The 55,511-nt window shown below is 71.8% G+C and carries 50 protein-coding genes and 1 tRNA gene (1 of these 51 running past the window's edge); 14 read left to right on the top strand and 37 right to left on the bottom strand.

Annotation, left to right across the window (positions count from 1 at the left end):
- Positions 1-309 carry the start of a cysteine synthase A gene (gene cysK, locus ACTMMA_RS13250; RefSeq protein ID WP_441190610.1) on the bottom strand. 627 nt of this gene lie to the left of the window's left edge, so only the first 309 of its 936 coding nucleotides appear in the window; it begins with the start codon at positions 307-309; the stop codon falls past the left edge of the window.
- Positions 310-424: 115 nt separating this feature from the next.
- Between cysK and ACTMMA_RS13245 the strand changes: the two genes are divergently transcribed.
- Positions 425-2,893 (top strand): (Fe-S)-binding protein, encoded by a 2,469-nt coding sequence (locus tag ACTMMA_RS13245; RefSeq protein ID WP_441190609.1) that lies wholly within the window; start codon positions 425-427, stop codon positions 2,891-2,893.
- A 22-nt stretch (positions 2,894-2,915) separates the two neighbouring features.
- Here the strand turns inward: ACTMMA_RS13245 and ACTMMA_RS13240 are convergent, their stop codons facing one another.
- The gene (locus tag ACTMMA_RS13240) at positions 2,916-3,959 is read right to left on the bottom strand and encodes a M15 family metallopeptidase (protein ID WP_441190608.1); all 1,044 of its coding nucleotides are present in this window, start codon (positions 3,957-3,959) and stop codon (positions 2,916-2,918) included.
- Between the two features lie 9 nt (positions 3,960-3,968).
- Positions 3,969-4,550, bottom strand: coding sequence for a dCTP deaminase (dcd, locus tag ACTMMA_RS13235; RefSeq protein WP_441190607.1), 582 nt, complete (start codon positions 4,548-4,550; stop codon positions 3,969-3,971).
- Between the two features lie 82 nt (positions 4,551-4,632).
- Between dcd and ACTMMA_RS13230 the strand changes: the two genes are divergently transcribed.
- A tRNA-Gly gene (locus ACTMMA_RS13230) sits at positions 4,633-4,706 on the top strand.
- Between the two features lie 55 nt (positions 4,707-4,761).
- Here ACTMMA_RS13230 and cutA read toward each other — a convergent pair.
- Together cutA and ACTMMA_RS13220 are read right to left on the bottom strand one after the other, a co-directional pair.
- The gene (gene cutA / locus ACTMMA_RS13225; RefSeq protein ID WP_441190606.1) at positions 4,762-5,154 is read right to left on the bottom strand and encodes a divalent-cation tolerance protein CutA; all 393 of its coding nucleotides are present in this window, start codon (positions 5,152-5,154) and stop codon (positions 4,762-4,764) included.
- The gene (locus tag ACTMMA_RS13220; protein WP_441190605.1) at positions 5,151-6,479 is read right to left on the bottom strand and encodes an aspartate aminotransferase family protein; all 1,329 of its coding nucleotides are present in this window, start codon (positions 6,477-6,479) and stop codon (positions 5,151-5,153) included. The genes cutA and ACTMMA_RS13220 overlap by 4 nt, the downstream gene beginning before the upstream one ends.
- Before the next feature lie 58 nt (positions 6,480-6,537).
- On the opposite strand from ACTMMA_RS13220, the gene ACTMMA_RS13215 reads away from it, so the two are divergent.
- Entirely contained in the window at positions 6,538-8,178 is a 1,641-nt protein-coding gene (locus tag ACTMMA_RS13215; protein ID WP_441190604.1) for an AMP-binding protein, read from the top strand.
- A gap of 90 nt (positions 8,179-8,268) precedes the next feature.
- Here ACTMMA_RS13215 and ACTMMA_RS13210 read toward each other — a convergent pair whose 3' ends face one another.
- Both ACTMMA_RS13210 and ACTMMA_RS13205 read right to left on the bottom strand, forming a co-directional pair.
- The gene (locus ACTMMA_RS13210) at positions 8,269-8,433 is read right to left on the bottom strand and encodes a hypothetical protein (protein ID WP_441190603.1); all 165 of its coding nucleotides are present in this window, start codon (positions 8,431-8,433) and stop codon (positions 8,269-8,271) included.
- A 71-nt stretch (positions 8,434-8,504) separates the two neighbouring features.
- Complete coding sequence (locus ACTMMA_RS13205) at positions 8,505-9,296, bottom strand: SDR family NAD(P)-dependent oxidoreductase (RefSeq protein ID WP_441190602.1); 792 nt, start codon at positions 9,294-9,296, stop codon at positions 8,505-8,507.
- An 82-nt stretch (positions 9,297-9,378) separates the two neighbouring features.
- On the opposite strand from ACTMMA_RS13205, the gene mutA reads away from it, so the two are divergent.
- The 3 genes from mutA to meaB are packed head-to-tail and all read left to right on the top strand — an operon-like array spanning position 9,379 to position 14,493.
- A complete protein-coding gene (gene mutA / locus ACTMMA_RS13200; protein WP_441190601.1) occupies positions 9,379-11,322 on the top strand; it encodes a methylmalonyl-CoA mutase small subunit in 1,944 nt (647 codons plus the stop codon).
- On the top strand, positions 11,319-13,493 hold the full coding sequence (gene scpA, locus ACTMMA_RS13195; protein ID WP_441190600.1) for a methylmalonyl-CoA mutase: 2,175 nt from the start codon (positions 11,319-11,321) through the stop codon (positions 13,491-13,493). Before mutA ends, scpA begins: the two co-directional genes overlap by 4 nt.
- Positions 13,486-14,493: a methylmalonyl Co-A mutase-associated GTPase MeaB gene (meaB, locus tag ACTMMA_RS13190; RefSeq protein WP_441190599.1), complete on the top strand. Its 1,008-nt coding sequence runs from the start codon at positions 13,486-13,488 to the stop codon at positions 14,491-14,493. Before scpA ends, meaB begins: the two co-directional genes overlap by 8 nt.
- 85 nt (positions 14,494-14,578) lie before the next feature.
- On the opposite strand, the gene ACTMMA_RS13185 is transcribed toward meaB, so the two are convergent.
- The 7 genes from ACTMMA_RS13185 to ACTMMA_RS13155 all read right to left on the bottom strand — a co-directional run bounded on the left by ACTMMA_RS13185 (position 14,579) and on the right by ACTMMA_RS13155 (position 22,497).
- On the bottom strand, positions 14,579-15,685 hold the full coding sequence (locus tag ACTMMA_RS13185; RefSeq protein WP_441190598.1) for a P1 family peptidase: 1,107 nt from the start codon (positions 15,683-15,685) through the stop codon (positions 14,579-14,581).
- Between the two features lie 146 nt (positions 15,686-15,831).
- Positions 15,832-16,695, bottom strand: coding sequence for an ATP-binding cassette domain-containing protein (locus ACTMMA_RS13180; RefSeq protein ID WP_441190597.1), 864 nt, complete (start codon positions 16,693-16,695; stop codon positions 15,832-15,834).
- The gene (locus ACTMMA_RS13175) at positions 16,688-17,758 is read right to left on the bottom strand and encodes an ABC transporter ATP-binding protein (RefSeq protein WP_441190596.1); all 1,071 of its coding nucleotides are present in this window, start codon (positions 17,756-17,758) and stop codon (positions 16,688-16,690) included. The genes ACTMMA_RS13180 and ACTMMA_RS13175 overlap by 8 nt, the downstream gene beginning before the upstream one ends.
- A gap of 42 nt (positions 17,759-17,800) precedes the next feature.
- The gene (locus ACTMMA_RS13170) at positions 17,801-18,682 is read right to left on the bottom strand and encodes an ABC transporter permease (RefSeq protein ID WP_441190595.1); all 882 of its coding nucleotides are present in this window, start codon (positions 18,680-18,682) and stop codon (positions 17,801-17,803) included.
- A complete protein-coding gene (locus ACTMMA_RS13165; protein WP_441190594.1) occupies positions 18,679-19,629 on the bottom strand; it encodes an ABC transporter permease in 951 nt (316 codons plus the stop codon). The genes ACTMMA_RS13170 and ACTMMA_RS13165 overlap by 4 nt, the downstream gene beginning before the upstream one ends.
- A 48-nt stretch (positions 19,630-19,677) precedes the next feature.
- A complete protein-coding gene (locus ACTMMA_RS13160) occupies positions 19,678-21,306 on the bottom strand; it encodes an ABC transporter substrate-binding protein (protein WP_441190593.1) in 1,629 nt (542 codons plus the stop codon).
- Positions 21,307-21,450: 144 nt separating this feature from the next.
- Positions 21,451-22,497 carry a glycerate kinase family protein gene (locus tag ACTMMA_RS13155; protein WP_441190592.1) on the bottom strand — a complete coding sequence of 349 codons (1,047 nt, stop codon included), beginning with the start codon at positions 22,495-22,497 and terminating at the stop codon, positions 21,451-21,453.
- Positions 22,498-22,636: 139 nt separating this feature from the next.
- Between ACTMMA_RS13155 and ACTMMA_RS13150 the strand changes: the two genes are divergently transcribed.
- Positions 22,637-24,514 (top strand): acyl-CoA dehydrogenase, encoded by a 1,878-nt coding sequence (locus ACTMMA_RS13150; protein WP_441190591.1) that lies wholly within the window; start codon positions 22,637-22,639, stop codon positions 24,512-24,514.
- Between the two features lie 97 nt (positions 24,515-24,611).
- Here ACTMMA_RS13150 and ACTMMA_RS13145 read toward each other — a convergent pair whose 3' ends face one another.
- From ACTMMA_RS13145 to ACTMMA_RS13130, 4 genes are all read right to left on the bottom strand, one after another.
- Positions 24,612-25,160 carry a GtrA family protein gene (locus ACTMMA_RS13145; RefSeq protein WP_441190590.1) on the bottom strand — a complete coding sequence of 183 codons (549 nt, stop codon included), beginning with the start codon at positions 25,158-25,160 and terminating at the stop codon, positions 24,612-24,614.
- A gap of 159 nt (positions 25,161-25,319) precedes the next feature.
- Positions 25,320-25,559 (bottom strand): DUF6458 family protein, encoded by a 240-nt coding sequence (locus ACTMMA_RS13140; RefSeq protein WP_441190589.1) that lies wholly within the window; start codon positions 25,557-25,559, stop codon positions 25,320-25,322.
- A 72-nt stretch (positions 25,560-25,631) separates the two neighbouring features.
- A complete protein-coding gene (locus ACTMMA_RS13135) occupies positions 25,632-26,453 on the bottom strand; it encodes a carbon-nitrogen family hydrolase (RefSeq protein ID WP_441190588.1) in 822 nt (273 codons plus the stop codon).
- Positions 26,450-28,465: a bifunctional copper resistance protein CopD/cytochrome c oxidase assembly protein gene (locus ACTMMA_RS13130; RefSeq protein ID WP_441190587.1), complete on the bottom strand. Its 2,016-nt coding sequence runs from the start codon at positions 28,463-28,465 to the stop codon at positions 26,450-26,452. The genes ACTMMA_RS13135 and ACTMMA_RS13130 overlap by 4 nt, the downstream gene beginning before the upstream one ends.
- 250 nt (positions 28,466-28,715) lie before the next feature.
- Here ACTMMA_RS13130 and ACTMMA_RS13125 point away from each other — a divergent pair, with 250 nt between their 5' ends.
- From ACTMMA_RS13125 to ACTMMA_RS13115, 3 genes are all read left to right on the top strand, one after another.
- A complete protein-coding gene (locus tag ACTMMA_RS13125; protein ID WP_441190586.1) occupies positions 28,716-29,315 on the top strand; it encodes a hypothetical protein in 600 nt (199 codons plus the stop codon).
- 178 nt (positions 29,316-29,493) lie between these two features.
- On the top strand, positions 29,494-30,405 hold the full coding sequence (locus ACTMMA_RS13120) for a maleylpyruvate isomerase family mycothiol-dependent enzyme (RefSeq protein ID WP_441190585.1): 912 nt from the start codon (positions 29,494-29,496) through the stop codon (positions 30,403-30,405).
- A gap of 3 nt (positions 30,406-30,408) precedes the next feature.
- Positions 30,409-31,245: a patatin-like phospholipase family protein gene (locus ACTMMA_RS13115; RefSeq protein WP_441190584.1), complete on the top strand. Its 837-nt coding sequence runs from the start codon at positions 30,409-30,411 to the stop codon at positions 31,243-31,245.
- 33 nt (positions 31,246-31,278) lie between these two features.
- Here the strand turns inward: ACTMMA_RS13115 and ACTMMA_RS13110 are convergent, their stop codons facing one another.
- The 6 genes from ACTMMA_RS13110 to ACTMMA_RS13085 form a co-directional block, all read right to left on the bottom strand.
- On the bottom strand, positions 31,279-31,680 hold the full coding sequence (locus ACTMMA_RS13110) for a hypothetical protein (protein ID WP_441190583.1): 402 nt from the start codon (positions 31,678-31,680) through the stop codon (positions 31,279-31,281).
- Between the two features lie 258 nt (positions 31,681-31,938).
- Positions 31,939-33,429 (bottom strand): dihydrolipoamide acetyltransferase family protein, encoded by a 1,491-nt coding sequence (locus ACTMMA_RS13105; protein ID WP_441190582.1) that lies wholly within the window; start codon positions 33,427-33,429, stop codon positions 31,939-31,941.
- Between the two features lie 24 nt (positions 33,430-33,453).
- Positions 33,454-34,470 carry an alpha-ketoacid dehydrogenase subunit beta gene (locus tag ACTMMA_RS13100; RefSeq protein WP_441190581.1) on the bottom strand — a complete coding sequence of 339 codons (1,017 nt, stop codon included), beginning with the start codon at positions 34,468-34,470 and terminating at the stop codon, positions 33,454-33,456.
- Positions 34,471-34,483: 13 nt separating this feature from the next.
- The gene (gene pdhA / locus ACTMMA_RS13095) at positions 34,484-35,671 is read right to left on the bottom strand and encodes a pyruvate dehydrogenase (acetyl-transferring) E1 component subunit alpha (protein WP_441190580.1); all 1,188 of its coding nucleotides are present in this window, start codon (positions 35,669-35,671) and stop codon (positions 34,484-34,486) included.
- A 68-nt stretch (positions 35,672-35,739) separates the two neighbouring features.
- Positions 35,740-36,630, bottom strand: coding sequence for a dienelactone hydrolase family protein (locus ACTMMA_RS13090; protein ID WP_441190579.1), 891 nt, complete (start codon positions 36,628-36,630; stop codon positions 35,740-35,742).
- Positions 36,627-37,010, bottom strand: coding sequence for a phage holin family protein (locus ACTMMA_RS13085; RefSeq protein WP_441190578.1), 384 nt, complete (start codon positions 37,008-37,010; stop codon positions 36,627-36,629). The genes ACTMMA_RS13090 and ACTMMA_RS13085 overlap by 4 nt, the downstream gene beginning before the upstream one ends.
- 54 nt (positions 37,011-37,064) lie before the next feature.
- On the opposite strand from ACTMMA_RS13085, the gene hisC reads away from it, so the two are divergent.
- Both hisC and ACTMMA_RS13075 read left to right on the top strand, forming a co-directional pair.
- Positions 37,065-38,159, top strand: a complete 1,095-nt coding sequence (hisC, locus tag ACTMMA_RS13080) for a histidinol-phosphate transaminase (protein WP_441190577.1) — start codon at positions 37,065-37,067, stop codon at positions 38,157-38,159.
- Positions 38,160-38,163: 4 nt separating this feature from the next.
- Positions 38,164-38,574, top strand: a complete 411-nt coding sequence (locus ACTMMA_RS13075) for a hypothetical protein (protein WP_441190576.1) — start codon at positions 38,164-38,166, stop codon at positions 38,572-38,574.
- A 37-nt stretch (positions 38,575-38,611) separates the two neighbouring features.
- Here the strand turns inward: ACTMMA_RS13075 and ACTMMA_RS13070 are convergent, their stop codons facing one another.
- The 12 genes from ACTMMA_RS13070 to ACTMMA_RS13015 all read right to left on the bottom strand — a co-directional run bounded on the left by ACTMMA_RS13070 (position 38,612) and on the right by ACTMMA_RS13015 (position 52,198).
- A complete protein-coding gene (locus tag ACTMMA_RS13070) occupies positions 38,612-38,845 on the bottom strand; it encodes an RNA-binding S4 domain-containing protein (protein ID WP_441190575.1) in 234 nt (77 codons plus the stop codon).
- Positions 38,842-39,153, bottom strand: a complete 312-nt coding sequence (locus ACTMMA_RS13065) for a GNAT family N-acetyltransferase (RefSeq protein ID WP_441190574.1) — start codon at positions 39,151-39,153, stop codon at positions 38,842-38,844. The genes ACTMMA_RS13070 and ACTMMA_RS13065 overlap by 4 nt, the downstream gene beginning before the upstream one ends.
- Before the next feature lie 18 nt (positions 39,154-39,171).
- The gene (locus ACTMMA_RS13060; RefSeq protein WP_441190573.1) at positions 39,172-39,981 is read right to left on the bottom strand and encodes a CPBP family intramembrane glutamic endopeptidase; all 810 of its coding nucleotides are present in this window, start codon (positions 39,979-39,981) and stop codon (positions 39,172-39,174) included.
- A gap of 31 nt (positions 39,982-40,012) precedes the next feature.
- The gene (locus ACTMMA_RS13055; RefSeq protein ID WP_441190572.1) at positions 40,013-40,642 is read right to left on the bottom strand and encodes a hypothetical protein; all 630 of its coding nucleotides are present in this window, start codon (positions 40,640-40,642) and stop codon (positions 40,013-40,015) included.
- 1 nt (position 40,643) lies between these two features.
- Positions 40,644-43,145: a hypothetical protein gene (locus tag ACTMMA_RS13050; RefSeq protein WP_441190571.1), complete on the bottom strand. Its 2,502-nt coding sequence runs from the start codon at positions 43,143-43,145 to the stop codon at positions 40,644-40,646.
- Positions 43,142-44,944, bottom strand: a complete 1,803-nt coding sequence (locus ACTMMA_RS13045) for an ABC transporter ATP-binding protein (RefSeq protein WP_441190570.1) — start codon at positions 44,942-44,944, stop codon at positions 43,142-43,144. The genes ACTMMA_RS13050 and ACTMMA_RS13045 overlap by 4 nt, the downstream gene beginning before the upstream one ends.
- A gap of 3 nt (positions 44,945-44,947) precedes the next feature.
- Positions 44,948-46,132, bottom strand: coding sequence for a glycosyltransferase family 4 protein (locus ACTMMA_RS13040; protein ID WP_441190569.1), 1,185 nt, complete (start codon positions 46,130-46,132; stop codon positions 44,948-44,950).
- A gap of 1 nt (position 46,133) precedes the next feature.
- Positions 46,134-47,507 (bottom strand): glycosyltransferase, encoded by a 1,374-nt coding sequence (locus ACTMMA_RS13035; protein WP_441190568.1) that lies wholly within the window; start codon positions 47,505-47,507, stop codon positions 46,134-46,136.
- Positions 47,494-48,780: a glycosyltransferase family protein gene (locus tag ACTMMA_RS13030; protein WP_441190567.1), complete on the bottom strand. Its 1,287-nt coding sequence runs from the start codon at positions 48,778-48,780 to the stop codon at positions 47,494-47,496. The genes ACTMMA_RS13035 and ACTMMA_RS13030 overlap by 14 nt, the downstream gene beginning before the upstream one ends.
- A 198-nt stretch (positions 48,781-48,978) precedes the next feature.
- Positions 48,979-49,659, bottom strand: coding sequence for a response regulator transcription factor (locus tag ACTMMA_RS13025; RefSeq protein ID WP_441190566.1), 681 nt, complete (start codon positions 49,657-49,659; stop codon positions 48,979-48,981).
- Positions 49,660-49,664: 5 nt separating this feature from the next.
- On the bottom strand, positions 49,665-51,146 hold the full coding sequence (locus ACTMMA_RS13020; protein ID WP_441190565.1) for a sensor histidine kinase: 1,482 nt from the start codon (positions 51,144-51,146) through the stop codon (positions 49,665-49,667).
- On the bottom strand, positions 51,143-52,198 hold the full coding sequence (locus ACTMMA_RS13015) for a DUF2891 family protein (RefSeq protein WP_441190564.1): 1,056 nt from the start codon (positions 52,196-52,198) through the stop codon (positions 51,143-51,145). Before ACTMMA_RS13015 ends, ACTMMA_RS13020 begins: the two co-directional genes overlap by 4 nt.
- Before the next feature lie 24 nt (positions 52,199-52,222).
- Here ACTMMA_RS13015 and ACTMMA_RS13010 point away from each other — a divergent pair, with 24 nt between their 5' ends.
- A complete protein-coding gene (locus ACTMMA_RS13010; RefSeq protein ID WP_441190563.1) occupies positions 52,223-53,011 on the top strand; it encodes a thioesterase family protein in 789 nt (262 codons plus the stop codon).
- A 35-nt stretch (positions 53,012-53,046) separates the two neighbouring features.
- Here ACTMMA_RS13010 and ACTMMA_RS13005 read toward each other — a convergent pair whose 3' ends face one another.
- Positions 53,047-53,826 (bottom strand): Fic family protein, encoded by a 780-nt coding sequence (locus ACTMMA_RS13005; RefSeq protein ID WP_441190562.1) that lies wholly within the window; start codon positions 53,824-53,826, stop codon positions 53,047-53,049.
- A 126-nt stretch (positions 53,827-53,952) separates the two neighbouring features.
- On the opposite strand from ACTMMA_RS13005, the gene ACTMMA_RS13000 reads away from it, so the two are divergent.
- Positions 53,953-55,359: an IS1380 family transposase gene (locus ACTMMA_RS13000; protein ID WP_441190229.1), complete on the top strand. Its 1,407-nt coding sequence runs from the start codon at positions 53,953-53,955 to the stop codon at positions 55,357-55,359.
- Positions 55,360-55,511 lie beyond the last annotated feature (152 nt).

The raw sequence follows: 55,511 nt of genomic DNA, 5'->3' as shown, positions 1-55,511 counted from the left end.
CTCGGTGCTCATGGTCTCCGGCATCGCCAGGATGACCTTGTAGCCGCGGGCGGCCCCGACCATCGCCAGCGCGATGCCGGTGTTGCCAGAGGTGCCCTCGACGATGGTGCCGCCCGGCTGGAGCTCCCCGGAGGCCACGGCGGCGTCGATGATCGCGGCACCGATGCGGTCCTTGACCGAGTTGGCCGGGTTGGCCCCCTCGATCTTGGCGAGCACCTGGGCGCCCTCGGCGATGCCGTCGGCGATGCGGTTCAGGCGGACCAGCGGGGTGCGGCCGATGGTCTGGGTGATGTCGTCGTAGACGGGCACGGCGGGGCCTTTCGTGGGGGTACGGATCTTGCTACAGGAGTTATACAACACTGAACACAGCGTTATTCCGTCGCCCGGTGGGCGAAGCCGGACGCGCGAGCACTAACCTCGGTCTATGAGCGTCAGTCCACTGCAGGTCTTCGCCATCGCCGTCGCGGCCCTGATCACCCTGGCCGCCGTGGCCTTCTTCGTCCGCGCGATCGCCGGGTTCGTGGCCAAGTTCAAGGTCGGCCAGCCCGCCGTGCGCACCGATCAGCCGGGCGCGCGCACGGTCACCCTGCTGCGCGAGTTCCTCGGCCACACCAGGATGGCGCGCAAGCCGGTCGTGGCCGTCGCCCACTGGTTCGTGATGATCAGCTTCGGCCTGCTCTTCCTGACGCTGCTCACGGCCTACGGCCAGCTCTTCAACCCCCATTTCGCCCTCCCCCTCATCGGGCACTTCGCGCCCTACGAGTGGCTGACCGAGCTCTTCGGCTGGGCCGCGGTCATCGGCATCATCGTCCTGATCGCCATCCGTCAGCGCAACCACCCCCGCAGTCGCGAGCGCCGCTCGCGCTTCTGGGGCTCCACCTTCTGGGAGGCCTACTTCGTCGAGGCCGTCATCCTCGGCGTCGGCCTGTGCATCGTGGCGCTGCGCGCGATGGAGTATGCGGCAGGCCGCGCCCTGGGTGAGTCCTGGGCGACCGCCACCCACTTCCCCCTGACCTCCTGGCTGGGCGGCATGCTCGAGGGCGTCTCGGTCGGGACGCTGGAGAACGCCATCGTCGTGGTGGCGCTGCTCAAGATCCTCATCTCGATGACCTGGATGCTGACCATCGCCAACATCCCGACGATGGGTGTGGCCTGGCACCGCTTCCTGGCCTTCTTCAACATCTGGTTCAAGCGTCACCCCGAGGGCCGCACCTCACTGGCGGAGCTGCAGCCGATCGCGGTCAAGGGCGAGCCTGTCGACTTCGAGAACATCGAGGAGCTCGACGAGGACGCGGCGCTGGGCGTCGGCAAGATCGAGGACTTCACCTGGAAGGGTCTGCTCGACTTCTCCACCTGCACCGAGTGCGGCCGCTGCCAGGAGCAGTGCCCGGCGTGGCACACCGACAAGCCGCTCTCCCCCAAGATGCTCGTGGTCAACCTCCGCAACCACCACCACGCCAAGGCGCCCTGGCTGCTGGCCAGCGAGGAGGAGCGGGCCAAGATGGACGCCGAGGTCGTCGCCGAGGCCGAGCGCATCCTCGTCGGCGAGACCGAGGGCGACCCGACCGTGCCCTCCGGCGGCGCCGTCATCGACCCCGACGTGCTCTGGTCCTGCACCACCTGCGGCGCCTGCGTCGAACAGTGCCCCGTCGACATCGAGCACGTTGACGCCATCGTCGACATGCGCCGCTACCAGAACCTCATCGAGTCGGCCTTCCCGACCGAGCTCGGCGGCCTGTTCAAGAACCTGGAGAACAAGGGCAACCCGTGGGGCATGAACGCCCGCCTCCGGATGGACTGGGCCAAGGACCTCCCCTTCGAGATCCCGATGGCCGGGGCCGACGTGGAGGACCTCTCCGAGGTCGACTACCTCTTCTGGGTCGGCTGCGCCGGCGCCTTCGAGGACCGCGCCAAGAAGACCACGCGCGCGGTCGCCGAGCTGCTGCATACCGCAGGAGTGTCCTTCGCCGTCCTCGGCGACGGCGAGACCTGCACCGGCGACCCGGCCCGCCGCTCGGGCAACGAGTTCCTCTTCCAGATGCTCGCGATGCAGAACGTCGAGGTCCTCAAGGAGATCAACGCGACCAAGATCGTGGTGACCTGCGCCCACTGCTTCAACACGATCAAGAACGAGTACCCCCAGGTCGGCGGGCAGTTCGAGGTCGTCCACCACACCCAGCTGCTCAACCGCCTGGTCCGTGAGAAGCGCCTCACCCCGGTCGCCCGCCCCGACGAGGCCGACACCTCCGGCGTCGCATCGACCGCGGAGACCGTGACCTACCACGACCCGTGCTACCTGGGCCGGCACAACCAGGTCTACGCCCCGCCGCGCGAGCTGCTGGGCGCCCTGCCGGGCGTGCAGCTCACCGAGATGCCGCGGCACGGCGAGAAGTCCTTCTGCTGCGGCGCCGGCGGCGCCCGGATGTGGATGGAGGAGAAGCTCGGCACCCGCATCAACCTCAACCGCACCGAGGAGGCCATCGCCACCGGCGCCGACCGGATCGCGATCGGCTGCCCGTTCTGCCGCGTGATGCTCTCCGATGGCCTGACCCAGAAGCAGTCCGAGGGCGCCCGTGAGGAGATCGAGGTCGTCGACGTGGCCCAGATGCTGCTCGCCGCCGTGCGTCGTGGTGAGGAGCCCGAGGCCATCGGGGACGAGGTCGCCGCGGACGAGGTCGCCGAGGAGGCTCCGGCGGCGATCGAGGACTCGAGCCCGGCCGAGCAGGCTCAGGACGAGGACGACGCGGTCCAGGAGGGCATCGAGCCCACGCTCGACGAGTCGGTCGGGGCGACGGAGGGCCCGGAGTCGGAGGTCGACCAGCCCGCCGACGCCCAGCCGACGGCGGACGCGGACCCTGCCGAGGGCACCGGCCAGGCCCCACGCCAGGCCTGACCTGGGCAGCGGTCCGCGAGGGTCACTGGGTGGGTGAGCCGACGAGCGCGGGCTGCACGTCCTCCCAGTAGACCTCTCCGGTCAGGTGCATCTGCCAGGCCGCGCGAGGGCCGACGTAGCGCAGGTGCCACGGCTCCCAGGCGTAGCCGGTGACCTCCTCGCCACCCTCGGGATAGCGGACGATGAAGCCGAAGCGGTGACCGTTCTCGGCCAGCCAGCGGCCGTCCTCGGAGTCCTTCATGCAGTCGTAGAGCCCGCACTCGCCACCGACGTCCACCGCCAGGCCGAGCTGGTGCTCGCTGTGCCCGGCGACCGCCGAGACGACGCTCGCCCGGTCCCGGCCCACTCGCCCCACCCAGTCGGCGTGGGTGCCGGCCTGGACGTCATAGGCGCGGTAGCCGGAGCTGACGACCAGGGCGGGATGTCCTTCGTCCTCACCGACTGAGAGCATCTGCTCCAACGCCTCCGCCGCCTCCGCCCGCAGCTGGTAGGGACCGCCCTGCACGTCGACCAGGTCCTCGGGGGCGTAGCGCAACGGCTCGATCGCCTGCTCGCGGGTGATCAACGAGTAGAGCAGCTCAGGCTCCTCACGCTCCAGCTCGGTGCGCGGCAAGGAGGAGACCAGCTCCACCGCGCACTCACGCGCCGTGGCCCCCAGGCCTGCGGCGCCGGTCCCGGTATGCGGCAGGAGGTCACCTGAGCTCGTGCCGAGCACGCCGCAGGCCGAGTGCTCCCGCGGTTCCCTCGCGTCCCCGTCGGTGCTCTGCCTGGTGCCCGTCGAGGCGTCTCCGACCGGCTCGGTGCGCCCGGCCGCGGCCGCGGCCCCCGCACCACCGCCAGGTGCCACGAGAGCGGCCGCCACGGTCGGGGCCTCCGCGCCCCGCCCGGCACCCGCCTCCAGGATCTGCCCGTCCAGGGCGAGGACGGCCACGAGCGAGAGCACGCCGACCGCCCCGACGCGCAGGCCGGAGGTGGAGGGCGCCCGGTGGGCCCGGCGGCTCGGGGCACGGTGGGCCGCCGAACGCGGTCTGTGCCGCGCCCGGTGCCGGTGCCTCGCCTCCGTCACGCCGTGGCCTCAGCGCTCGATCTGGGAGCGGTGGAAGTTGGACCAGGAACGGCTCGCGGTCGGGCCGCGCTGTCCCTGGTAGTGGCTCCCACGCACGTCGGTGCCGTACGGGTGCTCCGAGGGAGAGCTGAGCTGGAAGAAGCACAGCTGGCCGATCTTCATCCCGGGGTGCAGGACGATCGGCAGGGTGGCCACGTTGGACAGCTCGAGCGTGACGTGGCCGGTGAAGCCCGGGTCCACGAAGCCGGCGGTGGCGTGGGTGAGCAGGCCCAGCCGCCCCAGAGAACTCTTGCCCTCGACCCGCGCCGCGATGTCGTGCGGCAGGGAGACCTCTTCGTAGGTCGAGCCCAGCACGAACTCCCCGGGGTGGAGCACGAAGGACTCGTCCGCCTCGACCTCCAGCAGCCTGGTCAGCTCGGGCTGGTCGACGGCCGGGTCGATGACGGGATACTTGTGGTTGTCGAAGAGCCGGAAGAAGCGGTCGAGCCGCACGTCCACGCTCGAGGGCTGGACCATCTCGGGGTCCCAGGGGTCGAGCTGGACCCGCCCGGCGTCGACCTGGGCTCGGATGTCGCGGTCGGAGAGAAGCACGGAGGACACCCTAGCGGGGGGTTGGCTTGGTCGGCGTCCGCGGTCCGGTTACTATGGCTTGCCGGGCCGCTCTTCGGCCCTCGCGGGCGTAGTTCAATGGTAGAACATCAGCTTCCCAAGCTGAATACGCGAGTTCGATTCTCGTCGCCCGCTCCACCGCACCCACGCCTCCTTGCGTGAGGTCGCCTCCTGGCGGGCCGACGCCACCGCCTCAGGCTTTACCCGCGCCCTCCCCCTCCGCACGCTCTCCTCCGGAGTGGGCGACCACCCAGTCGACATACTCCGCGAGCCCGTAGTTCACCGGAACGGCGATCACCTCGGGGATGTCATAGCGATGGTGCTCCCGGACGACGTCGACGACGCGGGGAAAGGCGCCTTCGATGGTCTTGACCAGGAGGAGGTACTCGTTGGACCGGTGCAGCTCACCCTTCCACTGGTAGACCGAGGCCATCGGGCCGAGGATCTGGACGCAGGCGGCGTCCGAGCCGCCCACCAGGGTCTCGGCGATCCGCCGGGCCGTCTCCCCGTCCGGCGTACTGATGCGCGCCTCGATGAGCTGCTGACCGGTCGAGGTCTGGTCGGTCACGTCGTTGAGCTCGCTCACCGGGCCACCTCGGCCAGCGCCTCGTCGATGATGGCCACGCCGGCGGCCGCGTCCTCGTCACTGATGACGAGGGGCGGTGCGACATGCACCCGGTTTCCGGCGATCATCGGCCACAGGCCACGCTCGAGGCAGGCGCCCTTGACCCGCTCGATCTGGTCGCCCGGCAGCGGCGCCCGGGACTCCCGGTCGCCGACCAGCTCGATCGCCCAGAAGGCTCCGAGGCCACGCACCTCCCCGACCACCTCGTGCCGATCCGCCAGTGCCCGCAGCGCCGGCCCGAAGGTGCGCTCCCCCAGCTCGGTGACGTGCTCGGGGATCCGCTCCTCGCGCATGATCCGGATCGCCGCGACGGCCGAGGCGGTCGCGAGGGCGTGGCCGGAGTAGGTCAGCCCGCCGGGATAGGGACGGTCGTCGAAGGTGGCCGCGATCTCCTCGCTCATCACGACGCCACCGAGGGGGACGTAGCCGGAGTTGACCCCCTTGGCGAAGGTGATCAGGTCGGGCCGCACGCCCCAGTGGTCCAGGGCGAACCACGTGCCGGTGCGGCAGAAGCCCACCATGACCTCGTCGAGGATGAGCATGATCCCGTGCTCGTCGCACAGCGCCCGGACACCCTCGAGGTAGCCCTCGGGCGGCGCCAGGACACCGTTGGTGCCCACCACGGTCTCCAGGATGATCGCGGCGACCAGGTGCGGACCCTCTGCCTCGACGGTGCGGCGCAGGTGGGTCAGCGCTCGCTCGCACTCCTCCTGCTCGGTGCTGGCGCTGAACTCGCTGCGGTAGAGGAAGGGCCCCCAGAAGTGGACGACCCCCGGCACGGCGGGCTCGCTGCCCCACCTGCGAGGTTCTCCGGTGAGCGAGACCGCGCCGGCGGTCGCACCGTGATAGCTCCGGTATGCGGCAAGCACCTTCTGGCGCCCGGTGTGCAGGCGGGCGAGACGCACCGCATTCTCGTTCGCCTCGGCGCCGGCGTTGGTGAAGAAGACCTTGCTCAGCCCCTCCGGCGCCAGGGCGACGATCTCGGCCGCGGCCTCGGCGCGGGACTCCACGGAGAAGGAGGGTGCGACCGTGGTGATGCGGCCGGCGGCCTCCTGGATCGCCGCGGTCAGCCCGGGGTGCTGGTAGCCGAGGTTGACGTTGACCAGCTGGCTGGTGAAGTCGAGATAGGTCCGCCCCGCATGGTCCCAGAAGCGCGCGCCCTCGCCACCGGCGAGGGGCAGCGGGTCGACGGCCTTCTGCGCCGACCAGGAGGTGAAGACGTGGGCGCGGGAGAGCGACCGGATCCGATCCTCACGGGCCGGGTCCGGGGATGTGGTGGGACTCATGGTGCGAGTATGCCCTGACCTCTGGCCCCTCCGCCGGGAGGGCAGGCAGGATGGGGCCATGACCGACACCGCCGCGCCGCAGCAGCTCTCCCACACCTCGGGGGCCACCGACACCGACCTGCTCGAGCAGACGATCGGGGACAACCTGGACGACACGGTGCACATGCACCACGACCGCGAGGCCCTCGTGGAGGTCGCCACCGGCCGGCGCTGGTCCTACGGGGAGTTCCTGCACGACGTCGAGGTGGTGGCGCGCGGACTGATCGCGGCCGGGGTCCGCACCGGCGACCGGGTCGGTATCTGGGCCCCCAACTGCGCCGAGTGGACCCTGGTGCAGTACGCCACCGCCAAGATGGGCGCCATCCTGGTCAACATCAACCCCAGCTACCGCACCCACGAGCTGGCCTTCGTGCTCAACCAGTCGGGCGTGCGCCTGCTGGTCGTGGCCGAGGAGTTCAAGGGGAGCAGCTACCCGGAGATGGTGGAGGAGGTGCTGCCCGAGTGCCCCACGGTCGCCCAGGTCGTGGTCATCGGCCAGGACAGCTGGGACCAGCTGGTCGCCCACGCCCACGAGGTCACCGCGGACCGGCTCGCCGAGATCCAGGGGTCGTTGTCCCCGGACGACCCCATCAACATCCAGTACACCTCCGGCACGACCGGCTTCCCCAAGGGTGCGACGCTCTCGCACCGCAACATCCTCAACAACGGCTTCTTCGTCGGTGAGGGCTGCTCCTACACCGAGGCGGACCGGATCTGCATACCCGTGCCCTTCTACCACTGCTTCGGCATGGTGATGGGCAACCTGGCGGCGACCACGCACGGCGCCTGCATGGTGATCCCCAACCCGGGCTTCGACCCGGCCAAGACCCTCGCTGCGGTCCGGGACGAGGCCTGCACCTCGCTCTACGGCGTGCCGACGATGTTCATCGCCGAGTGGGAGCTGATCGAGCGGGGCGACTTCTCGGTCGAGGACCTCGCCACCGTGCGGACCGGGATCATGGCCGGGTCGCTGTGCCCGGCGTCGGTCATGCGCAACCTCGTCGCCGCCGGCATCGAGGAGATGACGATCTGCTACGGCATGACCGAGACCTCGCCGGTGTCGACCCAGACCACGCCGGAGGACCCCTTCAAGAAGAAGGTCGGCACGGTGGGGCGGGTCGGTCCGCACCTGGAGATCAGGATCGTGGACCCGGTGACGCGCGAGACCGTGCCCCGCGGCGAGCCCGGCGAGTTCTGCACCAAGGGCTACTCGGTGATGCTGGGCTACTGGGAGCAGCCGGACAAGACCGCCGAGGTGATCGAGGACGGCTGGATGGCCACCGGCGACATCGGCGTCATGGACGAGGACGGGTTCGTGGAGATCACCGGCCGGATCAAGGACATGGTGATCCGGGGCGGGGAGAACATCTACCCCCGCGAGATCGAGGAGTTCCTCCTGACCCACCCGGACGTCCTCGACGCCCAGGTGGTCGGCGTCCCCGACGCCAAGTACGGCGAGGAGCTCATGGCCTGGGTGCGCATGAAGAGCGGCGCCGCTCCCCTGACCCAGGCCGGCCTGAAGGACTTCGCCACGGGCAAGCTCGCGCACTACAAGATCCCCCGCTACGTGCAGGTCATCGAGGAGTTCCCGATGACCGTCACCGGGAAGATCCGCAAGGTCGAGCTGCGCGAGGAGGGCGAGAAGCTCCTCGACTCCTGACCGCGCCGTCCGGCTCCCCCTGACCGACCGCTCAGCCCCGCCGGGCAGCCAGCACGTCCCTGGTGATCTCGAGGTGGCCGAGGTGCTGGCTCAGCTCATCCCGAGGCAGTGCTCCAGGACCTGGTAGGGCGAGTTCGACCCGTCCACGTCGAGCGCGGCGTTGGCGGTCTCGTCATCCATCTCCCCCACGATGCCGACGATCTGGTCGAGCTTGAGGAGGATGAACTCCCCCAGTGCTCCGTGCCCGTGCTCCATCTGCGTCCTTCCTGTTGTTCTGTCCCTGTCGTTCAATCCCTGTCGTCCTTGCGTCGCGGACCGTCCATGCCTCACCCGAAGGGCGGCGTGAACCTGCCGTCGATCGCCGTCCAGCCACCGTCCACCATCACCTGCGACCCGGTGACGAAGGACGCGGCGTCCGAGGCGAGCCAGCAGACCGCGCCCACCATCTCCTCCGGCCGCGCCCACCGCCCCAGCGCCGACTTCTCCGCATAGGCCCTCCCCCAGCCCTCGTCGTCGCGGATCTGCTGGGTCAACGGTGTCTCGACGACCCCGGGCGCGACCGCGTTGATCCGCACCCCGGCCGGGCCCAGCTCGGCGGCCCAGGTCCGCACCAGCTGCATCGCCCCGGCCTTGGTCGCCGCGTAGACCCCCTGACCAGGCTCGACCGTCACCGCGCGGATCGAGGTCAGCACCACGATCGAGCCGCTGCCCCGCTCGACCATCCGCGGCGCGAACGCCCTGACCGCGTCGAAGACGCCGCGCAGGTTCAGCGCGACGACCCGTTCGAACTCCTCGGCGCTGTAGTCCAGCAGTCGTTTGCGCACGTTCATCGCCGCGGTGAGGACGAGCACGTCGAGATCCCCGAGCTCCTCGGCCAGCGCCTCCACCGCGCCCTGCTCCAGCACGTCGACGGGGTATGCGGTGTGGCCGGCGGCCGCCGTCCCCTCCAGCCGGTCGCGGGTCGCCCCGGCGGTCTCGACCGACTTGTCGAGGCAGTGGACCCGTGCCCCCTGGGCCGCCAGACCGGCGGCGATCTCCCCGCCGATCCCACCCACACCCAGGACGACGGCCGACCGTCCGTCCAGCCGGAACATCCGCGCGTAGTCGAGCTGCTGCATACCCCGCAGTCTGTCGTAGACCGCCCGACGGCGGGGGCGGGCCTGCCCCTAGACTGCGAGATGCCGGCTTGAAGGAGTGAAGATGACCTCCACCCAGGAGACCGATCTGCCTCTGGCCGAGGGATTCGAGGCCCTCGACCACGCGCAGTGGCAAGACCTCGTCGCGAAGGTCCTCAACCGGGGGCGACCTGCGGACAAGCAGCTCGACGGCCCGGCCGCCGAGGCACGGCTGCGGACCACCACCGTGGACGGGCTGACGATCGACGCGCTCTACGAGGCGGACGACGTGGAGGGGGCGCTGGGCTTTCCCGGGGTCATGCCCTTCACCCGCGGCAGCGGGCAGCGCTCGACCGACCTCGAGGGCCCGTGGGACGTGCGGGTGCTGCACGAGCACCCCGACGCGGCCGCGGGCGCGGCCGCCGTCCTGGACGACCTGGAGCACGGCGCCACCTCGGTCTGGGTCGAGGTGGGTGACCACGCGGTCCGTCCCGACGACCTCGGCACGGTCCTGGGCGAGGTCATGCTCGACCTGGCCCCGGTCGTGGTCTCCAGCGCCTCCGACCAGGCCGCCGCGGCGGACGCGCTGCGCTCGGTGTGGCGCGACCGTGGTGTCGCCGCCGACGTGGCGATGGGCGGGCTGGGCTTCGACCCGATCGGGCACGCGGCCCGCACCGGCTCGGCACCCCGCTACGACGAGATGCTGGCCGCGACGACCGAGTGCCTGGCCTCCTTCCCGCAGGTCCGGGCGATCACCGTGGACGTGCGGCTGCACCACGACGCCGGGGCGGGCGACGTGGACGAGGTCGCCTTCGCCCTGGCCACCGCGCTGGACTACCTGCGCCAGCTCGAGGCGGCCGGGATCTCCCCCGCCGACGCCTTCGGCCAGATCGACTTCCGGCTGGCGGCGACCGCCGACCAGTTCCTCACCATCGCCAAGCTGCGCGCGCTGCGCCGCGGCTGGGCTCGCATCGGGGAGGAGTGCGGCGTGCCGGAGGCCGACCGCGGCGCCCGGATCCACGCCGTCACCTCGGCGCGGATGGTCAGCCGCGACGATCCCTACGTCAACATGCTGCGCACCACCGTGGCCACCTTCGGCGCCGCCGTCGGAGGTGCCGACGCCATCACCGTGCTGCCCTTCGACGCCGCGGCGGGCCTGCCCGACCGGTTCAGCCGGCGGATGGCCCGCAACACCCAGATCATCCTGGCCGAGGAGTCCCACGTCGGGAAGGTCCTCGACCCCGCCGGCGGCAGCTGGTACGTCGAGTCCCTCACCGACGAGCTGGCCCGCGCCGCCTGGGGCGTCCTCCAGGAGCTCGAGCGTGACGGCGGCATGGCCTCCGCCCTGGCCGCGGGGAAGGTCGAGGAGCGGGTGGCGGCGACCTCGCTCCAGCGGGCCGCCCGGTTGGCCGACCGCAGCCTCCCGCTGACCGGCGTGAGCATGTTCCCCCAGACCGACGAGAAGCCGCTGCAGCGTGCCGAGCGGCCCGCCGCCCCGTCCTGGCCCGAGGGCCTCACGGTGCAGCGCGACGCCGCGGTCTTCGAGCAGCTGCGCGACCGGGCCACCGCCCACGCGCAGGAGCAGGGCCACGCTCCGCAGGTCTTCCTGGCCTGCCTGGGCACCCGCCGCGACTTCGGCGCCCGGGAGACCTTCACCAGCGCCCTGCTGGCCGTGGCCGGCATCGCCTCCCCGCGCAGCGAGGGCGGCACCGCCGACGAGATCGCCGCGCAGGCCAAGGACGCCGGGGCCACCGTCGCGGTGCTGTGCTCCTCCAGCGAGCAGTACGCCCAGCACGGCGCCGAGGTGGCCGCGGCCCTGCGCGAGGCCGGCGTCCAGCGGCTCTACGTCGCGGGCAGGGCCTCCGAGCTCGGCGAGGCCGCGGACGTGGTCGACGGCGAGCTGTCCGCCGGCATGGACGTGGTCACCGCGCTCACCGGCATCCTCGACGTCCTCGGCGCCCCCATGCCCCCGGTCGACCCGGCCGCCCCCGCGGACACCACCAGCGCCAGCAAGGAGCAGCAGTCATGACGACGATCCCGCGCTTCGACGGCATCGACCTGGGTCCCGGCACCCCGCCCGAGGACGCCCGGGCGCGCTGGGCGGAGGTCCAGGGACAGACATCTCCGTGGGAGACCCCGGAGAAGATCGTGGTGCCCCCGCTCTACACCGAGGCCGACCTGGAGGGGCTGGACTTCCTCCAGACCTATCCCGGTGCCGCGCCCTTCCTGCGCGGCCCCTACGCCACGATGTACGCCAGCCAGCCGTGGACCATCCGCCAGTACGCCGGCTTCTCCACCGCCGAGGAGTCCAACGCCTTCTACCGCCGCAACCTCGCGGCCGGGCAGAAGGGCCTGTCGGTCGCCTTCGACCTGGCCACCCACCGCGGCTACGACAGCGACCACCCGCGGGTGGCCGGCGACGTCGGCATGGCGGGCGTGGCCATCGACTCGATCTACGACATGCGGACCCTCTTCGACCGGATCCCTCTTGACCAGATGTCGGTCTCGATGACCATGAACGGCGCGGTGCTGCCGATCCTGGCGCTCTACGTCGCCGCCGCCGAAGAGCAGGGGGTGCGCCCCGAGCAGCTGTCCGGGACCATCCAGAACGACATCCTCAAGGAGTTCATGGTCCGCAACACCTACATCTACCCGCCGGGGCCGAGCATGCGGATCATCTCCGACATCTTCGCCTTCACCAGCGAGAAGATGCCGAGGTTCAACTCCATCTCGATCTCCGGCTATCACATGCAGGAGGCCGGGGCCACGGCCGACCTGGAGCTGGCCTACACCCTCGCCGACGGCGTCGAGTACATCCGCGCCGGCCGCGAGGCCGGGCTGGACGTCGACGTCTTCGCCCCCCGCCTGTCCTTCTTCTGGGCGATCGGGATGAACTTCTTCATGGAGGTCGCCAAGATGCGCGCGGCCCGCCTGCTGTGGGCGCGGCTGGTGCGCGACTTCGGCCCGAAGAACGACAAGTCGCTCTCGCTGCGCACCCACTGCCAGACCTCCGGGTGGTCGCTGACCGCGCAGGACGTCTACAACAACGTCATGCGCACCTGCATCGAGGCGATGGCCGCCACGCAGGGGCACACCCAGTCGCTGCACACCAACGCCCTGGACGAGGCGATCGCGCTGCCGACCGACTTCTCGGCCCGCATCGCCCGCAACACCCAGCTGTTCCTGCAGCAGGAGTCTGGGACCACGCGGGTCATCGACCCCTGGGGCGGCAGCGCCTACGTCGAGAAGCTCACCGCCGACCTGGCCCGGCGCGCCTGGACCCACATCCAGGAGGTCGAGTCCGCCGGCGGCATGGCCAGGGCGATCGAGGCCGGCATCCCCAAGATGCGCATCGAGGAGGCCGCGGCCCGCACCCAGGCCCGGATCGACGCCGGCCGCCAGCCGGTCATCGGCGTCAACAAGTACCAGGTCGAGGGCGAGGAGCCCTTCGAGGTGCTCAAGGTCGACAACGCCTCCGTGCGCGCCGCCCAGATCGAGAAGCTGCGGCGTCTTCGCGAGGAGCGTGACGAGGACCGGACCCAGGAGGCGCTGCGCCGTCTCTCCGAAGGTGCGGCACGGCATACCCCGGAGAACAACCTCCTCGCCCTGGCGATCGACGCCGCCCGCTCGATGGCCACCGTCGGGGAGATGTCGGACGCGATGGAGAAGGTCTTCGACCGCTATACCGCGCAGATCCGCACGATCAGCGGGGTCTACGCCAAGGAGGTGGCCGGCGTGGAGGACGTCGTGCAGGTGCAGGAGCTGGTCGAGAAGTTCGAGCAGGAGCAGGGTCGGCGCCCACGCATCCTCGTGGCCAAGATGGGCCAGGACGGCCACGACCGAGGGCAGAAGGTCATCGCCACGGCCTTCGCCGACCTCGGTTTCGACGTCGACGTGGGCCCGCTGTTCCAGACCCCCGAGGAGGTGGCGCGTCAGGCCCTCGAGGCGGACGTGCACATCGTCGGCGTCTCCTCGCTCGCCGCGGGGCACCTCACGCTGGTGCCGGCGCTGCGCGAGGAGCTGGACAAGGCCGGCCTGGAGGACCTGATGATCGTCGTCGGCGGTGTCATCCCGGAGCAGGACTTCGCCGAGCTCCGGGAGGCCGGGGCGGACGCGATCTTCCCGCCGGGCACCGTCATCACCAAGGCCGCGGTCGGCCTGCTGGAGAAGTTGATCGAGCGCCTCGGCGTCCATGCCTGAGCTGGACGTCGCCGAGCTCGCCGAGAGGGTGATCGCCGGGTCACGCCTGCACGTGTCCCGGGCGATCACCCTCGTCGAGTCCTCCCACCAGGCGCACCGCCAGCGCGCCCGCGCGCTGCTGGAGCTGCTCGTGCCGCACACCGGCAGGGCGATCCGGGTCGGGGTCTCGGGCGTGCCTGGTGCGGGGAAGTCGACCTTCATCGACGCGATGGGCGTCCGGCTGATCGAGAAGGGGCACCGCGTCGCCGTCGTCGCGGTCGACCCCAGCTCGACCCGCACCGGCGGCAGCATCCTGGGCGACCGGACGCGGATGGGGGCGCTGGCCACCAGCGACGGCGCCTTCGTGCGCCCCTCGCCCTCCGGGGGGCACCTGGGCGGCGTGGCGCGGGCGACGCGGGAGTCGATGCTGGTCCTGGAGGCCGCCGGCTATGACGTGGTCCTGGTCGAGACCGTCGGCGTCGGGCAGTCCGAGGTCGCGGTCTCGGAGATGGTGGACACCTTCCTGATGCTCGGCCTGGCCCGCAGCGGCGACCAGCTGCAGGGGATCAAGCGGGGGATCCTGGAGCGGGTGGACGTGGTCGCGGTCAACAAGGCCGACGGCGACAACGAGGGCGCCGCCCGGGTCTACGCCCGCGAGCTGCGGGGCGCGATGCGGATGATGACCGGCGACTCGGCCAAGACCCCGCCTGTGCTGACCTGCAGCGCCTACACCGGCGCGGGGCTGGACGAGGTGTGGGAGGCGGTGCTGGAGCACCGCCAGAAGCTGGAGGAGGCCGGCTCGCTGACCCAGCGCCGCGCCGACCAGCAGCGCTCCTGGCTGTGGGCCCTCACCGAGGCCAGCGTGATGGAGGCCCTGCGGCGTTCGCCCGGCGTCAAGCAGGCACGCGCCGAGATCGAGGCTCAGGTCGCCGCCGGCTCCCTCGGCGCCCCCGAGGGCAGCCAGCTGCTCATCGAGGCCTTCGCCCGCGACGTCGCCGACGGCACCTGGACCACCCCCTGACCTGACCTGACCCGCCCCGCACCCACCCCGACCGGGCGCGTCGAATGGTTGCTGGGCACTCCCACCGGATGTGCCGTGTGGTTGCTCAGCCGACAGCGCTCGGGAACGCGTCCCGATAGCACCGCCAGGTCCCGGCGGGAGTGCCCACCGTCTCGGCCGCCAGCATCGCTCGCACGATGGACCGCGTCACGACCTCCCCGGCCGCGTGCAGCAGCTGGTGGAAGGCGAAGGCGTCCGGAGCCGGGGCCGTGTGCGTCGACAGCCCGAACAAGGTGTCACCGTCGAACATCGTGTGGATCGGGTTGATCGCCCGCGCCATCCCGTCGTGCCCCGACCCTGCGATCCGGGCGCACTGCGACTCGGTCAATGTGGCATCGGTGGCCACCACGCCGATGGTCGTCGCCAGGGTGCGCGGGACCGCGCTGGTCGCATTGGCCTCCTGGGCCGCCTGTCGCGCCGCTTCGAGATCGGCCTGGTCAGGCAGTCCAGGCATCCGTCCCTCGGGCCAACCAGGTATGCCGTTCACGTCCGCCTCGATCAGGTGCCGGGCACCCCACAGCTCTCCCGTCTCCGGGTCCACCGTGGATCCCACCGCATTCACCACCACCAGTGCCGCGATGGTGACGGCACCGCACTCAGTCTCCAGAACCGCACTCGCAGACCCGATCCCACCGCGCAGACCTCCCGCCTGCGTCCCGGTCCCGGCACCCACCGAACCAAGCCGGAGCCCTTCGTCAGCCTCGCCCGACTCGCCCAGAATCGCTGCTCGGCAGGCATTCTCACCGAACGCAGCGTCAGGCGTCGCGGAGAAGTTGCCGCCCCTGCCGAGGTCGAAGACGACCGCGCCCGGCACGATCGGCACGACCTGCCCCGGTTGACCCATCTGCAGCCCGCGCTGCTCGGCGTAGAGCGTGCGCATCACTCCGTCGGCCGAACCCAGCCCGAAGGCCGACCCGCCGCTGAGCACGACCGCGTGCACCCGCTCGACCATGTTGCGGGGATCGAGCAGGTCGGTCTCCCGTGTGCCTGGCCCGCCGCCCCTGACGTCCGCCCCGCCGACTGCGCCGTCCGGCGGGGCCAGGACGACCGTCGTGCCGGTCAGCCATCCGTCGCCTGTCCGCTGGTGGTGCCCCACCGCGAGTCCGGCGACATCGGTGAGGTGGTTGCGCGGCCCTGCGCTCCAAGTGCTCATGGTCCTATTGTGCGCGGCGTGCCCTGGCTCCGGGCCCGGGCAACCATTCACCTCGCCCGGTGGCCGCAGGGCAACCACACGCCGCGCTCGGTCAGGTCGGGAGCAACCACACGCCGCGCTCGGTCGGGTTGAGGGGGGTGGGCCGGTCAGGTGGTCGGGTCGACGCTCACGCCCGCGGCGAGATCTTCGGCGGTGCGCCCGGCGAGCGCGGAGTGCAGCTCGGGGATGGCCGCGAGCAGCGACCTGGTGTAGTCGTGCTGCGGCGCGGCGAAGAGCTCCTCCGTCGCCCCGACCTCCACGATCCGACCCTGCTGCATGACGGCGATCCGGTCGCAGACGTGCCGCACCACCGACAGGTCGTGGCTGACGAAGATCAGGGTCAGCCCGAACTCCTCGACCACCTCGTCGATGAGGTTGAGCACCTGGGCCCGCACGGACACGTCCAGCGCGGACACCGGCTCGTCGGCCACCAGGATGCTCGGCCCCGGCGCCAAGGCACGCGCCACCGAGATCCGCTGCCGCTGACCGCCGGAGAACTGGTGCGGATAGCGGTCCGCCGCCTCCGCCGAGAGGCCGACCCGCTCCAGCAGCTCGACGACCCGCTCGTGCCGCCCCTCCCGGTGCCCCTGCGCCACCAGGGGCTCGGCCACGATGTCCCGCACCCGCATCCGCGGGTCCAGGCTGCTCATCGGGTCCTGGAAGACCAGCTGCAACCGTTCGCGCAGCCAGCCCAACGACCGAGGTGACTGGTCGTGCACGGGGCGACCTTCCACATACACCTCGCCGGAGGTCGGTCGGTCCAGCCCGCAGATCATCCGCAGCAACGTGGACTTGCCGGACCCCGACTCCCCCACCAGACCGAAGCGCTCCCCGCGCGGGATCTCCAGACTCACGTCCTGCACCGCCCGCACCACCGGCGCCGGCGAGCGCAGGGACGTGCGCCGCCGCCGGAAGTCGCGGTTCACACTGCGCAGCTCGACGGCCACCCCACCGGGGCCAGCATCACTCATCCACGCCACCTCCCGCCGGGTGGAAGCAGGCATGGCCGGAGGCCTTCGGGCCAGCCGGATGCTCGCCCCGCGGCGTCCACGGGGGCAGGGCTGCGCACTGCTGCGTGGCGTGCTCGCACCGGTTGCGGAAGACGCAACCCTCGGGGAAGCGCCCGGCCGGCGGCACGGTCCCGGGGATGGTGGGCAGCGCCGCCCGCCCACGGTGCCCGTCGGCACCCATCAGGTCGCTGGCCGCGATCAGACCCTGCGTATAGCGGTGGCGCGGGTCCGCGAAGACCTCCGCGACGGGCCCGGCCTCGACGATCCGGCCGCCGTACATCACCAGCACCCGCTCGCACACGGTCGCGACGACGGCCAGGTCGTGGGTGATGAAGAGCATCGCCGCGTCACGCTCCTCGACACCGCGCACGACCAGGTCGAGCACGGTCGCCTGCACCGTCACGTCCAGCGCGGTGGTCGGCTCGTCGCAGATGAGCAGGTTGGGGTCGTTGGCCAGCGCGATCGCCAGCACGACCCGCTGCCGCTGCCCGCCGGAGAGCTCGTGCGGATAGGCCCGGGCGATGTGCTCCGGGTCGGGCAGCCCGACCTGGTCGAGCAGCTCCAGCACCCGCGGCCGCACCTGCCCCTTGGGTCGTGAGCGATGGATCAGCATGACCTCCGCGACCTGCGCCCCGACCCGCATCGTGGGGTTCAGCGCGGTCATCGGCTCCTGGAAGACCATCGACATCGAGTCCCCGCGCAGCCGCGCGAGCCGCCGCTCAGGCATCGTGAGCAGGTTGTTGGTGGCCGGCGAGCGCCCCGACAGCCACACCTCGCCCGAGGCGCGCAGGCCCTCCCCGAGCAGCCCCATCACCGCCAGCGCGGTCAACGACTTGCCCGACCCGGACTCGCCGATCAGCCCGACGCGCTCGCCCCGGTCGATGGAGAAGGTCACGTCCTTGAGCAGCTGGACGCTCCCGGTCCGCACGTCCAGGTCCTCGACGCGCAGCACCGTCCTGTCGGTATGCGGCATCGCACCCGGGCGCACGTCCTCGCCTCCCGGCTCCCTCACCTGGGCGCTCATCGCGCACTCACCTGGCCACTCACCTGGCCGCTCACCGACCGCTCACCGGTCCTCCAGCTTGGGGTCGAGCCAGTCGCGCAGCCCGTCCCCGAAGAGGTTGAAGGCCAGCACCGACAGGGCGATCGCGGCCCCGGGGATGACGGCCAGGTGGGGCGCGGAGCGCAGGGTGGTCTGGGCCTCGTAGAGCATCCGCCCCCAGGACGCCTGCCCGGTCGGGGTCCCCAGCCCCAGGTAGGCCAGCGCCGCCTCGGCCAGGATCGCGATCGCGAAGGACACCGAGGCCTGCACGATGATCAGCCCGGCCACGTTGGGCAGCACGTGACGCCAGGCGATGGCCAGCGGTGAGCGTCCGGCGGCCCGCGCGGCCACCACATACTCGGAGCTCATCACCCCCAGCGCGCCCGAGCGGGTGATCCGGGCGAAGGCCGGGATGGTGGCGATCCCGATCGCGATCATCGCCACCCGCGTCGACCCCCCGTAGAGCGCGGCGAACATGATCGCCAGCAGCAGCGCGGGGAAGGCCAGCAGCACGTCGTTGGAGCGCATCACCAGCTGCCCCAGCCAGCCCGGCGACATCGCGGCCAGGATCCCGATCGGGACCCCGACCAACGTGGCTACCCCCACCGCGACCAGCCCGACGAAGAGCGTCGTCCGCGCGCCGACCAGGATCTGGGTGAAGACGTCGCGCCGCAGCTTGTCGGTGCCGAGCCAGTGCTCGGCGTTGGGGGTCTGGTAGGGCTCGGTGGGCAGCACGCGCATCGGCTGGTAGGGCGTCCACACGTAGGAGATCAGCGCCAGCGCGACGATCGCCAGCACGATCCCGCCGCCGATGATCAACGAAGGGTTCAGCGCCCGCCCGCGACGGGCAGACACCTCCGCGCCGGTCGCGACGTCGGCCGGCGCGCCCTGGATGGCCTCGCTCATCGCGCCCCCGTCCGCAGCCTCGGGTCGATGATCAGGTAGAGCGTGTCGACCAGCCAGTTGATCAGCAGCACCGCCACGACCAGCACCATCACCACGGCCTGCACGGTGAGCAGCTCACGCTTGGCGACCGAGTCGAGCAGCAGCGAGCCCAGCCCGGGGATGACGAAGACCCGCTCGATGACGACGGCGCCGATGAGCAGGGTGGCCAGCTGGAGGCCCAGCACCGTCACGACCGGCACCGCGGCGTTGCGGAAGCCGTGCCGCCACAGGGCCTGCAGCGGTCGCAGCCCCTTGGCCCGGGCCGTGCGCAGATAGTCCTCGCGCAGCACATCCAGGATCGCCGAGCGGACGTAGCGCGCCAGCACCGCGGCCTGCACCAGCGCCAGCGAGATCGAGGGCAGCGCCAGCCGCTTCAGGAAGCCGACGGGATCGGCGCCGGGCACGACCCACCCGCCGGAAGGCACCCAGCGCAGCCGCACCGCGAAGACCGAGATGAGCAGGATGCCGGCCAGGAAGGCCGGGATCGCGATGCCCAGCTGCGACAGCGCGGTCAGCACCACCCCGTCGGGGTGCCGGTGCCGCAGCGCCATCCATACCCCGATCGGCAGCGCGATCACCAGCGCCAGCACCATCGAGGTCACCACCAGCCACATCGTGACCTGCAGCCGGTCGGCGATCTGCGGGCCGATCTGCGCCTTGGAGATGAACTCGATGCCCGGGTCGAGGGTGACCAGCCCACGCATCCAGTCGAGATATTGCACCACCACCGGACGGTCCAGCCCGAACTGCTCGCGCAGCTGGGCCACGGCCGCGTCCGAGGCGTTGATGCCCAGCGCCACGCGCGCCGGGTCACCGGGCAGCACCCGCATGAAGCCGAAGACCACCACCGAGGCCACCAGCACGCTCAGCACGAAGACCAACGTGCGGTGGAGCAGACGGAGCAGCATCGGGTATGCGGTGTCTCGACCGGGTGCGGGTGTCGCCCTGGCCCGGGGTCAGCCGCGCGCCAGGCGGGCCAGGTTGAAGGACGGAGTGATGGCGTTGGTCGGCAGCCCGGTGATGTCCGGGTCGGAGACCATGAGGTTGGGCAGCAGGAAGAGGAAGTCGGCGGCGGCGTCCTCGCTGATGAGGGCGGCGGCCTCCTTCAGCTTGGCGACCTGCTCCTCGGCGGTGCCGGTGTCGGCCTCCTGGAAGAGCTTCTGGACCTCCTCGGTGCCGTAGGTCGTGTAGTAGTCCGGGTTGCCGAAGACGTTGGCCATGTCCCGCGGCTCGACGTGCGCCACGATCGACATGTCGAAGTCCTTGTTGGTGAAGACGGTCTCCAGCCAGGCGGCGGGGAACTCCAGCTCGTCGATGGTGATCGCCAGGCCGGCATCCTCCAGCATCGACTCCACGACCGGCCCGCAGCTCTGGGCGTAGGGCAGGGCGGGCAGGCGCAGGCGCAGCTCCTGGCCCTCGGCGCCGGCCTCGGCGATGAGGGACTTGGCCTTCTCCAGGTCGAAGGGATAGTCGCCGGTGCGGTCCTCGAACCACGGGTCGGTGGGCGGGGCCATCGAGCCGATGAGCTGGCCGCGGCCGGCCCAGCAGGTGTCCATCAGGGTCTGGTGGTCGATCGCGTGGCGGACCGCCTGGCGCAGTTTCTTGTCGGCCAGCGGCTTGCCCTCGGACTGGTTCATCGACAGCACGATCTCGCCGTTGGTGGTGCCCTCGACGATCTGGTAGTCGCCACCCTCGAACTCGGCCAGCGACTCCGGGGCCTGCACGGTGGAGACGACGTCGATGCTGTCGGTGAGCATCGCGTTGTTGAGCGCGTTGGCGTCGCGGAAGTAGAACATCTCGACGCCGCCGAAGTAGGGCGCGTCGCCGTGGTAGTCCTCGTTGCGTTCCAGGGTGATCTTGGAGCCGCGGTCCCAGCTGACGAAGGTGTAGGGGCCGGTGCCGATGGCCTCCTCGGCCAGGTTGTCCACGCCCTCGGTGTCGAACATCGCCCCGACGTGGGTGGTGATGGCGTGGAGGAAGGCGTTGCTGGGCTGCTTGAGGGTGACGACCAGGGTGGTGTCGTCCTTGGCCTCCACCGACTCGATGACGTCCAGCTGGGACTTCAGGCTGATCGTCCACGCGTCGGAGCTGACCCGCTCCAGGGAGAACTTGGCGTCCTCGGCGGTGAAGTCGGCCCCGTTGCTGAACTTCACGCCGTCCTTGAGCGTGAAGGTGTAGGTCAGGTTGTCGTCGCTGACCTCCCAGTCGCTGGCGAGCGCGCCCACGATCTCGCCGCTCTCCACGTCGACGGTCACGAGGGTCTCGTAGACGTTGTCCAGGAGCAGCTGCGGGATGGCCGCGCCGTCGGTGGTGGTGAAGTCCAGGCTCGCGGGCTCGGCGACCAGGCCGACGCGCACGCTCTCGTCGCTGCCCTCCGCCCCACCGTCGGTGCCCCCGGCCCCACCGGTCGACCCGGCGTCCTCGGTGCTGCCGCCAGTAGCGTCACCGGGGGCGCCGCCGCCGGCGGGCGCGCTCGCGTCCGGGGATGGCGTCGTGGTCCCCGCCCCCGCGTTGCAGCCGGCCAGGAGGCCGGCGGTGGCCAGCGCGGCGACCAGGGCCCGGGTCTTCTTCGACGTCGCAGTCATAGGCGGAATCATCCTGCATGGACGCCCCTGGCGCCAGAGGGGGGTCGGCGCGGCGAGGAACCACCAGCCGGATCGTGGCTGACGCTTGATCGTGGCCGACGCTTGATCGTGGCCAACGCCTGGTCGGGACGCGGGTCGCCTCGGTCAGGAGGGCAGGTGGGCCTGCACCGCGCGGGTGATGCACCCGGCGGTGTCGTTCCAGGAGGCGTCCGCGCCGAACTCGTCCGACAGCGAGACGGCCGTCAGCTCGCCCAACCGCTCCTGGTGGGCGTCGTCGCGGACCACTCCGGCGAGCGCGATGACGGGTATGCGGCGCCCCTGCGCCTTGGCCGCGTCCAGCACGCCACCGACGACCTTGCCGTTGAAGGACTCGGCGTCCAGCGCTCCCTCGCCGGTGACGACCGCGTCGGCCCGGGAGAGCGCGTCGGCCAGGCCGACCTGCTCGGCCACCAGCTGCAGGCCCGGCATGAGCCGCCCGCCGAGGACGACGAGACCGCCGCCCAGGCCACCGGCCGCGCCGCCGCCCTCCACGCCGGTCAGGTCGACCCCGTGCTCGTCGCGGTAGCGGTCCTGGAGACCCTGCAGGCGCTCGGTGAGCTCGACGACCTGCTCGGGCGAGGCACCCTTCTGGGGACCGAAGACCTTGGCCGCGTCGGTGAAGACGGTCTGCACGTCGCAGGCGGCCAGCAGCTCGACGTCGCGGTCGCCGGGGCGCTGACCGCCGAGGCGCTCCAGGACGGCCTCCACGGCACCCAGCCCGCCGTCGGACATGGCCGAGCCGCCGAGCCCGACGATCACGCGGGTGGCACCGGACTCCACGGCCTCGGCGATGAGCTCGCCGGTGCCATAACTGGTCGCGGCGATCGGGTCGTTGCCCTCGGCCCCGCCGGCCAGCACCAGGCCGGAGGCGCTGGCGGACTCGATCACGGCCACGCCGTCCTCCCCCAACCGCCACTGCGCCTCCACCGGCGTCCCGCCCGGTCCGGTGACCGTGGAGGTGCGGTTGGCGCCCCCGAAGGCGTCCAGCATCCCCTCGCCACCGTCGGCCATCGGCAGGGGGACGATCTCCCAGCCGGCGGGCTCGGCGCCCGCACGCACGGCCTCGACGACCTCGGGAGCGGTGAGGCTCCCGCGGAACTTGTCGGGGGCGACGACGAGCACTCGTGCGGCGGAGGACGAGGCGGCTGACATGGCCGGAGCCTATCGTGCCGGACGCAACGTCAAGTGCCCTTGCCCGCAGGCCTTGCCACGACCCCCTGTCGTGGGCGAAGATTACTCCAGAGAAACAAGTACGCCGAGTATCACATACCTGAAAGGCCAGGCGACTCACGTGAGCCACTACCGCAGCAACGTGCGCGACATCGAGTTCACCCTCTTCGACGTCCTCGAGCGGGGCGAGATCCTGGGCTCTGGCCCCTTCTCGGAGATCGACACCGACACCGCCAAGGACGTCCTGCGCCAGGTCGCCGGCCTGGCCGAGGGGCCGATCGGCTCCTCGCTGCTGGAGTCCGACCGCACCCCGCCTGTCTTCGACCCCTCGACCGGCACGGTGACGATGCCGCAGTCCTTCCAGGACTCCTACGCCGCGTGGGTCGACAACGAGTGGTGGCGCCTGGAGATCGCTGCCGGCCTGGGCGGCACGCAGGCTCCCCCGTCGCTGACCTGGGCGATGAACGAGCTGGTCCTCGGCGCCAACCCGGCCGTGAAGATGTTCGCCGCGGGCTTCACCTTCTCCAACGTGCTCTACCACCTGGGCACGCCCGAGCAGCAGCAGATCGCCCAGCTCATGGTCGACAAGCACTGGGGCGCCACGATGGTCCTCACCGAGCCCGACGCCGGCTCCGACGTCGGCGCCGGCCGCACCAAGGCGCACAAGGCCGGCGACGGCACCTGGCACCTCGAGGGCGTCAAGCGCTTCATCACCAGCGGCGTGGCCCCCTTCTACGACAACGTCATCCACTTCGTCCTCGCCCGCCCCGAGGGCGGCGGCCCGGGCACCAAGGGCCTGTCCCTCTTCGTGGTCAGCGACCGCCACATCCTGGACCTGGAGACCGGCGAGCTCGGCGAGAAGAACGGCGTCCAGGTCGCCAACATCGAGCACAAGATGGGCCTGAAGGTCTCCACCACCTGCGAGCTGCGCTTCGGCGAGGACGAGGACAACCCGGCCGTCGGCTACCTGCTCGGCGAGGTCCACGACGGCATCGCCCAGATGTTCCGCATCATCGAGCACGCCCGCATGCTCGTGGGGACGAAGGCCATCGCGACCCTGTCGACCGGCTACCTCAACGCCCTCGACTACGCCAAGGAGCGCGTCCAGGGCGCCGACCTGACCCAGATGACCGACAAGACCGCGCCGCGCGTCACCATCACCCACCACCCCGACGTGCGCCGCAGCCTCATGCTGCAGAAGTCCTACGCCGAGGGCCTGCGCGCGCTGATGCTCTACACCGCCAGCTTCCAGGACACCGTCATGGCGGCCCAGGAGAGCACCGGCCACGAGGAGGTCGAGGCCGACAGCCCCGCCGCGCTCGCCGCCCGGGTCAACGACCTGCTCCTGCCGCTGGTCAAGGGCTGCGGCTCCGAGCGCGCCTGGGTGCTGCTGGGCACCGAGTCCCTGCAGACCTTCGGCGGCTCCGGCTTCCTCCAGGACTACCCGCTGGAGCAGTACGTCCGCGACGCCAAGATCGACTCCCTCTACGAGGGCACGACCGCCATCCAGGGCATGGACTTCTTCTTCCGCAAGATCCTGCGGGACAAGGGCACGGCTCTGGGGTATGTGGCTCAGCAGATCCTGAGCACCGTGTCGGCCCAGGCCGACGACGGCCTGGGTGATGTCCGCGCCGCCGTCGGCAAGGCGCTGGGTGAGGTCAACGCCATGGTCGAGTTCCTCAACGGCAAGGCGATCGCCTCCCAGGGCGAGCCCAAGGAGATCTACGCGGTCGGCCTGAGCACCTCGCGCCTGCTGCTGGCCGCCGGCGACCTGGTCATCGCCTGGCTGCTGCTGCGCCAGGCCGAGGTCGCCACCCGCCTACAGACCTCCGGCGAGCCGGGCGTGAGCGGTGCCGGGACGAGCGCCGCATACCTGCAGGGAAAGATCGCCGCCGCGCGCTTCTTCGCCGGCGAGGTCCTCCCCCGCCTCGGCGCCGACCGCCGCACCATCACCGCGGTCGACACCTCGATCATGGACCTGCCCGAGGACGCCTTCTAAACCCCGACCGGCGACACGGTCTGCTCCCCACCGGGAACACACTCTGCCCCCACCGGCGACACGGTCTGCCGGTGGGGGGCAGTGCGTCGGCGAGCGCTCAGCGGTAGCGGCGCTGACGGAAGACGAAGAGCTTCATCATCGTGTACATGAAGATCGCCTCGCAGGCCCCCGCGACCAGGCGGGCGACCAGGAAGTGCACGCCCAGCGCCTCCAGGGTGGAGGCCAGCAGCAGGATGAAGAAGGCATAGTTGGCCACGACCGAGAGCACATAACGCCCGGTCTGCTTCCCCACGTGGCCGTCGGACTGGAAGTTCAGCCACCGGTTGAGCACGAACGCCAACGAGAAGGCCACGACATAGCCGATCGTGACCGCCACCGGGTAGGGCAGGTCCAGGACCGTGTGCCCCAGCGACAGCAGCACCAGGTCGACCGCATAGGTGAACGAGCTGAGTGCGGCGAACCCGATCGCCGTCGCCGGCACGATCCGGCGCACCCACGTGGGCAGCAGGCCGTGGACCCGGTCCCTGACCCGGGCGAAACGGTAGGCCGCGGTCCCCGGTCGCGCCGACGCCGACTGCGAGGCCGCCGGCTCCGACGCTGACGACAGCGCACGCTCCCCCTCGGGGGTCGCGTCGTCAACGGTCATGCGGCGGCCTTCGCGAGCAGATCGGGGGTGGTGCGCGGACGTGCCGATGCTACGGCACGAGGCTGGACCGACGTGCGGTCCAGCCTCGGGCTCCGGAGCGCGCTCCGGCAGGTTCTGCGTCGGCCCGGAGGCCGTCCCGCTCGCTCAGACGCCGTCAGCTCAGACGCCGTCGCCGCGGTGACGCACGTCGGCGTCGCTGTGGCGGTCGACGACCTCGGTGTGCGAGGTGTTGGTGCGCTGGGTGTTCATCACCAGGCCGAGCAGCAGGGAGAGCACACCACCACCCATGAGGATGTAGCCGATCGTCTGCAGGTTGACACCTTCGATGCGGTCCGGACCGATCGCGAAGGCCGCGATGGCGCCGATGACCAGCAGGAAGATTCCAAGACCGATTCCCATGATGGGGCCCTTTCCGTCGTTGTCAGGCAGAACGGTAGTGGAGTGACGGTTGATCGGCCTGTTGAAAATGTGTCAGAGGCGTCGATCGGCCAGCACCGGGAACCTCTCGCGCGCCTCCGCCACCGCCCCGGGGTCGATCTGCACCGACAGCACCTCCTGCTCGGTCCCGGCCTCGGCGAGCACCGTCCCCCACGGGTCGATGACGACGCTGAAGCCGCCCATCTGCTGGCCCGCGTGGGTCCCGGCGGTGTTGCACGCGACGACGAAGCACTGGTTCTCCACCGCCCGGGCGCGCAGCAGCAGCCGCCACGCCTCCACGCGCGGGGCCGGCCACGCCGCCGGGATGACGAACATCTCGGCGCCCTCGTCCAGCTGGGCGCGGTAGAGCTCGGGGAAGCGCAGGTCGTAGCAGGTCGACAGGCCGACGGTCAGCCCGTCCGCGGGCGCCGGAAACTCACCGATCACCAGCTCGTCGCCGGCCTCCATGTGCTTCGGCTCCCCCTGCCCGAAGCCGAAGCGGTGGATCTTGCGATAGGTGGCGAGCCGCATACCCTCCGGATCGAGGACGAGGGAGGTGTTCCAGAGGTGACGTCCCTCCGGTCCCGCGTCCTCGCTCCGCTCGACGACCGATCCGGTATGCAGCACCGCACCGATCCTGCGCGTCACCTCGGCGAGGGGCTCGAGGGCCTCGGGGATCCCGCCTTCGGGGATGGTCAGGGCCCGGTCGGCCCAGTCGTCGACGGCGAAGCAGCCGGCGGTCCACAGCTCGGGCAGGACGACCAGGTCGTGGCCGGCACCGTGGGTGGCGGCGAGGTCGGCGACGCGGGCGACCCGCTCGGGCAGCGACTCGGTGTCCCCGTCGCCGTAGGCGAGCTGGATGACGGCGATCTTCATGAGTTCCTCCTGGTGCGGGCGGCCATGTCGGCCAGGCGCGCGTTGTAGGCGGCGAGGGCGGCGTCGTCGTCGCGGTCGGCCTGGCGGTCCGAGCGGCGGGCCTCGCGCTCGTCCCGGCGCATCCAGTCGACGGCGACCATGAGCATGAGGACCACGGTGGGCAGCTCACCGATGCCCCAGGCGATGGTGCCGCCGAGCTGCTGGTCGGCGAGCAGGTCGGGGACGTAGGGCAGGGCGAGCGTCTTGAAGAACTCGGGGGCCAGCAGCCAGGTGCCCTGCATGAGGGCCAGGCCGAAGAAGGCGTGCCCGGCGAGGGTGGCCAGCAGCACGATGACCCGCAGCGGGGCCGGCCACTTGGGCGGGCCGGGGTCCTGACCGACGAGGGACCAGACGAAGGCATAGCCGGACAGGGTGAAGTGGACGACCATGAACAGGTGCCCGGCGTGGGTGCTCAGCGCCCAGGCGAGCATGCCGCTCCAGTAGAAGGTCACCAGGCTGCCGAAGAAGATGGCGCCGGCCACGACGGGATTGCTGATGAACTTCGCCCAGCCGGAGTGGGCGAAGCCGAGGAGCACCTCGCGCGGGCCGAGGGTCTTGTCGCGGCGGGCGGGCAGGGCCCGCAGCGCGAGGGTCATGGCCTGGGCGGGGACGAGCAGGATCGGCACCGCCATCATGAGGGACATGTGCATGACCATGTGGAGGCTGAACATCACCCGGCCGTAGACGCCGGGCGCCCCGCTGGTGGTGTAGACGAAGACCGCCCAGCCCAGCACCCACAGGATGAGCCGACCGACGGGCCACGAGTCGCCGCGGCGGTGCAGGCGGACCATCGCCCAGACGTAGAGGCCGATCATGGTCAGGGCGGTGAAGGTGAAGAGCCACTCGATCCGCCAGACGGTGAGCATGTTCTCCCAGGACCAGGCCTCGGGCATGGGATAGCCGGTCAGGTTGGTGGCGCTGTCGCGGGGCTCCACCTCGGGCACCGGCGGCGGGGTGCGGGACAGGACGACCCCGAGGCCGACCAGCAGGCCCATCACGACCAGCTCGCCCAGGGCGAGGCGGGCGAAGCGGCGGGGGCTGTCGACGCCCTTGGCCACGATGGTGCGGCGCTGCAGCCAGCCGGCCACGCCGAGCACGAGCAGGAGCGCCACCTTGAGCAGCAGGATCGTGCCGTAGGCGGTGGAGAGGCCCTCCAGGTCCTGCACGGTGATGGTGCTGAAGAGGACGCCAGAGATGCCCACGATCGCGAAGCACCATCCGGCGACGGTGGAGAAGCGGGCGACGGTGGCGGGCAGGGCCTTGCCCAGGACCGGCATCAGCACGGCGATCGCCAGGAGGCCGCCCACCCAGACGGTGATGCCGATCAGGTGCAGGGCCAGGGCGTTGACCGCGGTGTCGTGGCCGTAGGTGCCGGCCGAGTGCCCGGTGAAGGCGAGCGGGATCAGGGCGGCGACCGCCAGGGCGGTGGCCCAGGCCAGGGAGACGCGGGTGCGGGCCCAGAGCGCGAGCGGGACGAGCGCGACGATCATCAGCAGCTCGATGAGCAGGAGCCGCATGAGCTCGAGTGGCCACAGGTTCTCCAGCAGCTGGCCCAGGTAGCCCGGGGTGCTCGGCGGGAAACCGGCCAGCTCGGCGAAGGTCAGGTAGAGGATGACCAGGGCGGCCAGGGCCCAGACCCCGGCGGCGACGGCGGCCGCGCGGGCGGCGGTCCCGCGCCGGTCGGTGGTCCGGTGCTCGGGGACCAGGAAGGCGGCGACGAAGAGCAGGCCGACGGTCAGGGCGGCCATGACGTCGTGGACGACGCCGACCAGCGCCAGGCCCCAGCGCACGACGGGACCGGCGTCCCCCAGCGCCAGCGGGGCGGCGGCGCCGGAGAAGGCCGCCACGGGGACGGCGACCAGGAGCGCCACGAGCAGCACGGCGGCGGGGACGGTCCAGCCGCCCAGCCGGGCGCCCGCGGCGTCGCTGTCACGGGCCCCGCTGGTGGGCCGGGAAGGAGCGGACGTCGACATGCCCTCCATGCTAGGTGGCGCCTCGACTCGGACTTCCAGCGGATGTTTGACAGACTGGGCGGTTGCAGCACCGGGGACGACGACGTTCGCACAGCGCGACGGGTCGTGGGGAATCCGCTGCACCGACCAGTCTCGCTGACCCGTGACGCCTCGTCTCGTGCCCGGTCCGCTGCGTCCGCGACGCGAGTCGCGGAGCCGCGACGCGAGTCGCGGATACGAAACGAAGACGAGACGAAGAGAGAAGACAACGATGAAGCGCACCACCCTGACCGTGACCGCCCTCGTGCTGGGCCTGACCCTGGCCGGCTGCTCCACCGAGGACGACACCACCGCGCCGACCACCGACACCACCGCCTCCCAGGACGCGGGCTCGGGTGACGACGCGGGCGCCTCCGAGGACGCCGCCTCCACCGACGACGCCGGGGCGACCGGGGCTGCCGGTGACGACGCGGGTGCCTCCGAGGACGCCGCCTCCACCGGTGCCGCCGGCGCCGACGCCGCCCCGATGGCCGACGCCGTGTGCGCCGACTACTTCCAGACCAAGGGCGTCCCCCTGTCCGAGCGTGCCGACAAGGCCCGCACCGCCCTCGAGGCCGGAGACGTGGGCGACCCCGCCTCGTGGGGCGAGGTGAACCTGCTCAAGCAGCGCATCGAGCGGCTCGGCGAGGACGCCTCCGGCGACCAGGCCGCCCTGCTCGAGCGCATCAACGCACCGTTCGTGGAGACCTCTGCGGCCGTCCTGGAGAACGAGGACGTCACCCCGAGCGACCCCGAGATCGAGGTCCCGGAGATCGACGTGACCGACTCTCGGGCAGCCCAGGAGGAGTTCCTCGCCTCCTGCTCCGGCTGACAGGCGCGCCTGGCCCCCGTACCGACGGCCGGGCCACTCCATGCGGGCACCGAGAGCCCATTCATGCGGGCACCGAGAGCCGCCGCTCCCTCCGGGGCGGCGGCTCTCGCCATGTCCGCACCACGCAGCGAGGCGGCTCATCTCCTGCTGTTCAGACTTGAGCACTAGCCTGAGGAGCATGGCCGTGCATCCCTCTCCCCCGTCCGACCTGCCCAGCCTCGTGGAGGCCTACCGGGCCGTCGTGACCTCGTTCGCGGACGTCGCGGACGGGCTCCGGGAGTCGGACTGGGACCTGCCCACCGGCACCCCCGGCTGGACGACCCGCGACCACCTCGCCCACGTCGTGCACGTCGAGGACTACCTCTCCGGCTCCGAGCACCCGGCGGCGGGCCCGGCAGCACTCGACGCCCGAGCCATCACGGTCGGCAACCCCGCGCACGTCCGCCACGAGTTCGGCGTGTGGATCGAGGAGGGCGTCCAGGCCCGACGCGACCGCGACCCCAAGGAGCTCACCGCCGAGCTGCGCGGGCTGATGGAGATCCGCTCGGCCTCGATGTACGACGCCGACCTGACCGAGGACACCCTCGTCCGCGCCCCGATGGGTGGCCAAATGCCCTTCGACAAGCTCACCCGGCTGCGCCTGATGGACATCTGGGTCCACGAGCAGGACCTGCGCGAGGCCGTGGGCCGCCCCGGCTCGCTCGACAGCGCCGGCGCCAGTCAGTGGACCGAGCATGTCCTGGACGCCCTCGGACGCATCGTGCTCGAGGAGGTCGGCCCCGACCCCGGCACCGTGGTCATCCTGGAGTCGACCGGTCCGGTCACCGGCCGCGCCGGCATCCGCGTCACCGAGCCGGACGAGGAAGGCAACCCCCAGGGTCACGAGCTCTTCTCGGGCCAGGCCGAGGAGGGCGACCAGCGCACGCAGGCCGAGATCGACGCGGAGGCCACGACCACCATCCAGCTCTCGACCCACGCCCTCGCCCTGCGAGCCGCGGGCCGTCGCCCGACCGGTGAGACCGCATACCACGTGGTCGGTGACGAGGACCTCGCCCGGCGCGTGCTCGACGCCTACGTGCTCACCCCCTGAGCCATGCCCGCACCCGACCCCCTCCCCGTCGGACCACCCGCGCCGCACCTCGGCCTCGCGCTGGGCGGCGGGGGCGCGCGCGGGCTGTGCCACGTGGGCGTCATGCAGGTGCTCGGCGAGCTGGGGATCCATCCCGACGTCGTCGCCGGCACGAGCATGGGCGGGCTGATCGGGGCCTTCGTGGCGGCCGGGTATGACGCGGAGCAGCTGGACGAGATCGCCCGCGACGTGCGGTGGCGGCGGCTCATCGACTGGCGGATGAGCGGGCGGCTGCTGAGCACCAAGGCCTTCGAGGCGTGGCTGCGCGACCACCTGCCCCCGACCTTCGACGAGCTGGAGCTGCCGCTGGTGCTGACCGCGACCAACCTGGTCGACGGGCAGATCCACTACTTCCGCCAGGGCGACCTGTATGCCGCCATCCGCGCCACCACGGCCTATCCCGGCGCGATCGAGCCCGTGGAGATCGACGGGGCGCTCATGGTCGACGGCGGCATCCTCAACCAGCTGCCCGTGGACGGCGCGCTCTTCCTCGGGGCCCGGCGGGTGATCGCGGTCAACGCCACCCCGCTGGTGCGCGACGAGCTGCCCTCCGAGGACGAGTCCGCGGCGCGGCGGCGGGCCCGGCTCTCCGCGCTGCGGGAGGTCTTCCGCTCGATCGACGTGATGCAGGCCCAGCTGACCAACGCCCGGCTCTCGTTCTACCGTCCCGACGTGATCCTGGACCCGGTCATCGACGGCATGGAGATCAGCGACTTCCACAAGAGCGCCCAGGCGATCGAGGCCGGCGCCCTCGCCGCGCGGGAGCGGGCCGACGACCTGCTCGAGGTCGCGCGCAACTGAGCGCCCAGCCGCCCGTCCGGCTCCCGACGTCCGTCAGACACCCTTCGGCCGGCTGAACACCCACAGCCCGGCCACGAACGCCGCGACGACCACCAGGCACGCCCCGGCCACCCACACGCCCGGCTCCCACTGGAGCGCGAACTCCAGCGCCAGCGCCAGCGCGGCCACGCCCAGCGCCACCTGCCCGGCGAGCCGGGTCGCGCGGAACTGCGCCAGCCGCTCCGCATCATCGGCCTCGCTCCCGCTGACCAGCCGCGCTGCGGGGGTGAGTCGGCGCGTGACGGAGTGGAGCACGGCATATCCGAGGAAGAACAGCGCCCCGCCGATCGCGACCTTGGTGTTGCCGCGCGAGAAGCCGGCGATGAGGATCGCGGCGGCCGCCACGGTGCACAAGAGCGTGAAGAGGCGGTCCTTCAGACGGGGGCGGGGAGCCATGGGTCCAAGGGTATGCGGCGTCCCCACCTCTCCCCTCCTACGCCTGGGTCAGGGGCCACTCACCCTCCCGGCACAGGACGAACTCAGGGTTGTGCGGCGAAATCCACGTCGAGAACGTCGACTTCGCCGCACAACCCTGAGTTCACCGGGAGGGGGCCGGGACCAGCGCCCTGGCCGGGAGCGGCCAGCCCCGGCGGGAGCGGCCGGCCCCGGCGGGAGCGGTCAGCCCCGGCGGGAGCGGTCAGCCAGCGGGAGCGGTCAGCCCCAGACCAGCGCCAGGCTCGGGTCCTCCATGATCCGGGCCACGTCGGCCAGGAACTTGCTGCCGAGCTCGCCGTCGACGAGGCGGTGGTCGAACGAGACCGCGAGCTGGGTGACCCAGCGCGGCTCGATGCGCTCGTCCGCGCCGGTCCCGACGACCCACGGCATGCGCCGCACCGCGCCGAAGGCGACGATCGCGGACTCGCCGGGGTTGATGATCGGGGTGCCGGTGTCGACGCCGAAGACGCCCACGTTGGTGATCGTGATCGTGCCGCCGCTCTGGTCCGCAGGCTGGGTGCGGCCGGCCTTGGCGGTCGAGACGAGGTCCTGCAGGGCCTCGGCGAGCTGCCGCAGGTCCATCAGGTCGGCGTCCTTGATGTTGGGCACGATCAGGCCGCGCGGGGTGGCGGCGGCGATCCCCAGGTTGACGTAGTTGCGGCGCACGATCTGCTGCGCCTCCTCGTCCCACGCGGCGTTGATGCCGGGGTTGCGCCGCACGGCGATGGTCATGGCCTTGGCCAGGATCAGCAGCGGGCTGATCTTCAGGTCGGTCATGCCGAACGAACGGTCCTTCTTGAGCCGCTCGACCAGGTCCATCGTGGCGCTGACGTCGACGGTCATGAACTCGGTCACGTGCGGTGCCGAGAACTTCGAGCTCACCATGGCCTGCGCCATCATCTTGGTGACGCCCTTGATGTCGACGCGCTCCTCGCGCTCGCCGGAGCGGTCGAAGGAGGGGTGCTGGTATGCGGCGGCGCCGGGGGCGCCGCCCGCGTCACCGGCGGAGGTGGCCGGCTGGGGCGAGGGAGCAGCGGCAGGCGCACCCGCACCAGCAGCTCCAGAGCCAGCCACTCCAGCTCCAGCGGCTCCACCACCGGCGAGGAAGGCGTCCACGTCGGCGCGGGTGACCACGCCGTCCTCGCGGGAGGGGGTGACCTGGGTCAGGTCGACGCCCTTGTCCTTGGCGTACTTGCGCACCGGCGGCTTGGCCTTGGCCCGACGCGGGGCGGCGGCCGCCTCGGCCGACTCCTCCGTGGCGGCCGGGCCGCCCCGACGACGGCGACGGGTCGTCGCGGTCTCGATGGCGCCGTAGCCGACGAGGACGGCCTCCCGCTTGGGTGCCTCCCCAGAGCCGTCCCCAGAACCGGTCTCGGGCGCGACCTCGCCGGGCGCGGCCATGCCCGCCTCGGCCGGGGTGTCCACGGTGTCGTCGGCGGTGGTGCCCGTCGCGGGACCGTCACCACCGGCGCCGTCGCCGTTGTCGATGACGATGATCGGGGTGCCGACCTCGACCTCGTCACCCTCCTGGGCCAGGATCTGGGTCACGGTGCCGTCCCACGGGATCGGCAGCTCGACGAGGGACTTGGCGGTCTCGACCTCCACGACGATGTCGTTGGTCTTGACGGTGTCGCCGACCGCGACCTTCCACTGGATGATGGTGGCCTCGACGAGGCCCTCACCGGGGTCCGGAAGCTTGAACTCGGGCACGAAGACTCCTTGGGTCGCGTCGGGTCAGTAGGCCAGGACGGTGTCGACGGCGTGCAGGACGCGGTCGAGGTCGGGGAGGAAGACCTCCTCGTGCCGGCTGGGCGGGTAGGGGATGTTGTAGCCACCGACCTGGACGACGGGCGCCTCGAGGTCGTAGAAGCAGTGGCGCTGCACGTGCGCGGCCAGCTCGGCGGTGATGCTGGAGAAGGTCTGCGCCTCCGACAGGGTGATGCACCGGCCGGTCTTGCGGACCGAGGCCTCGATCGTCTCGACGTCCAGCGGCGAGAGCGAGCGCAGGTCGACGACCTCGATCGAGGGGCCGTCCTCCAGCTCGGAGGCCTGCGCGGCGGCCAGGGCCACCTTGACCATCGGACCGTAGGTCAGCACCGTGACGTCGCTGCCCTCGGCGCGGACCACGGCCTCGTCCAGGGCGTGGGGTGCGTCGGCCAGGTCGGGGGTCGCGCCGGTCAGCTCCAGCACCCCACGCTCGTGGTAGCGGCGCTTGGGCTCGTAGAGCACGACCGGGTCGTCGGAGGCGATGGCCTGCTGCATCATCCAGTAGGCGTCCTCGGCCGTGGAGACCGTGGCGACCCGCAGGCCGGCGGTGTGGGCGAAGTAGGACTCGTTGGACTCCGAGTGGTGCTCGACCGCGCCGATGCCGCCGCCGTAGGGGATGCGGATGACCATCGGCAGCTTGAGCTTGCCCAGGGAGCGGTAGTGCATCTTGGCGACCTGGCTGACGATCTGGTCGAAGGCCGGGTAGACGAAGCCGTCGAACTGGATCTCCACCACCGGGCGGTAGCCGCGCAGGGCCAGCCCGACGGCGGTGCCCATGATCCCGGCCTCGGCCAGGGGCGCGTCGATGACGCGGTCCTCGCCGAAGTCCTTCTGCAGCCCCTCGGTGATCCGGAAGACGCCACCGAGCTTGCCGATGTCCTCCCCCATGAGCAGGACCTTGGGGTCGCGCTCCATGGCGGCACGCATGCCGGCGTTGAGGGCCTTGGCGATCGTGGTGCGCTGTGCTTTGGACGTTGCAGTCATCGAAATCTCTCCCTCAGTCCTCGAACCCGGCGTGGTAGGCCGCGAACTCGGCGGCCTCTCGCTCGACCAGCGGGTGAGCATCGACGTAGACGTGCTGGAACATCTCCTCGTGGGGCGGGTTCGGCATCGTCTGGCAGGCGTGGCGGATCCGCTTGGCCAGCTCGTCGGCCTCGGTCTCGATCCCCTCGACCCAGGCCTCGTCGATGATCCCCTCGGCCGAGAGGTACTTCTTCATCCGGTCGATCGGGTCCTTGGCCTTCCACAGGTCGACCTCGGCGGAGATGCGGTACTTCGTCGGGTCGTCGGAGGTCGTGTGCGCACCCATCCGGTAGGTGAAGGCCTCGATCAGCGTCGGCCCCTGCCCGCCCCGGGCGCGCTCGAGCGCCGCGCGGGTCACGGCATACGAGGCGAGGACGTCGTTGCCGTCCACCCGCACGCCCGGCATGCCGAAGCCGTCGGCCCGGCGGTAGGGCGGGATGACGAACTGGCGGTCGTTGGGCTCGGAGATCGCCCAGTGGTTGTTCTGCACGAAGAAGACGATCGGGGCGTTGGCGACCGCGGCGAAGACCAGCGCCTCGTTGTAGTCACCCTGGCTCGTGCCGCCGTCACCGGTGAAGGCCATCACCGCGGTGTCGCGCTCGGGGTCGCCGGTGGCGTAGTCGCCGTCGCGCTGGACACCCATCGCGTAGCCGACGCCGTGCAGCATCTGGTTGCCGATGACGATCGTGTAGAGGTGGAAGTTGTTCTCGTTGGAGTCCCAGCCACCGTGGTTGACCCCGCGGAACATGCCCAGCAGGTTCTCCGGGTCCACGCCCTTGCACCAGGCCACGCCGTGCTCGCGGTAGCCGGGGAAGGCATAGTCCTGCGGACGCATCGCCCGCCCGGCGCCCACCTGCGCAGCCTCCTGCCCCAGCAGGCTCGGCCACAGCCCCAGCTCACCCTGACGCTGCAGCGCGAAGCCCTCGGCGTCGAAGCGGCGCACCAGGATCAGGTCCCGCAGCATCCCCTTCATCGCCTCGCCGTCAAGATCTTCCAGGTATGCGGCATAGGGGCTGTTCACGTCCGTCACCGGGACCCGGGTTCCGTCGGCGGCCAGGAACTGGACCATCTCAGGACCGCCGTCGGTGATGTCCCGCTGCGGCGGCTCGTGGCTGGCAGGGCTCTCCGGCGCGGCGGACCGCGCGACTTCCTCGTCGCTCAACGCAAGGCTCCTTCATTCACGGCCCCGGCGGGGCCGTCTCGTGATGGTGGTGGTCTCCGGACGTCAGGCTACCTGCCGTCCACGGAAGGTCGAACTTCGGAAGGGATGGTCGGGGAAGCGAGGGCCTCGGAAGGAAGGACCCCGGAAGGGAGGACCCCGGAAGGGAGGACCCCGGAAGGGAGGACCCCGGAAGGGAGGACCTCGGACAGGAAGGCGACGGTCTGCTCCCACGCGCGGGCTCCCGCCTCCGCGTGGTGGAACATCGGGTGGGGATTGTCGAAGGCGTGGTCGGCGCCCTCGTGCAGCTCGAAGCGGACCTGGTCGCGGCTGCCGCCGGCGGTGACCGCCTCGCGGATCTTCTCGACCTGGTCCATCGGGATGTAGCTGTCCGAGGTGCCGAAGTGGTGCAGGCTCGGGCAGTCGACGGACCCGGCCAGCTCCAGCAGGTCCGGCAGCGCCGAGCCGTAGTAGGAGACCAGCGCGGTCACGGGCACGCCGGCCTGGGCCGCCGAGGCGGCGACATTGAAGGCCAGGCCGCCGCCGAAGCAGAAGCCGAGCAGACCGACGCCGTCCTGGTCCACGCCGGCCATCCGCGCCAGCTCGTCGCGGGCCGCCAGCCCGTCGCGGACCGCCTGGGCCCAGTCAACCTGGCCGACGAGCTCCATGGCGCGGGGCATGAAGTCCTCGCCCGCGGCGTCGGCGGGCGTCTCGACCACGGGGGCCTGCTCGCCCTGGGGGACGAGACGCGCGTAGACCGCCGGCGCGAGCACCGCATACCCCCGCGCCGCGAGGTCTTCGCAGCGGGACCGGACGAACTCGTTGAGCCCGAAGATCTCCTGGAAGACCACGAGACCGGGGACCGGACGGCCGTCCTCGGTGCCCTCCGGCAGCCAGAGCAGGCCGGGCAGCGGGCCGTCGGCGGTGTGGATCTGGTGCTCCACGGGGGCGGGCAGGCTCATCGGCGTTCCTTGCCGTCGGGCAGGACGAGGTCGGTCACCACGCCCACCGCGGAGATGATCAGCGCGCCGAGCACGGCGTCCCAGAGGAAGCTCTCGACGTGGAAGTCCAGGCCGAGCGCCCCGGAGAGCCAGGAGGTCAGCGACAGCATGATCGCGTTGATCACGAAGAGGAACAGGCCCAGGCTGACGATGACCAGCGGCAGGGACAGCAGCTTCAGGACCGGCTTGACGATGGCGTTGAGCACGCCGAAGACGACAGCGACCAGGACGACGGTCAGCGCCAGCTGGGTGCCCTCGCCACCGAAAGAGATGCCGTCGACGAGGATCGCGGCGACCCACAGGGCCAGCGCGTTGGCCAGGATGGAGAGGATGAGCTTCATACCCCCATGGTGGCACGCTCCACCCACGAGCCTCGGGTCACTACAGTGGCGCCCATGAGCGATGCGCCCTCCAGCCCCGTCCGTCTGCGGTCCACCCTCGCGGGCGTGCCCGCCTACGCGCCGGGCAAGCCCGCCGAGCCGATCGAGGGGCTGACCTCCTACAAGATCTCCTCCAACGAGAATCCCTACCCGCCGCTGCCGGCGGTGCTGGAGGCGGTCCGGGCCGCAGCCACCGACATCAACCGCTATCCCGACATGGGCGTCACCGAGCTGACCGCCGCCCTGGCCGAGCGTTTCGAGGTGCCCACGACGCACCTGGCGACCGGCACCGGCAGCGTGGCCGTGCTGGCCCAGCTGATGGCGATCACCTGCGACGCGGGCGACGAGGTCATCTACGCCTGGCGTTCCTTCGAGGCCTACCCGATCGTGGTCGCGCTGGCCGGGGCCACCTCGGTGCAGGTGCCGCTGGACGCCGACTTCCGCCACGACCTGGACGCCATGGCCGCGGCGATCACCGACCGCACCCGCCTGATCCTGGTCTGCACCCCCAACAACCCCACCGGCCCCACCGTCGGCGAGGACGAGCTGCGGGCCTTCCTGGCCAAGGTGCGCCAGGACGTGCTGGTCGTCATCGACGAGGCCTACCTGGAGTTCACCACCGCCGAGGACGTGCCCGACGCGCTGGCACTCTACCGCGAGTTCCCCAACGTGGCCGTGCTCCGCACCTTCTCCAAGGCCTACGGCCTGGCCGGCCTGCGGGTGGGCTATGCCGTGGCCCAGGAGGAGGTCGCCACCGCGCTGCGCAAGGCCGCGACCCCGTTCGGCGTCAGCGACCTCGCCCAGCGCGCGGCCGTGACCAGCCTGGACGCCTTCGACGAGCTCGAGGTCCGCGTCAAGGAGCTGGTGACCGAGCGCGAGCGCGTCGTGGCCGGCCTGCGCGACCAGGGCTGGCAGGTCCCGGACGCGCAGGGCAACTTCCTGTGGCTGCCGCTGGGCGACGACGCCGTCCCCTTCGCCCAGGCCTGCCAGGCCCGCGGGCTGACGGTGCGGCCGTTCGCCGGCGACGGCGTGCGCTGCACGATCGCCGAGACCGAGGCCAACGACCGCCTGCTGGGCATCTGCTCCGAGTGGCTGGCCAGCCGGGACTGAGCCGATGACCCTCTCCCCGCGCGGCTCCAGCGCGATCCCCAACGGCAACCGCAACAAGGCGCTGCTGATGATGCTGATGTCCGGGCCGCTGGCCTGGGTGTCCGGCCTGTGGTTCGCCTCGGAGACGCCGATGACCGAGGGCATCGCGCCGCGGGTGATCTCGATCGTGGCTCTGGCGGTGCTGACCGTGCCGGCCCAGCTCATCGGGGGCCGCGCGTCCCATCCGTGGATGATGGCGTTGGCGGGCACCTTCGGCCTGGCCCTGCCCTGGTGGCTCAACCTGGCCCTCAACAACCCCGGCGAGGGTGGCCTGGTGCTGGCCCGGATGATCGTGCTGATCCTCGTCGCCCTGGCCGCGGCCTACGCCGCGGCCTGGCTGACCCGTTACAGCTCCCGCCGGTGGGCCGACGCCTGACGTCCCGGCGCCGCCCGCACCGACTCACCGGCCGCGGTCAGCCGCCCGTCGACCCTGTCTCGACGATGATCTGCTCGCCGGCGTACTCCACGACCTGCCCGGGGCGGATCTGGGTGCCGCGGCGCACCACGACCTCGCCGTCCACGAGCACCTCGCCGTTCTCCACGACCATGCGCGCCATCGCACCGTCGCCGACGAGGTTGGCCAGCTTGAGCAGCTGCCCCAGGCGGATGGACCCGTCCCGGATCTCGACGGTGTGCGGTGCCGTCACGACTCCTCGTCCTCGGCCGTGAGCGAGGGCTCCAGCAGACCCCGGTGCTCGGGGTGCCGGTCGACATAGGCCTGGACGTAGGAGCAGGTCGGGCGGGCCTTGAGCTTGTTGGCGCGCACCACGGCCAGGGCCTCCTCGACGAGCTTGCCGCCGATGCCCTGGCCCTGCTGGTCGGGCTCGACGATCGTGTGCTGGAGGTCGACGGTGGAGCCGTGGGTGTCGTAGGACAGCCGTCCCACGACCTCTCCCCCGAGCATCGCCTCGAAGCGGGACTCGGCCGGCCTGTGCACCACGGTGACTTCGCTCATGCCCACAACACTAACGGCTCACAGCCAGCTGATCCGGTCGGCGAGGAGCGCGTAGCCGACGAAGGCGACGATGTCGACGAGGGCGTGCATCACCACCAGCGGCATCACCCGGCGGGTCCGGGTGTAGGCCCAGCCCAGCACCAGGCCCATCACGACATTGCCGACGAACCCGCCGAAGCCCTGGTAGACGTGGTAGGTCCCCCGGATCAACGCCGAGGTGAGGATGATCGTCGCGGTCGACCAGCCCGCCTGCGCCCACCGGGTAAAGAGATAGCCGACCATGACCACCTCCTCGAGCACGGCGTTCTGCACCGAGGCCAGCACGAGCACGGGCACCGCCCACCACACGGCCTCCAGGTCGGCGGCGGCGATCGAGGTGTTGAGGCCCAGCTCGCGGGCGGCGAGGTAGAAGGCCAGCCCGGGCAGGCCGATCGCTGCCGCCAGCCCCAGCCCGTGGAGGATGTCACGGCCGGGCCGGCGCAGGTCGAACCCCACGGCGCGGGCCGCACCCCGTGCCGATCCGACCGAGGCCCCCGCGTCCCTGGCCAGCAGGTGCAGGGCGAGCAGGACGGGCACCAGGGCCAGCCCGATGCCCGCGAGCTGGTAGGCCAGGTCGAGCCAAGGACGGTCCGGGGTCACGCTGGAGTTCATCGTCGTCGTCTGGGCGGACAACGGGGCCTCGTAGGTCAGCTTGCGGATGATCGACAGCACCGCCCAGACCGCCGAGGCACCCAGGCTGACACCGAGGACCAGGACGGTCTCGGTCAGCAGGGTGCGTCGGGGCAGCGTCGTCGGGAGGACGACCAAGGAGGAGGACGGCGCGAGCACCTTCCCACGCTACTGCGGGGACGGCGGACCGTCAGTCGTCCCAGTCGTCGTCATCCCAGTCGTCATCCCAGTCGTCGTCGTCGCACTCTTCCCACTCGTCGTCGTCCCAGCACATGCCGGGCGGGTTGACGGGGACCGGCGCGGGAGCCGGCGGAGGGGCCGGGGCGGGCTGGTTGGCCCTGGCCTCGCGCGCGGCGCGCTCCTGGGCGGCCTTCTCCGCCGCGGCCTTCTCGGCGGCAGCCTTCTCGGCGGCAGCCTTCTCGGCGGCCCTCTCCTTGGCCGCGCGGACCGCAGCCAGGCGCTCCTCGTAGGCGGCGTCACCGGCGATGGCGAGCTCGTCGGTCGCCGACCGCACGCCTTCGCGCAGCTCGTTCAGCGCCCGCTCGGCGGCGGCCACCTCGGCCACCTCGGCGTTCAGCGCGTCGCTGCGGTCCCGCAGCTGGCGGGCCCGGTCGGTCGCCTGGGGGTGGCCACCCTCGGCAGCGCCGACGGTGCCGCCCTGAGCACCATCGCCGGGGACCTCGACACCGACGACGACGCCGGCGGTCTCCTGGCGGGCGACGGCGGTCGCGTCGAACCACAACCAGGCCGCGAGCACGCCGACGAGCACGAGGACCAGCGCGGAGCTGATCATCTTCATCGCAGAACCAAGGCCGGACATGTCATCCAGTGTGACCGGTGGGGAGGAGACCAGGGTGAGAGGAAGATGAGAAAACTCTCATGAAAGCCTCCGACCACCCCTGCCCCGCCCAGTCCAGGACGAGCTCGCGCCAGCGTGGGCGGTAGGCGTAGATGGCCACCAGCCGGGCCCGGGTCGCCAGGCCCGCCAGCTCCCAGGAGAGCTCGTCCCGCCCGTCGAGTCCCGCTGCGGCCGCGTCACCACGCAGCGCGACGCGGTGGGCCCGGTCGACCACGACCTCCCCCTCGGCCGCGGTCCAGACCCCCTGGGCGACCCGCAGGTCGGCGTGGACCGCCAGGTTGGCGGGGTCCAGCACCGGCGGTGCCAGGCAGGCCGTGTCGAGGTCGAGCACGGACAGCTCGGTGCCGTCCCAGAGGAGCTGCTTGTCGTGCAGGTCGCGGTGGGTCGGCACCAGCGCGTGCCCCTCCTGCTCCGCCCGCCGGTGGGCCTCGTCCAGGAGGCTGGCGACCTCTTCCAGCCGGGTCGGCCAGGGGGTCCCGGCCAGCAGCGGCGCGACCTTGGCGGCCCAGTCCCGCAGGCCGTCCGCCTCGTCGGCCCAGGTGTGCACCCCCAACCCCAGGCCGGTATGCGGCAGCGCCTGGAAGCTGCTCCACGCACCTTCCCAGCGCGTCCAGGCCGCGTCCCAGCCGCGTGAGCCGGAGAGGTCGTGGAGGGGCCGGCCGGGGACAGTCTCGAGATGGAGGACGTCGCCGTCGACGGACAGCACCCGGGGCGCCCGCAGCCCGGCCCGCCCGGCCAGCGACTGCCCGACCGTGCCGGCCTCGGCGACCTGCGCAGCACGACCTCGACGGACGACCTTGGCGTAGGACGCGTCCAGCCGGACCACCGCCCGACGGCCGGGGCGGTGCACGACCAGCTCGCCCTGATCGGCCAGGTCCCGCAGGCCGGGCAGCCCGCTGTCCTCACCGAAGGGCAGCATGGTGACCGTCCCGTCGCTGGCCCACGTCCCGGCACGGAGCCGTCCCTGCCCGTCGCGGCCCTCGACGGCGACGTGCACCAGGGGCGCTGCCCCGTCCAGGCCACGCCCGTTCTTGGGGGCTCTCCCCGGCCACGCCCGCCCCACCACGATCCGGTCGCCGGCCGCGAGGACGACGTCGGGCACCCTGACGTCCAGCGCCGTCGCGGCCAGCAGCAGCCGGCGGGTGCGCTCCCGCCAGTCGGGGCCCTGCCCGCGCCAGTGCTGCATCGACCGCCCCAGCAGGGACGCCATCACCCACGGGGTGAGGTCGGTGGGCGCACGCCCGCCGAGATAGCCGTCGAGGACCAGATCAGCAACGGCGCCGGGGTCGGTGCTGCGGGCGAGATCGGAGCCGGGCACGTGGTCGACGATCCCGGCGGCGACCACCGAGGCGAGATCGAGCTCGCGGGGCGCCAGCGTGGCCCGGTCGAAGTCGGTCAGCAGCGTGCCGTGCGGCCCCTGCAGGCACTGGTCCAACGAGAAGTCGCCGTGCGAGACGACCAGCGGGCCGTCTGCGACGTTGACCCTGGCCTCGAGGACGTGGCGCGCCTGCTCGGCGAGCAGCACGAGGTCCGCGGCGTCGCCGTCGAGCCTGAGCATCTCGAGCAGCTGCTGCACCGACGCGAGCCCGGCCCGGCGCAGCTGGGCCCAGCCCGTGCGGGGCAGCTCGGGCAGCGTGGCCGGATCGAGGGAGTGCAGGTGGCGCAGGTGGGCCCCGATGGCGCGGAGGGCCGACGGCTCGCGCAGGGACGACGCGTCCTCGCCGGGCACCCACGGCCAGCTGGAGATGCGACGCCGGTCCACGGGCTGCTGCTCCAGCGGCGTGACCACGGGCACCCCTTGGTCACGGAGCGCACGCGTCAGGCGGGTCAGGCGGGAGCGGTGCCCGTCGGTGGTGATGCGGTGCACGACGTCGCCGTCGCGCACCACCAGACGCCTCCCGGGGTTGTAGCGCAGCACGAGATGGCCGGCCCCCGTCCCGGCCCCCGCGGCCGATGCCGGTATCGATGCCGGTGCCGATGCCCATGCCGGTGCCGATGCCCCCGATGCCGATATCGATGCCGGGAGCATCTCCAGCTCTCGCGCCAGGCGAAGGTCGGCCCGGACCGGACCCCAGAGCACGAGCACGTCCTCCCCCTCCAGCACGGTCTCGCCGGCGGCGAGCTCGTCCGGCCCAGTCTCGCCGGCGGCGAGCTCGGCCGGCCCATTCTTGTCGGCCCCGAGCTCGTCCGGCCCGGGGCGGCACCGGTCCTGGGCGGCCCGGACCTTGTCCGCCTTGAGCCGGGCCTGCCCCTGCAGCGTGCGCACCCAGCCCCGGACCGTGCCCTCGGCGTGCGCTCCGCCGGACCGGGCCAGCAGCGCGGCGACGTGGGTGACTGCGGGCTTGGGGCGGATCCGCACGGCACGGACCGGCTCGCCGACGAGGTCGCTGAGCCGGTCGGCGTCCAGGATCAGCGCCAGACCCGCATCGGACCCGGCAACGGGCCTGGGATCTGTGCGGCTCATCGCGTCCCCTGCTTGCGGCCGGCCCCGGGACCGTCCAGCTCCTCCTCCAGCACCCGCTCCAGCGGGGCCTGGTCCGCGGGGCCGTCCCAGGTGACCCGACCGCCCTCGAGGACGACGACGCGGTCGGCCCGGCGGGCGGTCTCGGCCTCGTGGGTCACGATCACGCAGGTCCGCCCCTCGGCGAGCGCGACGATGGCGTCGTTGACCAGCTCGGCGTTGTCGGGGTCGAGCCCGGTCGTGGGCTCGTCCAGGAGCAGGACGGGTGCGTCGCGCAGGAACGCCCGCGCCAGCGAGATCCGCTGCCGCTGCCCGCCGGAGAGGGTCGAGCCACGCTCCCCCACCCGGGTCTGCAGGCCCTCGGGCATCCGGTCGACGAACTCGTCCACCCGCGCCAGCCGCACGGCCCGCTCCAGGTGCAGGGGTGAGGCGTCCGGCCGGCCCTGGCGGATGTTCTCCTCGATCGTCCCGGCGAAGATCACCGCGTCCTGCTGGACGAGCGCGAGCCGGGAGCGGAGGTCGGCCAGGTCGACGTCGCGCACGTCGGTGCCGTCCAGCCGCACGGCCCCGCCCTGGGGGTCGATGAGCCGCAGCAGCAACGAGACGATCGTCGACTTGCCGGACCCGGAGGGGCCGACGAGGGCGAGGGTCTGCCCGGCGGGGACGGTGAGGTCCAGCTCCCGCAGCACGGGCACCCCGGGCTCGAACTCGACCCGGACCTGCTCCAGCTCCAGCTCTCCGCGGACGGAACGCAGGGGTATGGGGTTGCTCGGCGAGGTGATCTCCGGCTCCACGTCGAGCAGGTCGGCGACCCGCTCCCCCGAGGCGGTGGCGCGGGCGACGCGGCCGGTGTACTTGGCCAGGTCGCGCAGGGGCTTCATCGAGGTCTTCAGGTAAGTCAGGAAGATGACGAGGTCGCCGGGCGTCATCGCGCCGCTGAGCACCCGGGAGCCCCCCAGGAAGAGGACGGCCGCGGTGGCGATCCCCACGAGGACGTCGGTGCGGCGCTCGAGGCCGGCGGCGAGACGACGGGCCTTCACCCCGTCCTGCAGGGACTTGGAGTTGGAGCCCTGGAAGTGCTGCGAGCGCTGCGCCTCCATCCCGTAGGCCTGCACGTGGGTCATCGCCGAGAGGGTCTCCTGGGCGATGTTGGCCAGGTCGCCCTCGCTCTTGCGGGTCTTGCGGGAGGCGACGGTGATCTTGCCGGTGCTCTTGCGGGACAGCAGCCAGAAGGAGAGGACCGCGGCCAGCACGATGAGCGCCAGCACCGGGTCCAGCCAGGTCATCACGCCGACCATCGCCAGGAGGGTGAAGATGTTGACGACCAGCGGCATCCCGGCGGTGACCGCGACCTCCTGGAGGCGGCCGACGTCGGCGACGAGGCGCTGGACGACGTCACCGGTGCGGACGGTGCCGTGATAGCTGCGCGACAGGGTCTGGATGTGGTCGAAGGCCCGGGCGCGCAGGGCGGTGGCGATCCGCGACCCGGCCAGGGCGAAGGCGACCGTGGCCAGGAAGTTGCTCAGCGCCCGGAAGCCGATGATCGAGATCGTGGCCAGCGCGCAGGCCAGCAGGAGCTGGGTGGTGGCGACCGGCCCACCGTCGGCCAGGTCGGCCCCCAGGCTGCGGGTGACCGCGTCGACGACCAGCTTGGTGGGCCAGGGCTCGAGCACCCTGAAGACGACCTCGAGGAGCATGACGAACCCACCGCCGGCCAGCACCATGCGCTGTCCGGGCAGGTGGGGACGCAGCAGCCCCAGCGTGCGCCGCAGCGCCGAGGCCTGGACCTTCTCCGACGCCATCGGTCAGCGCACCCCCGCGGGGGCATCGGGGGCGTGGGTGGCGATGCCGCATACCGTGGCCTCCAGGACCTGGTCCCAGGAGTGGTGCTCGACCATCCGGCGGCGGGCGGCGGCGCCGAGGTCGGCGCTGCGGGCGGGGTCGGTGACGAGCGCGTCGATCGCGGCGGCCAGCGCGGCCGGGTCGGAGGGCGGGACGAGCAGCCCGGTGACACCCTCCTCGACGACCGCCGGGATCTGACCGATGCGCGAGGCCACGACGGGGAGTGCGGCGGCGGCGTACTCGTAGACCTTCAGCGGGCTGAAGTAGTGGTCGCCGGACTCCGGGTAGGGCGCGACGGCGACCATCGCCCCGTCCAGGGCCGCCGGGACCGCTTCCGGGACGACCGCGCCGACGAGGTCGACGTCCAGGTCGTGCTCGGCGACGAGCGCCTCGATCGCCCCGAGCTGCGGGCCGTCGCCGATGAGACGCAGGCGCCACGGGGCCTGGGCGAGGCGACGGGCCTCGAGGAGGTCCTCGACGCCGTGCCAGGGCTTGAGCGTGCCGACGAAGACGACGACGGGGTCACCGCTCGGGTCGGGGCTGACCGGGCGGACGCGGTCGGTGTTGACCCCGTTGGGCACGACGGTGACCTGCGGGTCTGCGGCGGCGGGGACCCTCGCACGGACCCAGGCGGCGACCGGCTCGGAGACGCAGGCGACCACGTCGGCGGCGGCGAGCTGGTCGCGCAGGATCTCGTCGGCGCCCGTCTCGTCGACCAGGACGCGGTGGGTGCGCTGCTCGTCGATGAGGGGCGCGTTGACCTCCAGGACCCCCGGCACGGAGAGTGCCTCGGCGGCGGTGGCGAGGACGTCGGAGAAGAGGGAGTAGCGCTCGTAGACCAGGTCGGGACCGAGCTCGACGACCAGCTCGGCCAGCCGGGCCGCGGCGGCGCGCTGGGCCTGCTCCCGCTGCGCCGGCTCCATGCCCTTGCCGCCGACCTTGACGACGTGCACGGGCAGGTCGGCCAGGTCCTCGGGGACAGCGTCCCCGGCGCGGACGGCGAAGACCTCGACGTGGGCGCCCCGGTTGCGCCAGGCGCGGACGATCTCCTGGATGTGGACGCTGGCGCCCTTGGTGCCGAAGACCGGGATCCCGGGGTCGGCGCACACGTAGGCGACGGTTCGGGGGGATGTGGTGCGCTCGGTCATCTCAGACCACCTCCAGCTCGCGGGCGGACGTCTGCTCGCCGGCCGAGCCCCGCCCGCTGGCCGAGCCCTGCGCGCTGGCCGAGCCCTGCCCGCTGGCGGGAGACTGCTCCAGGGCGCGGAGCAGACCGACCTGTCGGCGGGTGTCGAAGTCGTGCTCGATCGTCATGCGGGCGGCGCGGGCGATCTCCTGGCGCGGCCAGAAGGGGTCGGCCACCTGACGGAGGGCCGTGGCGAGGCGCTCGGAGAGCCCGTCCCGCTCGCAGGACAGGAGGATCCCGGTGGCCGGCCCGTCGGCGCTGGCCGGGTGGATGGCCTCGGGGATGCCGGTGACGTCGGTGGCGATGCAGGGCACGCCGCTGGCCATGGCCTCCAGGATCACCGTGGGCAGCCCGTCGGCGTTGCCGTCCGCGCCGACGACGCACGGGGCGACGAGCACGTCGGCCCAGGCCAGCTGCTCGACCAGCTCGGCCTGGCTCAGCGAGCCGAGGAACTGGACGGTGCCGTCGGCGGCCAGGTCATGCTCGGCCACGAGGCCGCGCAGCAGCGCCTCCTGATCCCCGTCACCGACGAGGCGGACCTGCACGGAGAGCGCGTCGTCGGAGGGCGAGGTGCCCGAGAGCAGAGCGACGGCCTCGACGAGGTGGTCGAAGCCCTTCTTCTCCACGAGCCGGCCGACGGCCAGCACCTTCAGCGGGGCAGAGCCGGTCTCGCCGGCCGCAGGACCCTCGGGGTCGCGGTAGGGGAAGCGCGGCAGGTCCAGCCCGTTGCGGACCAGGGCGGTCTTGCCGGGGTCGACGCCGATCCGCCCGGCCAGGAAGCGGGCGTTGTAGTCGCTGATCGCGATCACGTTGGTCGCCCGGTCGAGGATCTCGCGCAGGAGCACGCCGTCGACGTCGTCGTGGAAGATGTCCTTGGCGTGGGTGGTGACGGTGAAGGGGATGTCGGTCAGCGCCGAGGCCACGGCGGCGCACGCGGCGGCCACGTTGGCGAAGTGCACGTGCAGGTGGGTGATGCCGTCGCGGCGGATGCGCAGGGCCAGCTCGACGGCCTGGGCCGCGTCCGAGGGCCCCATTCGCACTAGCATGCCCATGACCGAGCCGAGGCGGGCCCCGAAGTCGGGGATCTCCTCGTGGGCGCGGCCGAAGAGCTCCCACTCCCCCGCCAGCCGGTGCGGGCGCGACAGGTGGGTCACGTTGGCCCGGACCTGGGCCAACTGCGGGTGGAAGCGCGGGTCGGTCGTGGGGCGCAGGGCGTAGATGGCCAGGTCCTCGCCCGCGGCCTCGCGGGCCAGGATCTCGGTGACCACGAAGGTCTCGGAGAAGCGGGGATAGACCTTGACGACATAGCCGATCCGGGGGGTCTCAGACTGCGACATCGATGGACTCCTCTCGCGCGGTCAGGACCGCGGCAGGGGCAGGGACGGGGGCGACCGGCGACACGGTCTGCCGGGATGAGTGGGGGCCGGCGACCGGTGACACGGCCTGTCCGGCCGCGAGCTCGGCGCCACGTCGACCGACGGCCTCCAGGCCGGCCAGGTCGAGGGCCCCGCGGTCGACGCGACGCTCGACGGCGGCGGTCCACCACGAGGTGAGCGCGCCGGGGGTCAGGTCGTCCGCGCGCAGCATCTCGGCCATGCCGAGGGCGGCCAGGCCGCGGGCCCGGATGAGCTGCTCCTGGCGCGGCTTCTCCCGCGGGACGAAGAGCGCGGGCACGTCGGTGGCCATGGTCTCGCAGACGGTGTTGTAGCCGGCCATGGACACCGAGGCGGAGGCGTCGCGGATCAGACCGGCGGCGTCGGGCACGGAGCGGACGACGCGGGTGCGGGGCGAGGCCGCCTCGACGACCGCCTGGTAGTCGGCCTCGGGCATCTGCGGGCCGGTGAGGAGCACGTGGCGGTAGCCCTCGGGCACCTCCGCCACCGCCGCCGCGGCGCACAGGGCCAGGCCGTCGCTGCCGCCGCCGACCGTGGTCACGATGTAGGGCCGCTCGGGCTCGATGCCCAGCGGGTCCTCGACCCGACCCTTGGCCAGGTAGCCCTGGAAGGTCACCAGGTCGGCCAGTTCCCCGGGCAGCTCGCCGGTGGTGCGCAGGTCGTGGACGTGGGGGTCGCCGTAGACCCAGATCTCGTCGAAGAGCTCGCGGACGAGCGTGGCCGGCGTGGCCGCCCACTCGGCCTGCACGGCCTCGGGCTGGTCCAGGACCTCGCGAAGACCGAGGACGACATGGGCGCCGGGTGCGTGCTGGCGCAGATGGGTCAGGCCGGCCTCCAGCTCACGGCCCACGCCGAGGGCGTGGCGGTCGACGACGACCAGGTCGGGGGTGAAGCGGCGGAACGTGGCCCGGACGATCTCCCCGCGCAGCGAGGTCAGGTCGGCCATCCCGATGCCCAGGTGCCGCGGGCCGTAGCCCGCCGTGCCCTTGCCGATCGCCGGGAGGGTGACCACGTCGAAGCCCTGCGGGGTCGACATCCCGTCGGCCCCGTCGACCCCGTTGACGAGCAGCCCGGTGACCTCGCGGCCGGTGAGCTCGGGCACCCGGTCCGACAGTGCGCGTGCCAGCGCACGGTTCCTGCGGAAGTGCCCCAGTCCCTGGGAGTCGTGCGAGTAGAACACGACCTGCATCGGCTTCCCGGTCGTGGTCGCGACCATGGCTGCCCCCTCTCGTCCGTGTCTGCCGGGCGGCTGACGAGAGAGGAGTCAACAACCGCTGGATGAGCCGTCGATGACAGTTCGATGAGACTGCTCTCATGAAGCGCCCCACGTCAGCGGGCTGCGGGGCGGGCCGGCGCGAGGGGGTGCGGCACCGTCAGAGGGGTGCGACGACTGAACAGGCGCGGTTGCCGCGGATCAGTGCTCGAAGCGGTAGCCGACGCCCCGGACGGTGCTGATGCGGTCCGGGCCCAGCTTGGCGCGGAGGTAGCGGACGTAGACGTCGACGACGTTGGAGCTGCCGGTCACCTCGTAGCCCCACACCCGGTCCATGAGCTGCTCGCGCGAGAGCACCTGGCCGGCGTGCTCCATGAGCTCGCGCGCGAGGGTGAACTCACGGGTGGACAGCTCGACCGGCTTCCCCCCGACCGCGGCGGTGCGCGCACCGATGTCCAGCACGACGCCACCGGCCTCGAGCTGGTCGCCGCCGCTGCCTCCGGAGCCGTGCAGGGCCTCGGCATGACGGAGCCGGACGCGCACGCGCGCCAGCAGCTCCTCCACCCTGAAGGGCTTGGCCAGGTAGTCGTCGGCGCCGCTCTCCAGTCCGCTCACGGTGTCCTCGACGGAGTCCCGCGCGGTGCACATGATGATCTGCACCGGCTCCTCCATGGTGCGCAGCATCCGCAGCACGGTGAAGCCGTCCATCCGGGGCAGACCGACGTCGAGCACGACGAGGTCGACGCCGCCCCCGGTGGCGACCTCCAGCGCGGACAGGCCGTCCCCGACGACCGTGGTGCGATAGCCCGCACCCCGCAAACCGCGCTCGATCACCCGGGCGATGCCCTCTTCGTCCTCCGCGATCAGGATGTGGTGGGCCATGCGCCTCAATCTCTCACGCCGGGCGCCTGGCTCGGCAGCCAGACGGTGAAGATCGACCCGACGCCCTCCAGGGACTCGATGGTCACGGCACCCCCGTGGGCCCTGGCGATGACGTCGACGATGGCCAGCCCCAGCCCGAAGCCCTCCTTGCCCTCGACGTTCTCGGCGCGACCGAACCGGGCCAGCACGGTGTCCACCTGCCCCTCGGGGATGCCCTGGCCCTGGTCCCGGACGGCCACGGCCAGATAGCGCGGCGCCGGCCCGGCGCCGGCCTCGCGCGCCCGGGAGGACTCGGGCGCGCCCTCCTCGACCCATCGGGTGGACAGCTCGATCTGGGTGCCGGGCTCGCTGAACTTCACCGCGTTGGCAGCCAGTTGGATCACCGCCTGGGTGATCCGTTGCTGGTCGACCTCCACCGTCCCCTCGGCGTCGGCCCGCAGACGCCAGGCGCGGTCGCCCAGGGCGGTGATCCGCTCCATCGCCTCCAGCGCCAGCTCGGTGACGTCCGTGGGCGCCCGCGTGACGAAGTCGGGCCGTTGGGAGCGCGCCAGCATGAGCAGGTCGTCGACGAGGCGACGCATCCGGTCGACCTCGGCGAGGATCAGCTCCTTGCTGGACGCCACGTCATCGGGGTCGTCGGGGCTCATCAGCTCGGTGTTGCCCCGGATGATCGTCAGCGGCGTGCGCAGCTCGTGGGCCGCGTCGTCGAGGAACTGCCGCTGCTCCTGCACCCCGGCGTCGAGCCGGTCGAGCATGCCGTTGAACCGCATGGCCAGCTCGGCCACGTCGGTGTCCTCACGGTCGACCTCGAGCCGCCGGGAGAGATTCTCGGTGCTGATCTCGGCGGTGGCCTCGCGCAGCTCACGCAACGGCTGGAGCAGGCGCCGGAGCACGAGATTGCCGAGGACCCCGGCAAGCGCGAGCGTGACCAGCGAGATCACCGCGAAGGTGGTCATCAGCCGGTAGAGCTCGGCCCGCTGACGTCCGACGTCGATCGCGACCACGAAGGTGCCCGACCGGTCCTCCCCCGCCAGCCGCACGTCGGCGGCCAGCACCTGCAGCTCGGTCCCCTGCGTGCGCACGGTGAACAGCCGCGCCCTCCCCTCCGGCACCTCCGTCGTGGCCAGGGCCTGCAGCACGTCCTCGTGGAAGATGTCGAAGCGCCGCTCGCCACCGGAGCGATAGGCAGGCTGCCCGTCCACCAGGCCCATGAGCGCCTCGTCCTCGCCGCTGACGGCCACCGCCAGGAAGGCCTGGAAGAGTGCGGCCACGTCGTCGTAGGGCCGACCGTCGAGGTTGGGCCCGGCCTCCGCGATCTCCTGGAGCTCGGCGACCTCCTGGTTGAGCTCGGCCTCGATGCGCTCGTTGAGGAGGGTGTACTGCACCACGAAGGTGACCACACCGCTCACGAGCAGACCGAAGGCCATCAGACCCACCATGAGTAGCAGCAGCCGCTCGCGCACGGTCCGACCCCGGGGCAGCCTCATCGCAGCTCTCCGCAGGCGAGCAGCCCGAAGGAGACCAGCCAGTGCGTGGCCATGAAGTGCCCCTCGGTGATCGCCTCCACCACCGCAGACTCCTGCACGTCCGCCCCCGCCCGCAGGCGGGCGACGACGTCGGGCCGGGCCCCGGCACCCCCTGCGGCGTCGGCGAGCTCGCGCAGCTGCCAGGCCCGTGACAACGCCAGCCCGAGGAGGTGGGCGTACTGCCCATCCTCGGGGTCGACCACCTCCGGCGGCGCGAGCAGGTGCCCGTGCCGCCCTTCGCCCAGCCCCGGCAGGAAGCGGTCGAGCCACCCGGCGAAGTCCGTCGGCGCCAGCACCCGCCGCATCAGCACCGCCTCGGTCAGCGCGGGCGAGAGGAAGTCGGTGCCGCCCGGCTCCCACGCGGTCGGCGCCTCCACGTCGTCGCCGAACCACGTCAGCGCCCGCTCGCGGCAGGCCGTCACCACGTCCTCCCGCCCCAGCCGCCCGTAGGCGTCGATCAGCAGCGTCAGGGCGAAGGCATCGTTCTGGTGCTTGCCGTGCCGCACCGGATAGGTCTGCCGGGGCAGCCACGCCAGCACGAGCTCGGCGACCAGGTCGACCAGGGGCTCCACGGCCGCCGCCCACCCGGGAGCGTCCTCATGCGTCTTCTCGTGCGAGAGCTCCGCGCACGAGGCGCCCAGCTGCGCCGCCCACGCCCAGCCGTAGGGCCGCTCGAAGGAGGGTCGTGCCCTCAGGTAGTCCACCTCCACCGCGACCTTGCCCGGGTCGAGCCGCTCGGAGAGGAGCTCCGCCGCCGCCCGCGCCTCCGCCGCCCCCAGCTCAACCGCATACCCCCGGAGAAGGCGCGTCAGCGACCAGAGCATGTGGACGCAGGAGTGCCAGTCGAGCGAGCCGTGGAAGGCCGGGTGCAGCTCCTCGGGCACCACCCTGGTGTCCTCCGGCCCGGTCACCAGGTGACCAGGGGCCCAGGGGTATGCGGTGCCCGCCGCCTCGCGCGCGACGCGGCTCCAGGCCCTCAGGTCTGGGCCGGCGGCACGGTGCGTGGAGGTCATGGGTCATTACTACACTCCCGAGGCATGACGCGGGACGAGGACCACTACTACGTCGCCCTCGGCGACGGGCGCTACGAGCCGACCCGGCACGCCCAGGGTGCCTGGCAGCCGACCGAGCAGCACATGGCCCCCGCGAGCGGCCTGGTGATGCACGCGCTGGAGCGGCACGACCCGCGGCCGGACCTGCAGTGGTCGCGCGTGAGCTTCGACATCCTGGGGATGATCCACCTGTCCGAGACGACGGTCCGCACCCGCACGCTGCGGCCGGGCCGGACGATCGAGCTGGTCGAGGCGGTCGCCAGGGCCGGCGGCAGGGACGTCATCCGCGCCACCGCCTGGCGGCTGGCCACGAGCGACACCTCGGCGGTCGCCGGGGTGGAGGCGCCGACCCTCCCCTCCCCGGACGGCATGGCGGCCTGGGACGGTATGCGGCACTGGGGCGGGGGCTTCATCACCTCCCTGGACTTCCGCGAGGTGCCGGGCGGACGTCCCGGCCGTCGGGCCGCCTGGGTGCGCACCGAGCACCCGCTGGTCGCGGGCGAGGAGAGCACCGACCTGGCGCGCTGGGTCGGCAAGATCGACACGGCCAATGGTGTGGCGATCCGGCAGGCCCCCACCGAGTGGCTCTTCCCCAACGTCGACCTCACCCTGCACCTGCACCGGACCCCGCGCGGTCCGTGGACCGGCCTGGACACCTCGGTGTCGTGGGGGCCGCACGGCATCGGCCAGACCTCGTCGGTGGCGCACGACGAGCACGGGCCGGTGGGCACGGTGGAGCAGTCGTTGACCATCCGGCGTCGCTCGAACGGGTAAGTTCTCACGACGCCCGGTAGCACGTTGACAGAGTCCTATGGATGTTCGGACCGCGTGAGCACCTCGAGGAACTCGTGGTTGACGAAGAGGACTTCTCGACCAACCTTGACGTCGCTGAGCAGGCCGGCGCCGACCAGTGCGCGAAGCCAGGTCGAGGCGGTCTGCCGTGAGACGTCACAGCGGTCCACCACGGTAGCGATGCGGCAGTAGGGCTGCTCGAAGAGGACATCGAGGAACTGCGCATCGCGGCCGCCCGGAGTCGCGGCCCTGGCCCGGACGGCGATGTCTTCCTGGCACTGACGAATCGCACTGAACTTCTGCAGCGTGGAGTCGGCAGACTCGCGGACGACATCGAGCATGTAGAGCGTCCATTCAGCCCAGGCGCCGTCCTCGGTCACAGCCCGGAGGAGCCGGTAGTAGTCGTTCTTGCGGGCGATGATGGCCCGGGAGAGGTAGAGAATGGGTTCGTCGAGAAGTCCTGCCGAGATGAGCATGAGGATGTTCAGCACCCGGCCCGTGCGACCGTTGCCGTCGTGGAACGGGTGGATCGCCTCGAACTGATAGTGCGCCACCGCCATCCGCACGAGCGGATCGAGCCCGTCGTGGGCGTGGACGAAGTGCTCCCAGGCTGAGAGCTTCTCTCGGATGTTGTCCTGTCCCTCCGGTGGGGCGTAGACGATGCGCCTCGTCGTCGGGTTCGCGATCCTGGTCCCGGGGATGGCCCGGACGCTCATCTCCCGCCCCTGAAGCCGTGAGCAGACGAGCGCGGCGGTCTGAGCTGTCAGCGGTCGATCGCGAATGGCGTCGACGCCCACTAAGCCTGGATCCACCGATCGGGTGAGGGCGTAGGGCGGCGTGGGAAAGCGAGAATGCCCCTCTGAACTGGGAAGATACGACTTGTCTAGAGCACGTATCACCCAAACCGGAAGGGCATCTCGTAGATGCAACTGTCTCACACCCTGCCCGTGGTCTCCGCGACGTTCGACGACCCCAACCTCGTGTCGGCCGCCGGTCTGGTCCCGTTGATGGCGCTGGCCGAGGACGCCGGTCTGCACGCCTTGGGGAATGAGCACCTGAGCGTACCGACCGACAAGGGCTCCAACGCCGGGAGCAAGCTGGCCGCGCTGGTGGCGGGCATGGCCGCCGGTGCGGACAGCATCGAGGACATGGGCCTGCTGCGCCACGGCGCGATGGGCAAGGTCTTCGACCGGCCGTACGCCCCCTCCACCCTCGGCTCGTTCCTGCGCACGTTCACCTTCGGCCACGTCCGCCAGGTCGACGCCGTCGCCTCCCGCTTCACCCTTGCCCTGGCCGAGCGGACCGGGCTGCTCGGCAGGTCCGAGGACACCGGGGCGGTGCTGGTCGACCTGGACGACACCATCATCGAGGTGCACGGGTACGCCAAGCAGGGCGCCGGGTTCGGCTACAGCGGGGTCCGCGGCCTGAACGCGCTGCTGGCGACCGTGTCGACCGAGCAGGTCGCACCGGTCATCGCCGCCCAGCGGCTGCGCAAGGGCTCGGTCGGGTCCTCCCGCGGCGCGGTCCGCCTCGCCACCGATGCCTTGGCCCTGGTGCGGCGCAGCCACCTGGCCGAACGGCCGGTGCTGCTGCGGGCCGACTCCGCGTTCTACTCCGCCGCCCTGGTGGCCACCGCCACCAAGGCCGGGGCGCAGGTCTCGATCACCGTCCGGCTGGACCCCGCGGTCAAGCGCGCCATCGCCGCCATCGAGGAGGACACGTGGACCACCATCAGGTACACCGACGCCATCTACGACGAGGCCACCGGAAGATGGGTCTCACGCGCCGAGATCGCCGAGATCGACTACACCGCGTTCACCTCGGCCAAGAAGTCCGAGCAGGCCACCGGGCGGCTGGTGGTCCGCCGCATCCCCGACCTGAACCCCAAGGCCAAGACCGGGCAGGCCTCGCTGTTCGACACCTACCGCTTCCACGCCTTCTTCACCACCACGCCAGCCGCCGAGCGGGACACCGTGACCGCCGACCAGGTCCACCGGGGCCATGCGGTCATCGAGAACGTCCACGCCGACCTCAAGGCCTCGGCCCTGGCGCACCTGCCGTCAGGGGTGTTCACCGCCAACGCCGTCTGGCTCGTCGCCGCGACCATGGCGTTCAACCTCACCCGCGCCGCCGCCACCCTCACGGACAACCCGCGCCTGGTCCGGGCGACCACGCCCTCGATCCGGCGCAAGCTGATCAACCTGCCCGCCCGCATCGCCTCCTCCGCCCGACGCCTGCACCTGCACCTGCCCCGCGACTGGCCATGGCAGGACGCGTGGACCGCGCTGCACACCGCCGTCCGCCCCGGCCGGGCCGCCGCACCCGCCTGACCCCAACCCCAGTACCGACGAGCAGGAACCCCAGTGGAAAGGCCGGGCAGACCGGCAGCTCCCACCTGCCCTCACCGACACCGAAGCTGCGCGCGTCCTCCGGGCCGTCTACATCGCCGATCTCACCAGCTCATCGGTGGATCGAGGCTAAG

The organism is Ornithinimicrobium panacihumi (genome assembly GCF_052073805.1).
In the GTDB taxonomy this organism is placed as follows: Bacteria; Actinomycetota; Actinomycetes; order Actinomycetales; family Dermatophilaceae; genus Ornithinicoccus; species Ornithinicoccus panacihumi.
This window is presented reverse-complemented; position numbering and strand designations above follow the sequence as displayed.

What these genes read in the sequence shown, in the direction of transcription:
- ACTMMA_RS13245 (WP_441190609.1), top strand. Translation starts at nt 425, where the DNA reads ATGAGCGTCAGTCCACTGCAGGTCTTCGCCATCGCCGTCGCGGCCCTG.
- ACTMMA_RS13220 (WP_441190605.1), bottom strand. Translation starts at nt 6,479, where the DNA reads ATGAGTCCCACCACATCCCCGGACCCGGCCCGTGAGGATCGGATCCGG.
- ACTMMA_RS13215 (WP_441190604.1), top strand. Translation starts at nt 6,538, where the DNA reads ATGACCGACACCGCCGCGCCGCAGCAGCTCTCCCACACCTCGGGGGCC.
- ACTMMA_RS13210 (WP_441190603.1), bottom strand. Translation starts at nt 8,433, where the DNA reads ATGGAGCACGGGCACGGAGCACTGGGGGAGTTCATCCTCCTCAAGCTC.
- ACTMMA_RS13205 (WP_441190602.1), bottom strand. Translation starts at nt 9,296, where the DNA reads ATGCAGCAGCTCGACTACGCGCGGATGTTCCGGCTGGACGGACGGTCG.
- mutA (WP_441190601.1), top strand. Translation starts at nt 9,379, where the DNA reads ATGACCTCCACCCAGGAGACCGATCTGCCTCTGGCCGAGGGATTCGAG.
- scpA (WP_441190600.1), top strand. Translation starts at nt 11,319, where the DNA reads ATGACGACGATCCCGCGCTTCGACGGCATCGACCTGGGTCCCGGCACC.
- meaB (WP_441190599.1), top strand. Translation starts at nt 13,486, where the DNA reads ATGCCTGAGCTGGACGTCGCCGAGCTCGCCGAGAGGGTGATCGCCGGG.
- ACTMMA_RS13185 (WP_441190598.1), bottom strand. Translation starts at nt 15,685, where the DNA reads ATGAGCACTTGGAGCGCAGGGCCGCGCAACCACCTCACCGATGTCGCC.
- ACTMMA_RS13180 (WP_441190597.1), bottom strand. Translation starts at nt 16,695, where the DNA reads ATGAGTGATGCTGGCCCCGGTGGGGTGGCCGTCGAGCTGCGCAGTGTG.
- ACTMMA_RS13175 (WP_441190596.1), bottom strand. Translation starts at nt 17,758, where the DNA reads ATGAGCGCCCAGGTGAGGGAGCCGGGAGGCGAGGACGTGCGCCCGGGT.
- ACTMMA_RS13170 (WP_441190595.1), bottom strand. Translation starts at nt 18,682, where the DNA reads ATGAGCGAGGCCATCCAGGGCGCGCCGGCCGACGTCGCGACCGGCGCG.
- ACTMMA_RS13165 (WP_441190594.1), bottom strand. Translation starts at nt 19,629, where the DNA reads ATGCTGCTCCGTCTGCTCCACCGCACGTTGGTCTTCGTGCTGAGCGTG.
- ACTMMA_RS13160 (WP_441190593.1), bottom strand. Translation starts at nt 21,306, where the DNA reads ATGACTGCGACGTCGAAGAAGACCCGGGCCCTGGTCGCCGCGCTGGCC.
- ACTMMA_RS13155 (WP_441190592.1), bottom strand. Translation starts at nt 22,497, where the DNA reads ATGTCAGCCGCCTCGTCCTCCGCCGCACGAGTGCTCGTCGTCGCCCCC.
- ACTMMA_RS13145 (WP_441190590.1), bottom strand. Translation starts at nt 25,160, where the DNA reads ATGACCGTTGACGACGCGACCCCCGAGGGGGAGCGTGCGCTGTCGTCA.
- ACTMMA_RS13140 (WP_441190589.1), bottom strand. Translation starts at nt 25,559, where the DNA reads ATGGGAATCGGTCTTGGAATCTTCCTGCTGGTCATCGGCGCCATCGCG.
- ACTMMA_RS13135 (WP_441190588.1), bottom strand. Translation starts at nt 26,453, where the DNA reads ATGAAGATCGCCGTCATCCAGCTCGCCTACGGCGACGGGGACACCGAG.
- ACTMMA_RS13130 (WP_441190587.1), bottom strand. Translation starts at nt 28,465, where the DNA reads ATGTCGACGTCCGCTCCTTCCCGGCCCACCAGCGGGGCCCGTGACAGC.
- ACTMMA_RS13125 (WP_441190586.1), top strand. Translation starts at nt 28,716, where the DNA reads ATGAAGCGCACCACCCTGACCGTGACCGCCCTCGTGCTGGGCCTGACC.
- ACTMMA_RS13120 (WP_441190585.1), top strand. Translation starts at nt 29,494, where the DNA reads ATGGCCGTGCATCCCTCTCCCCCGTCCGACCTGCCCAGCCTCGTGGAG.
- ACTMMA_RS13115 (WP_441190584.1), top strand. Translation starts at nt 30,409, where the DNA reads ATGCCCGCACCCGACCCCCTCCCCGTCGGACCACCCGCGCCGCACCTC.
- ACTMMA_RS13110 (WP_441190583.1), bottom strand. Translation starts at nt 31,680, where the DNA reads ATGGCTCCCCGCCCCCGTCTGAAGGACCGCCTCTTCACGCTCTTGTGC.
- ACTMMA_RS13100 (WP_441190581.1), bottom strand. Translation starts at nt 34,470, where the DNA reads ATGACTGCAACGTCCAAAGCACAGCGCACCACGATCGCCAAGGCCCTC.
- ACTMMA_RS13090 (WP_441190579.1), bottom strand. Translation starts at nt 36,630, where the DNA reads ATGAGCCTGCCCGCCCCCGTGGAGCACCAGATCCACACCGCCGACGGC.
- ACTMMA_RS13085 (WP_441190578.1), bottom strand. Translation starts at nt 37,010, where the DNA reads ATGAAGCTCATCCTCTCCATCCTGGCCAACGCGCTGGCCCTGTGGGTC.
- hisC (WP_441190577.1), top strand. Translation starts at nt 37,065, where the DNA reads ATGAGCGATGCGCCCTCCAGCCCCGTCCGTCTGCGGTCCACCCTCGCG.
- ACTMMA_RS13075 (WP_441190576.1), top strand. Translation starts at nt 38,164, where the DNA reads ATGACCCTCTCCCCGCGCGGCTCCAGCGCGATCCCCAACGGCAACCGC.
- ACTMMA_RS13065 (WP_441190574.1), bottom strand. Translation starts at nt 39,153, where the DNA reads ATGAGCGAAGTCACCGTGGTGCACAGGCCGGCCGAGTCCCGCTTCGAG.
- ACTMMA_RS13055 (WP_441190572.1), bottom strand. Translation starts at nt 40,642, where the DNA reads ATGTCCGGCCTTGGTTCTGCGATGAAGATGATCAGCTCCGCGCTGGTC.
- ACTMMA_RS13050 (WP_441190571.1), bottom strand. Translation starts at nt 43,145, where the DNA reads ATGAGCCGCACAGATCCCAGGCCCGTTGCCGGGTCCGATGCGGGTCTG.
- ACTMMA_RS13045 (WP_441190570.1), bottom strand. Translation starts at nt 44,944, where the DNA reads ATGGCGTCGGAGAAGGTCCAGGCCTCGGCGCTGCGGCGCACGCTGGGG.
- ACTMMA_RS13040 (WP_441190569.1), bottom strand. Translation starts at nt 46,132, where the DNA reads ATGACCGAGCGCACCACATCCCCCCGAACCGTCGCCTACGTGTGCGCC.
- ACTMMA_RS13035 (WP_441190568.1), bottom strand. Translation starts at nt 47,507, where the DNA reads ATGTCGCAGTCTGAGACCCCCCGGATCGGCTATGTCGTCAAGGTCTAT.
- ACTMMA_RS13030 (WP_441190567.1), bottom strand. Translation starts at nt 48,780, where the DNA reads ATGGTCGCGACCACGACCGGGAAGCCGATGCAGGTCGTGTTCTACTCG.
- ACTMMA_RS13025 (WP_441190566.1), bottom strand. Translation starts at nt 49,659, where the DNA reads ATGGCCCACCACATCCTGATCGCGGAGGACGAAGAGGGCATCGCCCGG.
- ACTMMA_RS13020 (WP_441190565.1), bottom strand. Translation starts at nt 51,146, where the DNA reads ATGAGGCTGCCCCGGGGTCGGACCGTGCGCGAGCGGCTGCTGCTACTC.
- ACTMMA_RS13015 (WP_441190564.1), bottom strand. Translation starts at nt 52,198, where the DNA reads ATGACCTCCACGCACCGTGCCGCCGGCCCAGACCTGAGGGCCTGGAGC.
- ACTMMA_RS13010 (WP_441190563.1), top strand. Translation starts at nt 52,223, where the DNA reads ATGACGCGGGACGAGGACCACTACTACGTCGCCCTCGGCGACGGGCGC.
- ACTMMA_RS13000 (WP_441190229.1), top strand. Translation starts at nt 53,953, where the DNA reads ATGCAACTGTCTCACACCCTGCCCGTGGTCTCCGCGACGTTCGACGAC.